This window comes from Nonomuraea mesophila, from assembly GCF_004352805.1.
Taxonomy (GTDB): Bacteria; Actinomycetota; Actinomycetes; order Streptosporangiales; family Streptosporangiaceae; genus Nonomuraea; species Nonomuraea longispora.
This window is the reverse complement of sequence record NZ_SMLD01000009.1, coordinates 57325-112377: the sequence shown is the minus strand read 5'-3', so window position 1 is coordinate 112377 and position 55053 is coordinate 57325. Positions and strand designations below refer to the sequence as shown.

At 72.2% G+C, this 55053-nt stretch carries 57 protein-coding genes (1 of these 57 only partly in view); 25 read left to right on the top strand and 32 right to left on the bottom strand.

Annotated features, from left to right (window positions below):
* The first annotated feature begins 11 nt into the window (after positions 1 to 11).
* Entirely contained in the window at positions 12 to 1892 is a 1881-nt protein-coding gene (locus E1295_RS05790) for an elongation factor G (protein WP_132628613.1), read from the top strand.
* Between the two features lie 89 nt (positions 1893 to 1981).
* Positions 1982 to 2104 carry a hypothetical protein gene (locus E1295_RS51745; RefSeq protein ID WP_281284718.1) on the top strand — a complete coding sequence of 41 codons (123 nt, stop codon included), beginning with the start codon at positions 1982 to 1984 and terminating at the stop codon, positions 2102 to 2104.
* A 27-nt stretch (positions 2105 to 2131) separates the two neighbouring features.
* Here the strand turns inward: E1295_RS51745 and E1295_RS05785 are convergent, their stop codons facing one another.
* Positions 2132 to 2311 carry a hypothetical protein gene (locus E1295_RS05785; RefSeq protein WP_132628612.1) on the bottom strand — a complete coding sequence of 60 codons (180 nt, stop codon included), beginning with the start codon at positions 2309 to 2311 and terminating at the stop codon, positions 2132 to 2134.
* A 174-nt stretch (positions 2312 to 2485) separates the two neighbouring features.
* Between E1295_RS05785 and E1295_RS05780 the strand changes: the two genes are divergently transcribed.
* A complete protein-coding gene (locus E1295_RS05780) occupies positions 2486 to 3982 on the top strand; it encodes a glycosyltransferase family 4 protein (protein ID WP_246079867.1) in 1497 nt (498 codons plus the stop codon).
* On the opposite strand, the gene E1295_RS05775 is transcribed toward E1295_RS05780, so the two are convergent.
* The 3 genes from E1295_RS05775 to E1295_RS05765 all read right to left on the bottom strand — a co-directional run bounded on the left by E1295_RS05775 (position 3963) and on the right by E1295_RS05765 (position 5847).
* Positions 3963 to 4883: a S1C family serine protease gene (locus E1295_RS05775; protein WP_132628611.1), complete on the bottom strand. Its 921-nt coding sequence runs from the start codon at positions 4881 to 4883 to the stop codon at positions 3963 to 3965. The genes E1295_RS05780 and E1295_RS05775 overlap by 20 nt on opposite strands.
* 75 nt (positions 4884 to 4958) lie before the next feature.
* A complete protein-coding gene (crcB, locus tag E1295_RS05770) occupies positions 4959 to 5315 on the bottom strand; it encodes a fluoride efflux transporter CrcB (protein ID WP_132628610.1) in 357 nt (118 codons plus the stop codon).
* A 70-nt stretch (positions 5316 to 5385) separates the two neighbouring features.
* Complete coding sequence (locus E1295_RS05765) at positions 5386 to 5847, bottom strand: fluoride efflux transporter FluC (protein ID WP_132628609.1); 462 nt, start codon at positions 5845 to 5847, stop codon at positions 5386 to 5388.
* Positions 5848 to 5921: 74 nt separating this feature from the next.
* Between E1295_RS05765 and E1295_RS05760 the strand changes: the two genes are divergently transcribed.
* On the top strand, positions 5922 to 6635 hold the full coding sequence (locus tag E1295_RS05760; protein WP_132628608.1) for an HNH endonuclease family protein: 714 nt from the start codon (positions 5922 to 5924) through the stop codon (positions 6633 to 6635).
* Positions 6636 to 6638: 3 nt separating this feature from the next.
* On the opposite strand, the gene E1295_RS05755 is transcribed toward E1295_RS05760, so the two are convergent.
* Positions 6639 to 7469, bottom strand: coding sequence for an SGNH/GDSL hydrolase family protein (locus E1295_RS05755; RefSeq protein WP_132628607.1), 831 nt, complete (start codon positions 7467 to 7469; stop codon positions 6639 to 6641).
* 218 nt (positions 7470 to 7687) lie between these two features.
* On the opposite strand from E1295_RS05755, the gene E1295_RS05750 reads away from it, so the two are divergent.
* Positions 7688 to 8917, top strand: a complete 1230-nt coding sequence (locus E1295_RS05750; RefSeq protein ID WP_132628606.1) for an isochorismate synthase — start codon at positions 7688 to 7690, stop codon at positions 8915 to 8917.
* Here E1295_RS05750 and E1295_RS05745 read toward each other — a convergent pair whose 3' ends face one another.
* The 6 genes from E1295_RS05745 to E1295_RS05720 all read right to left on the bottom strand — a co-directional run bounded on the left by E1295_RS05745 (position 8918) and on the right by E1295_RS05720 (position 14500).
* Positions 8918 to 9538, bottom strand: a complete 621-nt coding sequence (locus E1295_RS05745; RefSeq protein ID WP_246079866.1) for a YigZ family protein — start codon at positions 9536 to 9538, stop codon at positions 8918 to 8920.
* A 26-nt stretch (positions 9539 to 9564) separates the two neighbouring features.
* On the bottom strand, positions 9565 to 10839 hold the full coding sequence (locus E1295_RS05740) for an MFS transporter (protein ID WP_132628604.1): 1275 nt from the start codon (positions 10837 to 10839) through the stop codon (positions 9565 to 9567).
* On the bottom strand, positions 10839 to 11420 hold the full coding sequence (locus tag E1295_RS05735) for an ArsR/SmtB family transcription factor (protein ID WP_132628603.1): 582 nt from the start codon (positions 11418 to 11420) through the stop codon (positions 10839 to 10841). The genes E1295_RS05740 and E1295_RS05735 overlap by 1 nt, the downstream gene beginning before the upstream one ends.
* 284 nt (positions 11421 to 11704) lie before the next feature.
* Positions 11705 to 12460, bottom strand: coding sequence for an ATP-binding cassette domain-containing protein (locus E1295_RS05730; RefSeq protein WP_132628602.1), 756 nt, complete (start codon positions 12458 to 12460; stop codon positions 11705 to 11707).
* Entirely contained in the window at positions 12457 to 13497 is a 1041-nt protein-coding gene (locus tag E1295_RS05725; protein ID WP_132628601.1) for an ABC transporter permease, read from the bottom strand. Before E1295_RS05725 ends, E1295_RS05730 begins: the two co-directional genes overlap by 4 nt.
* Before the next feature lie 22 nt (positions 13498 to 13519).
* Positions 13520 to 14500 carry a sugar ABC transporter substrate-binding protein gene (locus E1295_RS05720; protein ID WP_220448553.1) on the bottom strand — a complete coding sequence of 327 codons (981 nt, stop codon included), beginning with the start codon at positions 14498 to 14500 and terminating at the stop codon, positions 13520 to 13522.
* Positions 14501 to 14621: 121 nt separating this feature from the next.
* Here E1295_RS05720 and E1295_RS05715 point away from each other — a divergent pair, with 121 nt between their 5' ends.
* Entirely contained in the window at positions 14622 to 15227 is a 606-nt protein-coding gene (locus E1295_RS05715) for an alpha/beta fold hydrolase (RefSeq protein WP_220448552.1), read from the top strand.
* 70 nt (positions 15228 to 15297) lie between these two features.
* Here the strand turns inward: E1295_RS05715 and E1295_RS05710 are convergent, their stop codons facing one another.
* The 4 genes from E1295_RS05710 to E1295_RS05695 form a co-directional block, all read right to left on the bottom strand.
* Positions 15298 to 15534, bottom strand: a complete 237-nt coding sequence (locus tag E1295_RS05710) for a hypothetical protein (protein ID WP_132628599.1) — start codon at positions 15532 to 15534, stop codon at positions 15298 to 15300.
* A 14-nt stretch (positions 15535 to 15548) separates the two neighbouring features.
* Positions 15549 to 16886, bottom strand: a complete 1338-nt coding sequence (locus tag E1295_RS05705) for a TRAP transporter large permease subunit (protein WP_132628598.1) — start codon at positions 16884 to 16886, stop codon at positions 15549 to 15551.
* A gap of 67 nt (positions 16887 to 16953) precedes the next feature.
* Positions 16954 to 17793: an HpcH/HpaI aldolase/citrate lyase family protein gene (locus E1295_RS05700; protein ID WP_132628597.1), complete on the bottom strand. Its 840-nt coding sequence runs from the start codon at positions 17791 to 17793 to the stop codon at positions 16954 to 16956.
* Positions 17790 to 18977: a CaiB/BaiF CoA transferase family protein gene (locus tag E1295_RS05695; RefSeq protein WP_132628596.1), complete on the bottom strand. Its 1188-nt coding sequence runs from the start codon at positions 18975 to 18977 to the stop codon at positions 17790 to 17792. The genes E1295_RS05700 and E1295_RS05695 overlap by 4 nt, the downstream gene beginning before the upstream one ends.
* 87 nt (positions 18978 to 19064) lie before the next feature.
* On the opposite strand from E1295_RS05695, the gene E1295_RS05690 reads away from it, so the two are divergent.
* Together E1295_RS05690 and E1295_RS05685 are read left to right on the top strand one after the other, a co-directional pair.
* The gene (locus tag E1295_RS05690) at positions 19065 to 19718 is read left to right on the top strand and encodes a GntR family transcriptional regulator (RefSeq protein ID WP_132628632.1); all 654 of its coding nucleotides are present in this window, start codon (positions 19065 to 19067) and stop codon (positions 19716 to 19718) included.
* The gene (locus tag E1295_RS05685) at positions 19715 to 20449 is read left to right on the top strand and encodes an HAD family hydrolase (protein ID WP_132628595.1); all 735 of its coding nucleotides are present in this window, start codon (positions 19715 to 19717) and stop codon (positions 20447 to 20449) included. The genes E1295_RS05690 and E1295_RS05685 overlap by 4 nt, the downstream gene beginning before the upstream one ends.
* On the opposite strand, the gene E1295_RS05680 is transcribed toward E1295_RS05685, so the two are convergent.
* Complete coding sequence (locus tag E1295_RS05680) at positions 20393 to 21184, bottom strand: inositol monophosphatase family protein (protein ID WP_132628594.1); 792 nt, start codon at positions 21182 to 21184, stop codon at positions 20393 to 20395. The genes E1295_RS05685 and E1295_RS05680 overlap by 57 nt on opposite strands.
* Positions 21185 to 21305: 121 nt before the next feature.
* On the opposite strand from E1295_RS05680, the gene E1295_RS05675 reads away from it, so the two are divergent.
* Positions 21306 to 22046: a GntR family transcriptional regulator gene (locus E1295_RS05675; RefSeq protein ID WP_132628593.1), complete on the top strand. Its 741-nt coding sequence runs from the start codon at positions 21306 to 21308 to the stop codon at positions 22044 to 22046.
* Positions 22047 to 22094: 48 nt separating this feature from the next.
* On the opposite strand, the gene E1295_RS48510 is transcribed toward E1295_RS05675, so the two are convergent.
* Complete coding sequence (locus E1295_RS48510; RefSeq protein ID WP_166427094.1) at positions 22095 to 22271, bottom strand: hypothetical protein; 177 nt, start codon at positions 22269 to 22271, stop codon at positions 22095 to 22097.
* Between the two features lie 698 nt (positions 22272 to 22969).
* Between E1295_RS48510 and E1295_RS05665 the strand changes: the two genes are divergently transcribed.
* The 11 genes from E1295_RS05665 (at position 22970) to E1295_RS05615 (ending at position 35163) form a co-directional block, all read left to right on the top strand.
* On the top strand, positions 22970 to 23809 hold the full coding sequence (locus tag E1295_RS05665; protein WP_132628592.1) for a universal stress protein: 840 nt from the start codon (positions 22970 to 22972) through the stop codon (positions 23807 to 23809).
* Positions 23809 to 24303: a hypothetical protein gene (locus tag E1295_RS05660; protein ID WP_132628591.1), complete on the top strand. Its 495-nt coding sequence runs from the start codon at positions 23809 to 23811 to the stop codon at positions 24301 to 24303. The genes E1295_RS05665 and E1295_RS05660 overlap by 1 nt, the downstream gene beginning before the upstream one ends.
* 168 nt (positions 24304 to 24471) lie before the next feature.
* A complete protein-coding gene (locus E1295_RS05655) occupies positions 24472 to 26376 on the top strand; it encodes a glycoside hydrolase family 127 protein (protein WP_132628590.1) in 1905 nt (634 codons plus the stop codon).
* Between the two features lie 15 nt (positions 26377 to 26391).
* A complete protein-coding gene (locus E1295_RS05650; protein ID WP_132628589.1) occupies positions 26392 to 28068 on the top strand; it encodes an ABC transporter substrate-binding protein in 1677 nt (558 codons plus the stop codon).
* Positions 28069 to 29013, top strand: a complete 945-nt coding sequence (locus E1295_RS05645) for an ABC transporter permease (RefSeq protein WP_132628588.1) — start codon at positions 28069 to 28071, stop codon at positions 29011 to 29013. It begins immediately after the preceding gene.
* Complete coding sequence (locus E1295_RS05640; protein ID WP_132628631.1) at positions 29013 to 30008, top strand: ABC transporter permease; 996 nt, start codon at positions 29013 to 29015, stop codon at positions 30006 to 30008. The genes E1295_RS05645 and E1295_RS05640 overlap by 1 nt, the downstream gene beginning before the upstream one ends.
* Positions 30005 to 30814, top strand: a complete 810-nt coding sequence (locus E1295_RS50675) for an ABC transporter ATP-binding protein (protein ID WP_132628587.1) — start codon at positions 30005 to 30007, stop codon at positions 30812 to 30814. The genes E1295_RS05640 and E1295_RS50675 overlap by 4 nt, the downstream gene beginning before the upstream one ends.
* A complete protein-coding gene (locus tag E1295_RS50670) occupies positions 30811 to 31623 on the top strand; it encodes an ATP-binding cassette domain-containing protein (RefSeq protein WP_132628586.1) in 813 nt (270 codons plus the stop codon). The genes E1295_RS50675 and E1295_RS50670 overlap by 4 nt, the downstream gene beginning before the upstream one ends.
* Entirely contained in the window at positions 31620 to 32906 is a 1287-nt protein-coding gene (locus tag E1295_RS05625; RefSeq protein ID WP_132628585.1) for an alpha/beta fold hydrolase, read from the top strand. Before E1295_RS50670 ends, E1295_RS05625 begins: the two co-directional genes overlap by 4 nt.
* Positions 32903 to 34267, top strand: coding sequence for an aminopeptidase P family protein (locus E1295_RS05620; protein WP_132628584.1), 1365 nt, complete (start codon positions 32903 to 32905; stop codon positions 34265 to 34267). Before E1295_RS05625 ends, E1295_RS05620 begins: the two co-directional genes overlap by 4 nt.
* A complete protein-coding gene (locus E1295_RS05615) occupies positions 34264 to 35163 on the top strand; it encodes a dihydrodipicolinate synthase family protein (protein WP_132628583.1) in 900 nt (299 codons plus the stop codon). The genes E1295_RS05620 and E1295_RS05615 overlap by 4 nt, the downstream gene beginning before the upstream one ends.
* On the opposite strand, the gene E1295_RS05610 is transcribed toward E1295_RS05615, so the two are convergent.
* Positions 35141 to 37213, bottom strand: coding sequence for an alpha-galactosidase (locus E1295_RS05610; protein ID WP_132628582.1), 2073 nt, complete (start codon positions 37211 to 37213; stop codon positions 35141 to 35143). The genes E1295_RS05615 and E1295_RS05610 overlap by 23 nt on opposite strands.
* A gap of 148 nt (positions 37214 to 37361) precedes the next feature.
* Between E1295_RS05610 and E1295_RS05605 the strand changes: the two genes are divergently transcribed.
* The gene (locus tag E1295_RS05605; RefSeq protein ID WP_166427093.1) at positions 37362 to 38252 is read left to right on the top strand and encodes a siderophore-interacting protein; all 891 of its coding nucleotides are present in this window, start codon (positions 37362 to 37364) and stop codon (positions 38250 to 38252) included.
* 178 nt (positions 38253 to 38430) lie between these two features.
* Here the strand turns inward: E1295_RS05605 and E1295_RS49965 are convergent, their stop codons facing one another.
* The gene (locus tag E1295_RS49965) at positions 38431 to 39528 is read right to left on the bottom strand and encodes a hypothetical protein (protein WP_132628581.1); all 1098 of its coding nucleotides are present in this window, start codon (positions 39526 to 39528) and stop codon (positions 38431 to 38433) included.
* 488 nt (positions 39529 to 40016) lie between these two features.
* On the opposite strand from E1295_RS49965, the gene E1295_RS05595 reads away from it, so the two are divergent.
* A complete protein-coding gene (locus E1295_RS05595; RefSeq protein ID WP_132628580.1) occupies positions 40017 to 40340 on the top strand; it encodes an STAS domain-containing protein in 324 nt (107 codons plus the stop codon).
* A 96-nt stretch (positions 40341 to 40436) separates the two neighbouring features.
* Here the strand turns inward: E1295_RS05595 and E1295_RS05590 are convergent, their stop codons facing one another.
* Complete coding sequence (locus E1295_RS05590) at positions 40437 to 41015, bottom strand: TetR/AcrR family transcriptional regulator (RefSeq protein WP_132628579.1); 579 nt, start codon at positions 41013 to 41015, stop codon at positions 40437 to 40439.
* Between the two features lie 313 nt (positions 41016 to 41328).
* Positions 41329 to 42996, bottom strand: coding sequence for an ABC transporter ATP-binding protein (locus E1295_RS05585; protein WP_246079865.1), 1668 nt, complete (start codon positions 42994 to 42996; stop codon positions 41329 to 41331).
* A gap of 514 nt (positions 42997 to 43510) precedes the next feature.
* Between E1295_RS05585 and E1295_RS05580 the strand changes: the two genes are divergently transcribed.
* On the top strand, positions 43511 to 43693 hold the full coding sequence (locus E1295_RS05580) for a hypothetical protein (protein WP_132628577.1): 183 nt from the start codon (positions 43511 to 43513) through the stop codon (positions 43691 to 43693).
* Between the two features lie 53 nt (positions 43694 to 43746).
* On the opposite strand, the gene E1295_RS05575 is transcribed toward E1295_RS05580, so the two are convergent.
* The 7 genes from E1295_RS05575 to E1295_RS05550 form a co-directional block, all read right to left on the bottom strand.
* Positions 43747 to 46482 (bottom strand): DEAD/DEAH box helicase, encoded by a 2736-nt coding sequence (locus E1295_RS05575; RefSeq protein WP_181957958.1) that lies wholly within the window; start codon positions 46480 to 46482, stop codon positions 43747 to 43749.
* 88 nt (positions 46483 to 46570) lie between these two features.
* Positions 46571 to 47458, bottom strand: coding sequence for a diacylglycerol/lipid kinase family protein (locus tag E1295_RS05570; protein WP_132628575.1), 888 nt, complete (start codon positions 47456 to 47458; stop codon positions 46571 to 46573).
* A 16-nt stretch (positions 47459 to 47474) separates the two neighbouring features.
* A complete protein-coding gene (gene tatC / locus E1295_RS05565) occupies positions 47475 to 48374 on the bottom strand; it encodes a twin-arginine translocase subunit TatC (protein ID WP_246079864.1) in 900 nt (299 codons plus the stop codon).
* A 36-nt stretch (positions 48375 to 48410) separates the two neighbouring features.
* Positions 48411 to 48734 carry a Sec-independent protein translocase subunit TatA gene (tatA, locus tag E1295_RS05560; RefSeq protein WP_132628574.1) on the bottom strand — a complete coding sequence of 108 codons (324 nt, stop codon included), beginning with the start codon at positions 48732 to 48734 and terminating at the stop codon, positions 48411 to 48413.
* Between the two features lie 67 nt (positions 48735 to 48801).
* The gene (locus tag E1295_RS48500) at positions 48802 to 48957 is read right to left on the bottom strand and encodes a hypothetical protein (protein WP_166427092.1); all 156 of its coding nucleotides are present in this window, start codon (positions 48955 to 48957) and stop codon (positions 48802 to 48804) included.
* Positions 48954 to 49925, bottom strand: a complete 972-nt coding sequence (locus E1295_RS05555) for a helix-turn-helix transcriptional regulator (RefSeq protein ID WP_132628573.1) — start codon at positions 49923 to 49925, stop codon at positions 48954 to 48956. Before E1295_RS05555 ends, E1295_RS48500 begins: the two co-directional genes overlap by 4 nt.
* Positions 49922 to 50884 (bottom strand): helix-turn-helix transcriptional regulator, encoded by a 963-nt coding sequence (locus E1295_RS05550; RefSeq protein WP_132628572.1) that lies wholly within the window; start codon positions 50882 to 50884, stop codon positions 49922 to 49924. The genes E1295_RS05555 and E1295_RS05550 overlap by 4 nt, the downstream gene beginning before the upstream one ends.
* Before the next feature lie 39 nt (positions 50885 to 50923).
* Between E1295_RS05550 and E1295_RS05545 the strand changes: the two genes are divergently transcribed.
* The gene (locus E1295_RS05545; protein WP_132628571.1) at positions 50924 to 51997 is read left to right on the top strand and encodes a DUF3866 family protein; all 1074 of its coding nucleotides are present in this window, start codon (positions 50924 to 50926) and stop codon (positions 51995 to 51997) included.
* On the opposite strand, the gene E1295_RS05540 is transcribed toward E1295_RS05545, so the two are convergent.
* From E1295_RS05540 to E1295_RS05530, 3 genes are read right to left on the bottom strand one after another with little or no spacing between them, the layout of a single operon-like run.
* Positions 51943 to 52422, bottom strand: coding sequence for a DUF3291 domain-containing protein (locus E1295_RS05540; RefSeq protein ID WP_132628570.1), 480 nt, complete (start codon positions 52420 to 52422; stop codon positions 51943 to 51945). The genes E1295_RS05545 and E1295_RS05540 overlap by 55 nt on opposite strands.
* Before the next feature lie 32 nt (positions 52423 to 52454).
* Entirely contained in the window at positions 52455 to 53105 is a 651-nt protein-coding gene (locus E1295_RS05535; protein ID WP_132628569.1) for a helix-turn-helix transcriptional regulator, read from the bottom strand.
* A gap of 54 nt (positions 53106 to 53159) precedes the next feature.
* Positions 53160 to 54059 carry an FKBP-type peptidyl-prolyl cis-trans isomerase gene (locus E1295_RS05530; protein ID WP_132628568.1) on the bottom strand — a complete coding sequence of 300 codons (900 nt, stop codon included), beginning with the start codon at positions 54057 to 54059 and terminating at the stop codon, positions 53160 to 53162.
* A 128-nt stretch (positions 54060 to 54187) separates the two neighbouring features.
* Between E1295_RS05530 and E1295_RS05525 the strand changes: the two genes are divergently transcribed.
* Entirely contained in the window at positions 54188 to 54727 is a 540-nt protein-coding gene (locus tag E1295_RS05525; protein ID WP_132628567.1) for a MarR family winged helix-turn-helix transcriptional regulator, read from the top strand.
* Positions 54728 to 55000: 273 nt separating this feature from the next.
* On the opposite strand, the gene E1295_RS05520 is transcribed toward E1295_RS05525, so the two are convergent.
* Positions 55001 to 55053, bottom strand: partial view of a response regulator gene (locus tag E1295_RS05520; protein WP_132628566.1) — the end only. The gene runs 607 nt beyond the window's last position; 53 of the gene's 660 nt are visible here — the last part of the coding sequence; its start codon lies off the right edge, out of view; its stop codon occupies positions 55001 to 55003.

Sequence of the window (55053 nt, the reverse complement as noted above, 5' to 3'; positions counted from 1 at the left end):
CTCCACCGCACATGAACATCCTGAACATCGGCATTCTCGCGCACGTCGACGCGGGCAAGACCAGCCTCACTGAGCGGCTGCTGTTCGAGACCGGCGTGATCGGCCGGCTCGGCAGCGTCGACGACGGCAGCACCCAGACCGACACCGGCGACATCGAACGCCGCCGCGGCATCACCATCCGCACGGCGGTCGCCTCCTTCACCCTGGACGACCTGCGGGTCAACGTGGTGGACACGCCCGGCCACGCCGACTTCGTGGCCGAGGTCGAGCGGGCTCTCACCGTGCTCGACGGCGCCGTGCTGGTGCTGTCGGCCGTCGAGGGCGTCCAGCCGCACACCCGGGTCCTGATGAAGTCCCTGCGCCGGTTGCGCCTGCCCACGTTGATCTTCGTGAACAAGATCGACCGAGCCGGCGCGAGGGAGCGGGAGCTGCTGGCCGACATCCGGCGGCGGCTCTCACCGCACTGCGTCGCGCTCAACACCGTACGAGGCCTCGGCGGCCCGGCCGCCACGACGAGGCCCGTCGCCTCCGTGGAGGAGGCGTCCGAGATGCTGGCCGAGCGGGACGACGGGCTGCTGCGGCTTCTCGTGGACGGCAAGACGCCCGACGTCCAGCAGGTACGCGCGGCGCTGGCGCGGCAGTGCGCCGACGGGGTGGCTTATCCGGTGCTGTTCGGCTCCGCGCTGACCGGGCAGGGCGTCGGCGACCTGCTCGACGGCATCGGCCTGCTGCCCGCCACCCGCCGCTCTTCCGAGGGCGGCACGCATCGGGACGTGCGGGCGAGCGTGTTCGCGATCGAGCGGGCACCGTCGGGCGAGAAGGTGGCGTACGTGCGGATGCGCGCGGGTGTCCTGCGCGCCCGCGAGCAGCTGACCTTCCACCGAGGCGGCCACCGCGGCGGCCACCGAAGCGGGCACGAGTACACCGGACGCCTGACCTCGCTCACCGTCGTCGGCTCCCCGAGGCAGCGGCAGGCGGTGGCGGGCGACATCGTCAAGGTGCGGGGCGTGCCCGGGATCCGCGTCGGCGACCACCTGGGCGCGCGGGGGCCCGCCGGGCAGGCGCACTTCCCGCCGCCCGGCCTGGAGACCGTCGTACGCGCCCGCGTGCCCGGCCAGGAGCCGCGCCTGCACGCCGCCCTGCTCGCGCTGGCCGAGCAGGACCCGCTGATCGCCACCCGCACGCTGGCCGGTGGCGACACCTCGGTCCTGCTGTACGGGGAGGTGCAGAAGGAGGTCATCGGCGAGACCCTGGCCAGGGACTTCGGCGTGGAGGCCGACTTCGAGCCGAGCCGTCCCGTCTACTTCGAACGTCCCGCGGGCACCGGCGAGGCGGTCGAGGAGATTCAGCGCCGCGGTCCCAACCCGTTCATGGCCACGGTGGGCCTGCGGGTCGAACCGGCCGCCCCTGGCTCGGGGGTCACGTACGTCATGGAGGTCGATGCGGGTTCGCTGCCGGCGGCGTTCCACCGGGCGATCGAGGAGAGCGTGCGCTCGGCGTTGCACGCGGGCCCGCACGGCTGGCCGGTCACCGACGTCACGGTCAGGCTCACCAGGACCGGCTACAGCGCGCCGGAGACGGTCGCGGCCGACTTCCGCGGGCGTACGCCGCTCGTGTTGTCCGAGGCGCTGCGCCTCGCGGGCACCACGGTGTACGAGCCGTGCCACCGCTTCGAGGCGGAGGTGCCGCTGGAGGCGTTCGGCCCGGTCACCGGGAAGCTGGCGGTGCTGGGCGGCGTGCTGCGCGACACCCGGAGGCACGACGACACGTGGGTGCTGGCGGGGCAGATCCCGGCGGCCGCGGTGCACGAGGCGGAGCAGCGGCTGCCCGGCCTGACGCACGGCGAGGGCGTGTGGTGGTCGGAGCCGTCAGGTGACCGTCCCGCCAGATAGGCACTATGTCGGATTTCGTCGTTAGTTGGGTATTAACGCCCGTGGTGCACCAATAGGGGTGCACCACGTGCGTACACGGGGGGATTCCCATGGCTGACACGAAGAAGAAACCCGCGGCCAAGACCGGCAAGTCGAAGAAGCAGGCCATCAAGACGAGCAGGCAGGCCAAGGAGACGAAGAAGGAGACCAGGAAGGCTCCTGACGAGGAGTGACCCTGACGGGGCGGCGGGCGGCGGGGGTCACCCGCCCGCCGGGCCGGACACCATGCCGGACACCATGCCGGACACCATGCCGGACACCATGCCGGACACCATGCCGGACAGCCGGGGGAACCTCGCCTCGGCTGTCCTGTCGAACCGGGAACCGGGCGGGCGCATCGGGGGCGCGAGGGCCGTGTGACCTGGAAGATCATCCGACATAAGCCGCACGTGCAACCTTAGTCACCCATCTGGCGTCTAAAGATCATAGGCGGGGAAAGCGCACAGGGGATGAACAACGTGCACTCCGCCGAGGCGATGCAGGCCGGTGGCAGACGTTCGTGCCACCGGCCATGTGTGTTCGGAGTTGTTCCAGCCCTAAGGGGGATTCGTCAGGTGCGCGCATTGGCTCGCAAGGGCAAGTCGGCCGTGGTCAGGCTGTATCGGGGATACGACCGGCGCCGGGGCAGGAAGGCCCCGCCACCCACGACGCGGCAGATCCGTATCCTGCTGCTGCACGCCAACGGGATGGGCGGAACCATCAGGACGGTCTTCAACCTGGCGAGCTATCTCGCCCAGGAGCACGAGGTCGAGATCGTGAGCATCATCAAGGAGGCCGAGCACCCGTTCTTCCCCATTGATCCACGGGTGAAGTTCCGTTATCTGGACGACCGGCTCAAGCCCAGCCTCGACCCGTTACGCGCGATGTTGGCGAAGCTGCCGAGCCGGCTCATCCCCAAGGGCGAGTCGGCCTACCACCGCTTCACCCTGTGGACCGACCTTGTGCTCTCCCGTTACATCCGCTCGCTGGACACCGGCGTGCTCATGGGCACCCGTCCGGGGCTCAACCTCGTGACGGCCCAGTTAGCCAGGCCCGGTGTGATCACCATCGGGCAGGAGCACGTGGCGCTGCGCACTCAGCCGGAGCCGGTCCAGGAGCTCGTCAAGTGGCGCTATCGCCGCCTCGACGCCCTGGTCACCCTCACCAAGGCCGACCTGCGCGACTACAGGGAGATGCTGCCGAAGCAGCCGCGCAAGCTGGTCCGCATCCCCAACGCCGTGCCGCCGATGACGGGCGAGCCGGCGAAGCTCGACGCCAAGGTCGCCGTGGCGGTCGGGAGGATGACCCGCATCAAGGGCTTCCACCGGCTCATCACCGCCTGGCAGACCGTCGCCGCGGCGCATCCCGGCTGGAAACTGCGCATCTACGGCGCGGGGCCGCAAAAGGAGAGCCTGGCCCAGCAGGTCGAGGAGCTCGGCCTGCAGGACTGCGTGGAGTTGCCGGGGCCCACCACCGACGTGGGGGCGGCGCTGGAGCAGGCCTCGATCTACGTGCTCAGTTCCCGCCACGAGGGTTTCCCGATGACCATCCTGGAGGCCATGGCCAAGGGGCTGGCCATCGTGAGCTTCAACAGCCCGCACGGGCCCAAGGAGATGATCACGCACGAGGGCGACGGGCTGCTGGTCAAGCCGCGTACGAACGCCAACCTGGCATCCTCGATCATCCGCGTCATCGAGGACGAGAACCTGCGGCGGGACCTGGCCGCGCGTGCGCTGGAGACGGCGCGCGATTACGACCCCGACGTCATCGGCCAGAAGTGGGACAAACTGCTGGCCGGCCTGCTGGCCCGCCGCGCCGGCACACGCGCGCGCCGGAGCCCGGCCTCCGCGAACGCCACCCGGGAGGATGCCCAGGAGGATGCCCGGCACGACGCGGGCCCCGCCCAGGAAGACGCCCGGCACGACACGGGCGCCGGCCAGGACCCGCGGCACGATGAAGGGCCCGCCCAGGATGCCCGGCACGACGCGGAGGACGCCGTCGCGGCAGGGGACGCGCGCGAGCCGGTGCCCGCCCGGCCGGTGCCGGTCGAGGTCAGACCTCAGAGCCCGTGAGCTCCACCGGCTCGGCGATGACGTCGACGAGTGCGCCGTTGCGGTAGACGGTGATCGGCAGCGGCCTGCCGATCGCGTCGGTGAACATCAGCCGCTGCAGGCCCTGCGCGTCGGCCACCGGGCTGCGGCCGGCGCTCAGCACCAGGTCGCCCGCGCGCAGACCGGCCCGGTGCGCGGGCGAGCCCGGGACCACCTCGACCACGCGCAGCGCGCCGGACCGCCCGGTGCGCCGCCGCAGGTGCTCGGGCAGCGGCGCGGGCGAGGTCACCAGCCCGAGGAACGCCCGCCTGACCCGGCCGTCCCTGATCAGCGCGGCGATGATGGAGCGGGTGGTGTCGTTGATCGGCACGGCCAGCCCGACGCCGACCCCGGCGACCGCCGTGTTGATCCCGACGACCCGCGCCCGCGCGTCGGCCAGCGCGCCGCCGGAGTTGCCCGGGTTGAGCGCCGCATCGGTCTGGATCACGTCCTCGATGAGCCGTGACGCCGAACCGCTGCGCGCGGGCAGCGAGCGGCCGAGCCCGGACACGACCCCGGCGGTCACCGACCCGCTCAGCCCGAGGGGGTTGCCGACGGCCACCACGAGCTGACCGACGACGAGCTCGTCGCTGTCGCCCAGGTCGGCGGGCTCGGGCGTGGCCGTCTGCGCCCTGATCACCGCGAGGTCGGACAGCGGGTCGCGGCCGACGACGGTGAAGCCTCCCGACGTGCCGTCGGCGAACGCGACGGTGCCGGACCGGGAGGAGCCCACCACGTGCGCGTTGGTCAGCAGGAACCCGTCGGGGTTGAACACGACCGCCGAGCCGCTGCCCCTGCCGGCCCGCACACTGGCCACTTTCGGCAGCAACCCGGCCGCCACGGATGAGACGACGCGGGAGTAGGCGTCAAGGGGATCCGCCATCGTGCACTCCTTTGATTACAGGATTACACGATAACGTCGGAGCCGGCTCCGCGTGTTCCCCCCGGGAGCGCGCGCTCAGACGGCCTGCGCCAGGGCCACGCCGCAATAGGCCGCGCCCAGCCCCGCCAGCACGCTGGCCAGCGCGTTGGCCACCGCGTGGAGGCGCGCCCCCTCTTCCACGAGCCGGACCGTCTCGTACCCCAGGGTCGAGTACGTCGTCAGCGCCCCGCAGAACCCCGTACCGGCCAGCGCCATCACCCCGTCACCCGCGGGCAGCCCGGCCAGGAACCCCAGCACCAGCGACCCGGCCACGTTGACCGTCAGCGTCCCCCACGGGAAGACCGTGTCGTGGCGGGCCTGCACCGCCCGGTCCACCAGGTAGCGCAGCGGCGCCCCCACCGCCGCGCCCAGCACGACCAGCAGCACCGTCATCCCGCATCCGCCCCTCGCCGAGCCGCTCGCCGAGTCCCTCGCCAGGCCCCTCGCCGGGCGCCCACGGCCGTCACCCGCCCGCCCGCCTGACGCCGGCGATCCGGCGGGTCAGCCACATGCCCGCCGCCACGGCCGCCAGCGCCGCGGCCATCGTGGCCACCAGGTAGGCCAGCCCCGTCGCCGGAGCACCCGCCGCCACCGCCTGCCGTACGCCGTCCGCGTACGTCGAAAAGGTGGTGTAGCCGCCGAGCACCCCCACGCCCAGGAACGGCCGGACGAGCCGGTGGGCCCGCCGCACCTCCGTGATCACCACCATGAGCACCCCTATGAGCAGGCAGCCCGACACGTTCACCCAGAACGTCGCCCACGGGAAGTCCGCGGGACCTCCCGGCATGGCGCTCTGCACGCCGTGCCGCGCGAGTGCCCCCAGCGCACCGCCGGCCGCGATCGCCGCCGGCACCGGCCAGCCCCCCTCGGCGCGCTGGGCGGGAACGTGCAGGTCGACATCCGGGTCGATCGGACGATCAGTCACGGAACTCTCCCCGTGTCGGCAGACCGGATGCCGGGAACCTCTCTAGACAACCTGGGAGCCGCACGGAGGACCGGTTGAGCACGAAGGACGCGATCGCCTTCCTCGCAGGAGCCGTCATCGTCGTTTCCCTCATCAACAGCGCCAAGACCGCGCCGGCCACCGCGGCCGGCCCGCTGGGCAACGTCAGCGGCACGCTGCCCGGCCTGGCACCCATCATCTCCGACGCCGAGAAGGCCGACGCACGCGCCCTCATCCAGCGTCTTCGCGTCAAGCGGCTGGGCCCCGGCACCGGATACCGGCGCACCAGGTACGGCGAGAACTGGGCCGACGACGCCGTGGGGGTGCCGTACGCGCGCAACGGCTGCCGCACCCGTGACGACCTGCTGGCCCGCGACGGCCGCGACGTGGCCTACCGGGCGGGCTCCAGCTGCGTGGTGGTCTCCATGAGGCTGACCGACCCCTACACCGGCCGGGTCATCCACTGGCGCAAGTCCGACGCCGACGAGGTGCAGGTCGACCACGTGGTGCCGCTCAACTACGGCTGGCGCATGGGCGCGCCGCGCTGGCCGATGACCAAACGGCTCGACTTCGCCAACGACCCGCTCAACCTGCTGCCCGTGTACGGCGGCGCCAACGAGGACAAGGACGCCTCCGGCCCCTCGCGCTGGCTGCCGCCGCGCCGGGTCATCCGCTGCGCCTACGTCACCCGCTTCGCGCAGGTCGCGCTGAAGTACGACGTCCCCGTCACCCGTGCGGACAAGAAGGTCATGCTCGCCCAGTGCCGGTGACGGCTACCGGGGGTCGAGCCAGTCGAAGCCGTGCGCGTACGTCTGCTCGGCCAGCACCCGCTGCCCGGCCGTGCTCGGGTGGAAGTAGTCCCACTTGCTGACGTGGTCGAGGGTGAAGGGGAAGGAGAACACCGCGCCTCCGTCGGTGCGGCAGGAGGGCCCGTACGCGGCGCACGCCCTGGCCGCCTCGCGGTTGTAGGCCATCACCCGCTCCCGCACCCTGGACCTGCGCTGCTTGTCGGCCCGCTTGGCCGACCTGGGCTTGGCCAGCATCGTCTGGCAGATGCGGCCCAGCGTCCAGAACGAGCGGGCCAGCGGGTTGTCCTTGCCCGCGCGCCACAACCGCCGCAGGTCGGGGATGCTGGCGAAGAACACCCGGGCGCCGGGCATCCCGGACCGCAGCTCCTGCAGCGCCCGGTCCAGCCGGGCGCGGTAGGTCGACACGGGGGTCATCGCCTGCTCGGTGCGTACGCAGGCGTCCTGGGCTCCGATGAGGATCGTCACGTAGTCGGCCTTGGCCTCGACCGCCTTCTTCACCTGGCCGAGCAGGTCGGCGCTGGTCGACCCGGGGACGGCGAAGTTGAGGTTGTGGAGCGTTCCAGACAACCGCGACAGGCGCAGGTAGTGGCTGGACACCTCGCGGTTGTCGCCCGACGACCAGGAGCGTGAGGGGCAGGAGACGTACAGGCCGCAGGCGTTGAACCCGGTGGAGATCGAGTCGCCGAGCGCGGCCATGATCTCGGGCACGGGCTGGACGGAGACGGCGCGTGCGGCGCCGGAGCCGGAGAGGACGACCACGGCGGCGAGGGAGGCGGAGCCCAGACGAGCGATCATGGCCCCCAAAGTAGGGAGTAGATCACGGGTGTCCTATGACGTCAGGGCGAGGTCTGCCATTTCAGGACCGACTTCATATCGCCGCTTGACAGGTCCGCAGGGGTCAAGGTGTGGCGGAATCCCCCGTGCGTGCGGTTTCATCCGGGTTCAATGTCCATAACCTCACATTCACGGGGGTCCGAGTCGAACATGTTCAGTTCCCGCATAGAGTGTCTCGGGTGAGTGTCGCGCTCGGAACAACCCGCCCGCTACCGGTTCGCACCACCCCTGTCGGCGACCCCGGTGACCTGCTGGCTTCCCTGCCCAGGACGGCACCTTACGCCTGGGTCAGAAACGGCGAGGGCCTGGTCGGCTGGGGCGAGGCCGCCCGGGTCACCGTGCCCCCGGGCCCGGGCAGGTTCGCCTGGGCCCGCGAGTGGCTGGCCACCGTCCTCGGCGACGCCCACATCGACGCCCACATCGACGACGCCGTACGCGGCCCTGTCGCCTTCGGCAGCTTCACCTTCGACGAGGACGCCCGCGGCTCCGTCCTCGTCGTCCCGCGCGCGGTGCTCGCCCGGCGCGACGGGCACGCCTGGCTCACCACGATCGGCGAGGCGCCGCTGGAGACGTACGCCCCCGTCCGCGACCCCGGCCGCATCAGCTACGGCGACGGCAGCCTGAGCGCCCCCGAGTGGGAACACGTCGTCGCCCGCGCCGCCCGGCGCATCCGCGACGGCGAACTGGAGAAGGTGGTGCTGGCCCGCGACCTGCTCGCCACCGCGGAGCGGCCCATCGACGTGCGGCTGCTGCTCACCCGGCTGGCGCGGCGCTACCCCGAGTGCTACACGTTCTCCGTGGCGGGGCTGGTGGGGGCCACTCCCGAGCTGCTGATCCGGCGCACGGGCCAGGAGATCGAGTCGCTGGTGCTGGCCGGCACGACGCCGCGCGGCACCGGTCCCGCCGACGACCTCGCGCGGGGCGCCGCGCTGTTCGCCTCGGCGAAGGACCGCCACGAGCACGAGTGCGCGATCGCCTCCGTACGCGACACGCTGGCGCCGCTGTGCTCGGCGCTGATGACCCCCGACGAACCCGAGCTGCTGATGTTGCCCAACGTCCAGCACCTGGCCAGTCACGTCACCGGCCGGCTGGCCGACGGGGCGTCGGTGCTCGACGTGGTCGCCGCCATGCACCCGACGGCGGCCGTCGGAGGCACGCCCACCGGCACCGCCATCAAGGTCATCCGCGAGCTGGAGGGCATGGACCGCGCCGGTTACGCCGGTCCCGTCGGATGGATCGACGCCAACGGCGACGGCGAGTGGGGCATCGCGCTGCGCTCGGGGCTCGTGCAGGGGCGTCGGGCGAGGTTGTTCGCGGGCGGCGGCATCATGGGCGACTCCGACCCGGCCGCCGAGCTGGCCGAGGCCCAGGCGAAGTTCCGCGTCATGCAGTATGCCCTGGAGGGCTGATCACTGCGGCACGTGCAGGTCCTCGCCCACCGACACGCGGGCCCGGCCGGCCGTCAGCCCGGCCACCCAGTCGGTGAACGCCGCCACCTCTCCGGCGTCCACCGCCACGGCGAAGGTCACCTCTCCCGCGTACGACACGTCCTGCACCAGGTGGCGTGAGGCGCGCAGGTCGTTCTCCACCCGGCCGGCCTGGTCGTGGGCGACCGCCACGCGCACCAGCCTGGCCGGCACCATCCGCACCGGCTCGGCCCGGTCGAGGGTCTCGGTCACCGCCGAGCCGTAGGCCCGCACCAGCCCGCCCGCGCCCAGCAGCGTGCCGCCGAAATAGCGGGTCACCACCGCCACCACGTCGCTGAACCCCCTGCCCACCAGCGCCTGCACCATGGGCGTGCCCGCGGTGCCGCCCGGCTCGCCGTCGTCGTCGCCCTTCTGGACGCGCTCGCCGATGACGTAGGCCGTGCAGTTGTGGGTGGCGGACGGGTGCTTCTGCCGGCGCTCGGCGATGAAGGCCGCCGCCTGCTCGACCGTGCGCGCCGGCGCCAGCGCGCAGATGAACCGCGATCGCCGCGCCTCGGTCTCGTGCTCGACGGGGGTGGTGATGGTCAGGTACGGCGCAGGCACATCCCCCAGCGTATTGCCCCGCGGCCTCACCCCCGATCCCCGGCGTCCTGCTCCGCCGCCACGGCGGGCGGCCCGTGACCGCGCTGCCGGTCCATCTCCCGCCATTCGCGCCGCAGCCCTGTCAGGCTGGTGGTGAGCCCGTACGCGGACCCGGAGGCCAGCAGGGTCGGCGCCAGCCCGGCCGCGGCGACCGCGACCCCGCCCAGCAGACCGCCCAGCGGGATTCCGGCCCAGGCCAGCGACGTCTGCAGGGCGTTCACCCGGCCGAGCAGGGGCCGTGGCACCCGCTCGTACGAGATCGCCCCCAGGATGGGGTTGAGGAACCCGCCGGCGAGCCCGCCGACCGCGAACACCGCCACGATGGCGGGCAACGGCAGGTCGGTGGCGAGGATGAGGAATCTCGGCGGTCCGGCGATCAGGAACGCGACGAAGAACACCGGCCTGCGCCGCATGCGGTGCGCGACCGCCGCGGCGACCAGACTGCCGCCGGCGGCGGTCGCCCCCATCACGGCGCTGTTCAGGCCGAGGGCCGCGGGGCCGTGGCCGGACTCCTTGGCCCACACGGGCGCGAGCACCTGGCTGAAGGCCGCGTCGAGCAGGTTGGTGATGCCGACCATGAAGGCCACGGCGAGGAGCAGCGGCTCGCCGCGCAGGAACGCGAAGCCATGGCCGAAACGCCGCCAGTACCCCTCCTCGTCCTGCTCGGCCGGCGCGCGGTGTCCCATGCCGCGCGGCAGCGCCCACGCCACCAGCATGGACCCGAGCGCGAAACACGCGGCGCTGACCACCAGGCTCGTCATCGCGCCGGCCAGCGCCACGACCGCACCGCCGGCCGCCGGCCCGGCCGTCTGCGCCAGGCGGTCCGTCACGCCCATGAGCCCGGCGGCCCGCTCCAGCGGCACCCGCCCGCGCTCGGCCGCCTCCGGGACCATGACCTGTTTCGCCAGATCTCCAGGCCCCCGGGCCGCACCGATCACCGCCACCAGCGCGATCAGCGCGCCGAGCGGCAGGAGACCGAGCCCGTGGAGCAGGACCACCGCCCCGGCGGTGGAGGCGCTCACCAGGTCGGTGACCCACGAGATCCGGCGCGGCCCCCGGTCGACCATCGGCCCGGTCAGCGCCTTGGCCAGCACGTACGGCGCCATCTCCGCGAACGCCACCAGGCCCGTCTGGGCCGCGCTGCCCGTGGACTCCAGCACGAACCAGGGCAGCGCGATGGCCGACACGCGCGTCGCGGTCAGTGACACGGTCACAGCGGCGAGCAGCCCGGTCAGCGGGCGTAAGGACGCACGCCCTCTCATCAGGTCTCCTCCGGCGGTTCGGGGAGCAGCTCGGTGATCAGCGAGACGCGCGCCGAGCCTTCGGGCGCGATCGCACCGGGCTCGTCCTGCCGGTAGCGGGCGATGACCGCGCCCAGTTCCTCGCGCAACCGCTGGCCCTCTTCCGGGGTGAGGCGCAGCGCGAACGAGCTGAGGTCGAGCACGTGCCGCCACTCCCCCGGCATGGTCTGCATCTCGTTGAGTGCCCGCTGGGTGCGCAGGTTGTAGAGGGCGGCGATCGACTGCAGGTAGGCCAGCACCGCCTCCGGCTCCCGCTCCGCCAGTTCCTCGCCGGTCAGGCGGGTCGTGCGGTGGACCGAGCGCCACCAGCGCTCGCGCGCGTTGCCGCGCTCGGTGTCCTCCTCGACGAAGCCCGCCGCGCCGAGCCTGCGCAGGTGGTAGCTGGCCGTGCCCGAGTTGACCCCCAGGCGCTCGGCCAGCCGGGTCGCGGTGGAGGGACCGTGCCGGCGCAGCAGGTCCACGAGCTGCACGCGAACCGGATGGGCCAGGGCCCGCAGGCCTTTGGCATCGAGGACGACCACGCCGTCCCTGGATTGCGTCATGCGGCGAGACTAAACCACCAACAGTTCTTCGCAAAGACTTCTTCGCGAAGAACTGTTTGCATTCGGCGCGGCCGGGCATGCGACGGCCGCCCGGCTCCAGGAGCTCGGGCGGCCGTCGCGCTGGGTAATAACGGGCCGTACAGGAGTGAGCGCCACCGTACGACGCCGGGCGCCTTTACGTTGTAGATCAATCGATCCCCCGATGGCACGAGTCGCACCTATGGGGTCCCTGCCCGGTCGGTACATTTGGAGAATCGCCCGAATCGGTCAAATGTCGCCCAAAGTCACTCCCGTTCCAGCTCGTGGGCGAGTTCCTCCAGCTCCGCCCCGCCGGACATGAGCGTGGTCAGCTCCTGCGTGGTGATCTCGCCCTTGGCGTACTCGCCGAGGCTCGTGCCCCGGTTGAGCAGCAGGAAGCGGTCGCCCACCGGGTAGGCGTGGTGCGGGTTGTGGGTGATGAAGACCACGCCGAGGCCCCGGTCGCGGGCTCTGGCGATGTAGCGCAGCACCACGCCGGCCTGTTTGACGCCCAGCGCCGAGGTCGGCTCGTCGAGGATGAGCACGCGGGCGCCGAAGTACACGGCCCTGGCGATGGCCACCGACTGCCGCTCACCGCCGGACAGCGTGCCGACCGGCTGGTCCACGTCGCGGATGTCGATGCCCATGGCCCGCAGTTCCTCGCGCGCCACCCGCCGGGCCTTGGCCACGTCGAAGGCCAGGCCCTTGCGCGGCTCCGAGCCGAGGAAGAAGTTGCGCCACACCGACATGAGCGGGATCATCGCCAGGTCCTGGTAGACGGTGGCGATGCCGCGGTCGAGCGCCTCGCGCGGGCTGGCGAAGCTCACCTCCGCCCCGTCGACCAGCAGCGTGCCCGCGTCGTGCCGGTGCACACCGGACAGGATCTTGATGAGCGTCGACTTGCCCGCGCCGTTGTCGCCGAGCACGCAGGTGACCTGGCCGGCCGTCACGCCCATCGACACCTCGCGCAGCGCCAGCACCGAGCCGAACGTCTTGCCGATGCCGCGGGTCTCCAGAATCAATGTCGCACCTCCTCGGCGTACCGCCGCACGAGACGGTTGGCCAGCGTCGCCAGCAGCAGCATCGCGCCGAGGAAGAACTTGAACCAGTCGGCGTCCCAGCCCAGGAACACGATGCCCTTGTCGGCCATGCCGAAGATGACCGCGCCGATGGCGGCCCCGACGGCCGAGCCGTACCCGCCCGTGAGCAGGCAGCCGCCGATCACGGCCGCGATGATGTAGATGAACTCCTGCCCGATGCCGATGTTGGCCTGCACGGACGTGTAGCGCAGCGCCATGATCGAGCCCACCAGCCAGGCCGCGAACGCCGTGGTCATGAACAACGCGATCTTCGTCCGCGCGGCCGGCACGCCGACGTTGCGGGCGGCCTGCTCGTTGCCGCCCACCGCGAAGATCCAGTTGCCGGCTCTGGAGCGCATGAGCACCCAGGTGGCCACCGCGGTCACCAGGATCCACCACAGGATCGCCACCCGGAACGAGGTGCCGCCGATCTCGATCGTGCCCGCGAAGACCGCGGCCGCGCCCTCGAACCCGTCGGCCCTGCGCAGCCCGCTGACCTGCACCGTCCCGGTGATGGCCTTGGTGACGCCGAGGTTGATCCCCTGCAGCATGAGGAACGTGCCCAGAGTGACGATGAAGCTGGGCAGCCGCGTCCTGGTGACGACCATCCCGTTGGCGAACCCCACGGCCAGCGCCACGACAAGGCCGGCCAGCATGGCCGCCCACACGTTGAAGCCGAACCGGGTGGCCAGCGTGACCAGGATCAGCCCGCTGGTGCCGGTCAGCACGCCGGCCGACAGGTCGAACTCGCCGCCGATCATCAGCAACGCCACCGCGACCGCCATGATGCCGAGGGTGGCGGCCGGGTCCAGCCAGTTGGCGATGCCGGCCGGCGAGCGGAAGACCGGCGACTGGGAGGCGAAGAACGCGAACACCGCGACCATGCCGACGACCGCGCCCAGTTCGGGCCTGATCAGCAGCCGCCGGACCCTTCCCACGTCGGCCATGCGGTCGTCGGCCCGGACCTGCGCGCCCGTCATGCGGCCTCCCCGGCGCACGGCGTCATCGGGTGCCCGCCTCGGCCAGCTTGGCCACCTGCTCGGCGTTGTCCTTGGTGACGAAGCCCGGCCCGGTGTTGACCGGCAGGCCGCCGCCGACGGTGTTGAGGTTGGTCCTGTACAGGTTCAGGAACGTGATCGGCAGGAACCCCTGCAGGTACTGCTGCTGGTCCACGGCGAACAGGATCTCGTCCGCCTTGATCGCGTCGACCACGTCGGCCGACAGGTCGAACGTGGCGAGCTTGGCCTGCGAGCCGGAGTCGGCGACGGCGTCCCTGGCGGCGATCGCGATGGCCGGGTTGAGCGCCAGCACGCCGTTGATCTGCTGGTCCGACTGGAGCTTCGCGGTGACCTTGGAGGTCACGTCGGCCAGGTTGCTGATGTCCACCTGCAGCCGCTCGACCGTGCCGCCGAGTGTCTCCTCCGCGCCCTTGCAGCGCTGGTCGAGGCCGACGTTGCCGGCCTCGTGGACGACGCAGACGAGCTTGGTGACGCCGGCCGCCTTGAGCTGCTCGCCCGCGCCGCGCCCGGCGACGTCCTCCGACTGGCCGACGTGCGTGAGGGCGCCGAAGGCCTTGGACGACTCCGCGCCCGAGTTGATCGTGACGACCGGGATCTTCGCCGCGACGGCCTTGCCGACGGCCTCCTTGAGCGCGTCGGGATTGGCCATCGAGACCACGATGCCGTCCACCTTCCCTGAGACGGCCTGGTCGATGAGCTGCGACTGTTTGGCGGGGTCGCCGTCGCCCTGGTAGGTGACCTGCACGCCGTACTGCTTGCCCGCGGCTTCCGCGCCGTTCTTGACCACGTCCCAGAAGGCGTCGCCGGGCGCTCCGTGGGTGATGACCGCGAAACTCGCATCACCGCCCCCGTCCGTGGCGGCGGACGAGGCGGGCGGGGCGCTCTCCCCGCCCTCCCCTCCCGAGGAACAACCTGTCATGACAAGCGCGCCCAGCAGGGCCAGCACGATCGGGGTACGTCTCACAGGACACCTCCAAGACCAACGGGCTAGCCACGGTTCTACCTCAATGTCAACACCATGTATAGACATACGGACCAATGCGGCGATCTTCTTCCTTTCGCGGCGGGCGCGGCACCGTCCGTGCTTGACTGGGCCGATGGACGCCGAGGCACCCCTGGCCAGGCACGCCGTCGTCATCCCCGGCGGAATGCACGGACCGCGGGCCGGCCTGCTCATGTACGCGGGCGAGGCGGTGGCCCGCTGGGGCGCGACCGTGGAGCTGATCGAATGGTCACCGCCGCAGGGGCTCTCCTTGGAGGAGCGGCCGGCGTGGGTGCGTGAGCAGGTGACGGCCGTCGCCGGCAGGCTGCCCGCGCCCCTGCTGATCGGCAAGTCGCTCGGCACGTTCGCGGCCTCCGTGGCGGCCGATCGGGGCCTGCCGGCCGTGTGGCTGACGCCGCTGCTGACGGTGCCGGCGTGCACGGACGCGCTGCGCCGGGCCACGGCGCCGTTCCTGCTCGTCGGCGGCACCGCGGACATCTTCTGGGACGGAGCGCTGGCGCGAGAGCTCACGCCGCACACGCTGGAGGTGGACGGCGCCGATCACGGCATGATGGTGCCGGGGCCGCTGCGCGGGAGCGCCGAGGTGCTGGGCCGGGTGACCACGGCCATCGAGACCTTCCTCGACCGCGTCGTCCGGTGTCCAGGCGTCTCACCCGGCCGCGCAGACCTTCCCGATCAGAGCGGATGAGCCGGACCCCGCGCGGACCCTTCCGAGGGCTCGAGGTCAGCGAGCGCACGGCCCGCCGGAGCCCGGCAGGCTAGTCCTCGCCGGGTTTCCAGCCGAACACGTACGCCATCACGAAGGCGAGCAGGCCGGTCGCCCCGGCCGCCACGGTCATCGCCAGGCCCAGCGCCGACACGACGCCGGAGACGAGGCCGGGGCTGCCGGCGATCAGGCCGGCCGCCTGGGTCAGCACGACGACGACCCCGAGCGCGAGGAACAGCACCAGGCCGATCTTGAACAGGACCATGGTCGTGGTCTTGACGGCGTTCACGTTGTGACTTCCTCTCAGATCGGCAGCGCGCCGGTGGCCACCAGCACGCCGATGACGAGGGTCGGGATGACGAACCAGACGATCAGCCGGACGAACGTCCTGGCCGGGTCGACCTGGGCGATGCCGCTGGCGATGTAGATGGGGGCGGCGCCGGGCGGGGAGGCCCCCTCGGTCGAGGCGAAGATCATGACGGCGGTGGCCGCGGCCGCGGGGTCCATCCCGGCGGCGGTCAGCGCGCTGAAGGCCACGCCGCCGACCGCGGCGATCGTCGCGGTGGAGGTCAGCGGCGCGGCCACGATCACGATCAGCAGGCCGACCAGGGTGGCGATGACCACGGCCGGGGCGTCGAGCGACTGCATGATCGCGGTCAGCTGTTCGACCAGGCCCAGCTCGCCCAGCGTGGCGGCGGCCGCGAAGGCGAAGAACAGCGTCGCGCCGATGACCGCGTACCTGGGGGCCAGGTCGGCGAGCAGTTCGCTCCAGGCGCGCCCGGTGCGCGGCAGCCGCCTCCAGGCCACCGCGAGGGTGACGAGTACCGTCAGCACGGGGATCCACACGACGATGCTGACGTCGTCGGCGGCCTCCCCCACCCTCGACTCCATGAGCTCGACGCCGAAGTCCAGGGTCATCAGCACCGGGATGACGATGCCCGCGTACACCAGCAGCGACGTCCACCCGGCTCGCAGCGCCGCCCGCAGCGGGACGATGTCGGCCGCGTCGGTGGCGGCGATCCCGTGCCGCCGCACCCACAGGAACACCAGCACGAACCGGTACGCCACCGTCCACAGCCCGCCGACGAGCGCGGGCACGAACAGCTGGTCGGCGGTCAGGACGGGCGCCACGGCCGCGGACCCGAGCAGCAGGAAGATCGACGAGCTCGGCGGGATCGAGATGCCGAGCCCGGCGTTGCCCGCCACCAGCGAGGCGGCCAGGTCGGGGCGCCAGCCCGACTTCGTCATCCATGGGATGGTCACCGACCCCACGGACGCGGCGATGCCGGACCCGGAGCCCGACGGCCCGCCGAGCAGGGCGGCCGCCGAGGTGGATACGTACCCGGCGCCGCCGCGCAGCCGGCCGAAGACCGAGTTCAGCACGGTGACCTGTTCCTGGATGAGCCCGAGCCGGGTGAGCAGGTAGCCCATGAACACGAACGCCAGCGCCGCGAAGACGACCTCCTCGGCCAGCGCCTCCGTGATGCCCGCCCAGGCCAGGCTGAAGAAGTCCGCGCCGCCGAACAGGCAGATGGCCACGAACCCGAGGAGCATCGCCTCACCGATGCCACGTTTCAGCACGCCGTTCCAGACGACGATGATGGCGATGTAGGCGACGAGCGCCCATACGGCGATTCCCATGGCGAAGTTCCTCCAGTGGGGGACGGTTCCACGCGCCCCGGCGGGCGGCGGGCGGGGTCCCGGGGGTTCAGCCGTCCGAGGACGGCGGGTCGGCGAGCCTGCGGGCCAGTGCCACGGTGCGGCGGGCCCTGGCGACGATCGGCGCGTCCACGAAACGGCCGTCGGGCAGCGCGATCGCGCCGGTGTCCGTCCGCTCGGCCCGTTCGGCGGCCTCGACGATCTCGGCGGCCCTGGCCACCTCGTCGTCGTCAGGGCGGAAGGCTCGCCTGATCACGGGGATCTGGCGGGGGTGGATCGCGGTCCTGCCGAACAGGCCGAGCGCGCGGCCGGCCCGGCAGGAGGCCAGCAGGCCGGCCTCGTCCCCGACGTGCGGGTGGACGGACATGGGCACCGGGGGCAGGCGGGCCGCGGCGGCGGCCAGCACGACCTGGAGCCTGAGGTGGTTCATGGCGTGCTCGTCGGTGACGGCGAGCTCGGCGGCCAGGTCCTGCTCGCCGAGCGCGACGCCGGCGACACGCGGGTGGGCCGCGATCTCGCGGGCGGCGACGATTCCCGCCGCCGATTCGAGCAGCGCGTACGCGGGCGCTCCCGCCATCAGGTCGAGCACGGCGGGGGACTCGACCTTGGGCAGCCGTACGCCGTCGGCCAGTTCGCCGACCGCCTCCAGGTCGGCCCGGCCGCGCCCGGTCGACAGGTCGTTGACCCGGACGTGCACCCGCGGGCCGGACGGCTCGCCGGCGCGGGAGCGCAGGTAGGCGACGGCGTTGGCGCGGGCCTCGTCCTTGCGGGCGGGCGCGACCGCGTCCTCCAGGTCGAGGATCACCACGTCGGCCCCGGACGCGACCGCCTTGCCGAACCGCTCGGGACGGTCGCCGGGCACGTACAGCCAGGTCACGGGCGGGTTCACGCGATCACCCCGGCCTCGCGCAGCGCCGTGATCCGCTCGTCGGGGTAGTCGAGCTCGGCGAGCACCTCGTCGGTGTCCCTGCCCAGGGGCCGGCCGGGCCAGCGGATCTCGCCGGGCGTGTCCGACATGCGGAAGATCACGTTCTGCATGGTGACCGAGCCGAGTTCCTCGTCCGGCGCCTCCACGAACGTGTTGAGCGCCGCATACTGCGGATCGCGCGCGATGTCTGAGATGTCATAGATGGGCGCGACCGCGGCCTGCACCTCCTCGAAGCGGGCGATGACCTCGTCGGCGTCCCGCTCGGCGATCCACGAGGCGACCGCCTCGTCCAACTCGTCGACGTGCTGCACCCGTCCGTGCCCGCTGGCGAACCACGGCTGCTCGACCAGGTCGGGCCGCCCGACGAGGGTCATCACCCGTTCGGCGATGGGCTGGGCGCTGGTGGAGATGGCCAGCCAGCGGCCGTCGCGGGTGCGGTAGGTGTTGCGCGGGGCGTTGCTGGTGGAGCGGTTGCCGGTGCGCTCGGGCACGATCCCGAGGGCCTTGTACGCGCTCATCTGCGGCCCCAGCAGGCCGAGGATGGGCTCGATGATGGCCAGGTCGATGACCTGCCCGCGGCCGGTGCGCTCGCGGGCGTGCAGCGCCAGCATGATGGCGTACGACATGGCCAGGCCCGCGATGCCGTCGGCGAGGGCCAGCGGCGGCAGCGTGGGCGGGCCGTCGGGCTGGCCGGTCATGGCCGCGAACCCGCTCATGGCCTCGGCCAGTGTCCCGAACCCCGGCCGCGAGGACATCGGGCCGAACTGCCCGAAGCCGGTCATCCGCGCGACGATCAGCCGCGGGTTGGCCCGCAGGAGGTCATCGGGGGCGAGGTTCCAGCGTTCCAGGGTGCCGGGGCGGAAGTTCTCGATCAGTACGTCGGACCGCTCGGCCAGGCGGCGAAGGATCTCCTGCCCCTCGGCCCGCGACAGGTCGACGGCCGCGTTGCGCTTGTTGCGCGACAACGTCTTCCACCACAGCCCCACGCCGTCCACGGACGCGCCGTGCCCGCGTGAGGGGTCGCCGCGGCGGGGATGCTCGATCTTGATGACGTCGGCGCCGAAGTCGCCCAGCATCATCGCGGCGGAGGGACCGGCGAACAAGGTCGCCGCGTCGATGACCCGCAGGTCAGCGAGGCTTGTCATGGGAATGTAACTTATAAGAAATATGTCATAGGTCAAGACCTGAGCCTCGTCTGGGAGACTTGACGCATGCGGACCCCACGACCTCCCATGAGCAAGGCCGAGTACGTCTACAGCGTGCTCCTCGACGAGATCCGCAGCGCGCGGATCCCCGGCGGCACGGCGTTGCGGGCCGGCGAGGTGGCCAAACGGCTGGGGGTGTCGGTCACGCCCGTGCGCGAGGCCCTGCGCAGGCTGGAGAAGGACCGGCTGATCAGCTACGAGGCCCACCACGGCGCGACCGTGGTCGATCTGGGCGACGAGGCGCTCGCCGAGTACTACGGCCTGCGCGCGGTGGTCGAGGGCCTGGGGGCGCGGCTGGCGGCGGCCAGGATCACCCCGGAGGAGCTGGCCTCGCTGCGCGAGCTGCACGCCGCGATGGCCGAGCACGCCGAGCACGGCCGGTACGACCTGCTCGGCGAGCAGAGCAGGCGCTTCCACCTGCGCATCGTCGACATCGGCGGCCCCGCCTTCCTGGGCGCGCACGCCCGATCGGTGCGCAACAGCTTCCCCGTGCCTGCCGAGGCGTCGCTCTGGCTGGACGAGGCCCAGGTCAAGGCACAGATGGAGGCGCACGAGGGCATCCTGGCGGCGCTGGCCGCGGGCGACGGGGCAGCGGCGGAACGCATCATGGTCGACCACGTCAACCGGGCCGGCGAATACCGCCAGGAGACCTCCGGCCCGCTGCCGGGAGACCTGGCATGAGCGGCGTCACGCCCGGCGGGCGGCTCGGCGGCGTCAAGGGGGTGCTGTTCGACCTGGACGGCACGCTGCTCGACCACCGGGGCGCCGCCGACGCCGCCATCGTGTCCTGGGTGTCCGCCCGCGCGCCCGGCCACCCCCGGCTGGGCGAGGTGGCCGCGCTCTGGGCGGAGCTGGAGGTGCCGTACCTGGCGATGTGGCAGCGCGGCGAGTGCTCGGTGCAGGAGCAGCGGCGGCTGCGGCTGCGCGGGCTCTGCGCGGAGCTGGCCGTGCCCGAGCCCGGCGACGCCGCCTACGCCGACTTCGCCGCCCGCTACCGGCGCGGGTGGACGGCCTTCCCCGACGCGGCCGAGACGGTGCGGGCGCTGGACGGGTTCGCGCTCGGCGTGCTCACGAACGGCACCCAGCCGATGCAGGAGGAGAAGGTCCGGGCGATCGGGCTGGCCGGGCTGGTGGGCCCGGTGCTGACGGGTGAGGTGCTGGGCGGGCACTTCAAGCCGTCGCCCGCGTCGTACACCGGGGCCGCGTGCGCGCTCGGCCTGGCGCCGGAGGAGGTCGTGCTGGTGGGCGACGACGTGGTCAACGACGTGACGGCGCCGGCGGCGGCCGGGATGCCGTCGGTCTGGCTCGACCGGTCCGGCGTGGAGCGGCCGCCCGCCGGGTTCCCCCGCATCACCTCACTGGCCGGCCTTCCGCGGCTCCTCGGCGACCTCGGCCAGCGCGGAGTCCTCTAGCGCGAAGCCGCCCACGTGCGCCAGGTAGTCGCCGGCGGCCAGGGGATCTCCCAGGTAGACACCGCCGGCCCGGCGCACCAGCAGCGCGCCCGCCGCCACGTCCCAGGAGTTGACCTGGGTGCCGTACGCGGCGTCGGACCATCCGGCGGCCACGTGCGCCAGGTTCAGCGCCGCGCTGCCCGGCCTGCGCACGGCGGCGAAGGACTCCAGGAAACGCCGGTAGCGCCGCAGCGCCTCGTCGCCCTCGGCGTCCAGGTCGTGGGGTGAGGGGTAGCTCGTCAGCAACGTCGCCTCGCGGTCGGCGGCGGCCCCGGCGCTGCGCAGCGGCGTGCCGTTGCACCAGGCTTCGTCGGCGGAGGCGGTGAACTCGTCCTCGCGCACCGGGTCGTACACGACGCCCGCCACCAGCTCGCCCCCGACGGCGGCGGCGATGGACACGCAGAAGAACGGCAGCCCGGCGGCGAAGTTGGCGGTGCCGTCGATGGGGTCGACGTACCAGACCAGGTCGCCCGAGCCGGTCGTGCCGCCCTCCTCCCCCACGATCACGCTGGCGGGGTAGCGGGCGCCGATGACCGCGCGGATGGTCTCCTCGGCCGCCCGGTCATGCTCGGTCACGGGATCGTGGAAGTCGCGTTTGGTGGTCACGGCGGGCCGGGACCTGAAGGCCTTGCGCAGCCGGGGGCCGACGGCTCTGGCCGCCTCGGTGGCGGTGTCGAGCAGAGGGGTCACGTCCATGTGGGGCTCCAACGTCAGTCGATCGAGGTCATCCCCACCCTCATGCCCGATCCCGGGCGGCTCGCACGCCCTTTCCTGACCTGTTTGTCAGGACATTATGACCTCGGTTAAGCTGATCAGCATGACCCGCGATCTCGCCATCGACCTGGATCGATCCAGCCCCGTGCCGCTTTATTTCCAGGTGGCCGAGCAGATCGCCGAGGCGATCCGGCGGGGTGACCTGGCCCCGGGCTCGCGGCTCGACAACGAGATCCTGCTGGCCGACAAGCTCGGCCTGTCGCGGCCCACCATCCGCCAGGCGATCCAGTATCTCGTGGACAAGGGCCTGCTCGTACGCAAGCGCGGCGTCGGCACGCAGGTGGTGCACGGGCAGGTCAAGCGCTCGGTGGAGCTGACGAGCCTCTACGACGACCTGCGCAGGGCGGGCCAGGAGCCGGCCACGCAGGTGCTCACCCTGGAGCCGCGCCCGGTCGAGGAGGACATCGCGAGCATCCTGGGCGTGGAGCCGGGCACGGAGATCCTCTACCTCGAACGCCTGCGCTTCGCGGCCGGAGAGCCGCTGGCCGTGCTGCACAACTGGCTGCCGCTCGGGCTGGCCCCGCTCACCGCCGCCGGCCTCGAGGACCGCGGCCTCTACGAACTGCTGCGCGGCGCCGGCGTACGGATGCGGGTGGCCAACCAGCGCATCGGCGCGCGCGCCGCCAGCCAGTCCGAGGCCAAGCTGCTGGACGAACGGCGCGGCGCCCCCCTGCTCACCATGATCCGCACAACGTACGACGACCAGGGCAGGGCCGTCGAGCACGGCTCGCACGTCTACCGGGCCTCGCACTACTCGCTGGAGGTCACGCTCATCGAGCGCTGAGGCCGCGAGCCCGTCAACGATCACCCGCGAGCGGGCGTGCCGGCGGGGTCAGTCCCGGGTGAGCACCACCTTGAGGTCGCCGGTCGTGTGCGGATCGGCGAAGGTCTGGTACGCCTCGTCCATGCGGCCAGGATCCAGCCGCCGCCGCCCAGGCACTGGCCGTACATGCCGGTGCGGGTCAGTGCCGCAGATCGTGACGGCGTCCACCCGCACGATCGCGTCCATCGCATCGAGGACCCTCGCAAGGTCCTCCGGTCCACGGCCGGAGTCGGGATCGCCTGTGTCTTCGGCCCGATGCTCACTCCACGACGTCGCGCGTTGCTGCTCGCCATCGCCGGCGCGTCCCGCACGCCGCCGCCCGGCTCGACCGGGTCGTGCACCCGCGTCGTCGGTCACTCCAGCCACCACCGGGCCGGGCTGAGGCCGCCGCGGCAGAGCGCCCAGGCCGCGGATGACGATGACCGGGCAGCGAGCGTGGGAGGCCGCATGCGCCGCCACGGACCCGATGACCAGCCTGGCCACCGTGCCCGGCCCGCGGGCCCACGAGCAGCGCGGCCTCGGCCGACAGGTCCTCCAGGCGCGTGGTCGCCGAGCCCTCGTACAGGTCCGTTCGCACGTGCAGGCCGCCGGAACTTCGGCCAGGCGTCGACGAAACGACGCCCGGAGAGCGCCGTACCAGGGTGCGTGGATCTGCTCGAGCAGAGCAGCAGGACGGTCTCCACCAGGTGAGCTTCGGCTATGGGGCCTGTCGGCATCGATCACGTGACCGTCGCGAATTGCCTAATTCTGCGCCTATGACGCGTAACTTCTTGAATGCTGCGTCTGGATGCCCATGTGCGTAGATGCAGGCTGAAGGTCGAGGCCGGTCAGTGCAGCTGAAGCTTCCAGCGCCACCGGCGGACGGGGCCGATGGGGGCGGAAAGATGGTCAGGCACATCGTGGTCGGCGTGGACGGGTCCGTACCGGCGAGGGCGGCTGTGGAATGGGCCGCCGCCGACGCCCAGCGCAGAGACCTGGGCCTGCGGATCGTGCACGTGTGCGAGCAATGGCGTTACGGGGACGAGGGAACGAACTATTGTGCCGGGACGCTGGCCGCGGCCGCCGATCGGGCACGAGACCTGACGCGCGACGTCGAGGTGACGACGGAGCTGCTCCCCGGCAATGTGATCGACACCTTGATCGGTGCGTCGGTGTCCGCGGACAGCGTGGTGCTGGGCAGCAGAGGGCTCGGGGGGTTCGCGGGTCTCGTCGTCGGCTCGGTCGGCCGTGGCGTCGCCGGGCACGCCACCGGACCGGTCGTGATCGTCCGCGGACCGTCCGCCGTGGAGCACGGGCGGGTGGTCGCCGGGGACGACGGCTCCGGCGACTCCGAGACCGCCGTGAAGTACGCCGTCGACCAGGCCCGCGCCCGTGGCCTGCCGTTGCACGTCGTGTTCGCCTGGCAGATACCGATTGTCCCGCCGTTGGCGGCGGGATACAGCACGCTCATCGAGAGCGTCCGCGAGCAGGATTTCCGCAGTGCGGCCGAGCGCGTGGCGGCCTGGCGGGAGAAGAACCCGGATGTCGAGATCGTCGGCGAGCAGGTCGCCGGCCATCCGGCCGACGTCCTGATCCGGTCGGGCGGGACGGCGGATCTGGTGGTGGTGGGCTCGCGCGGTCTGGGCGGTTTCGCCTCGGCGGTGCTGGGCTCGGTCAGCCATGCGGTGCTGCACCACGTGACCTCCCCGGTGGCCGTGGTACGCACCCGAACGCACCAGGCGTGATGCCCGAGGGTTACGACGTGCTGCTGCGCGACGGGGAGATCCCGCTTCACCCGGTCGGCCCCAACGCCACGCTGGTGGCCGGGCCGGCGTGCCAGGCGAAGGTGCCTGAGGGGTCGACCTGGCGGGCTCACACAGACTCAACGGGTTCTCAACGCGGCGCCGCCTACCGTCCTGTCATCAGCACCGACCCCGACGGAAGGGCAACGATGCGTACCCGAACGATCATCGCCGCGGGCGTCTTCGCGGCCGCCGCCACACTCGCCTCCCCCGCTCCCGCGCAGGCGGCGGCGCCGTCCTGCCTCACCTACAAGCTCGACGACTCCGGCGCCAAGGACACGTTGTGGGTCTGGAACACCTGCAAGGGGGCGAAGAGCTACAAGGTCAGGCTCGCCAACGGCCAGGACCTGCACTGCTCGTACAAGAGGCCCGGCAGCGGCTACACCAAGTGGTGGTGGAACTGGCCGCGCCGCTTCGACGGGCTCGTGAGCTGCTGAGACCGGCCGTCGCGGGGGCCGGGCGGCCACCGCGGGCGCCGCACACATGACCCGTCCGGATATTTCCGGACGGGTCATCTTTCTTGTCATCAGTGCTCTCCAACCCTTGGCAACGGCCTTTCCGACACTTAAGGTTCAGTGCAATGCCACACATTACTGGGATGGTTCATGACGTCTAAGCAGGTCAAACCCCCGGCCGGTGCCGTACGTACGGCGTCGGGAGCGGTACGGCCCGTCTCCGCGGTGCGCTTGACCGGCGGTCTGCTCCGCGACTGGCGGCACCGGAACAGCACGGCCACGATCCCGCACACCATCGGCCGGCTCAGGGCGGCCGGCAACGTCGCCAACCTGAGCCGCCTCCTGGACCCGGACCCCGCCCCCTACCGTGGCCGCTACCCCTTCCTCGACACCGACCTGTACAAGACCCTGGAAGGGCTCGCGTACGACCTCGGCGACGGCCGCGCCGCGGAGCCGGTCCGGGAGTTCTACGAGGAGGTCGTCGGCCTCATCGAGCGGGTCCAGGCCCCCGACGGCTACCTCAACTCCTTCTTCCAGGACCCGGCGGCGCCCAAGAAGCCGTGGGAGGACCTGGCCTGGGGGCACGAGCTGTACAACCTGGGCCACCTGATCCAGGCCGCCGTCGCCGCGCACCGCAGGATGGGCGACGACCGGCTGCTGCGGGTGGCGACGCGCTTCGCCGACCTGGTGGTCTCCCGGTTCGGGGAGTCGGGCGTCTGCGGGCATCCCGAGGTCGAGATGGCCCTGGTCGAGCTGTACAGGGAGACGGGCGAGCGCCGCTATCTGACGCAGGCGGCCCGGTTCGTCGACCGCCGCGGCACGGGCGCGCTCAGGCACAGCATCTTCCCCGGCGACTACTTCCAGGACCACCTGCCCTTCCGCGAGCTGCCGTCGGTGACCGGGCACGCGGTGCGCATGGGCTACCTGGCGGCAGGAGCGGCCGACGTGCTCCTGGAGACGGGCGACCCGTCGCTGGCCGAGACGCTGGAGCGGCTGTGGGACGACATGGTGGCGAGCAAGCTCTACATCACGGGCGGGCTGGGCAGCCGGCACTCCGACGAGGCGATCGGCGACCGCTACGAGTTGCCCTCGGAGCGGGCCTACAGCGAGACCTGCGCGGCCATCGCCGTCATGCAGTGGGCCTGGCGCATGTTCCTGGCCACCGGCGGCGCCACGTACGTGGACGTGTTCGAGCGCGTGCTCCACAACGCCTACGCCGTGGGGTTGTCCGCGGAGGGCACGGCCTTCTTCTACGACAACCCGCTCCAGCGCCGCCCCGACCACGAGCAGCGCAGCGGCGCGGAGCCCGGCGGCGAGCCGCTGCGGCGGGCCTGGTTCGGCTGCCCCTGCTGCCCGCCCAACATCGTGCGGTGGATGGCCCAGCTCGCCGACTACGTGGCGGCCGAGCGGGACGGCGCCGTGCTGGTCGCCGCCTACACCCCGGCCAGGATCGAGGGCTCGGAGCTGGACCTGGCCATGGAGACCGGCTACCCGTGGGACGGCGACGTGCGCCTCAAGGTCGGGCGGGCGCCGCGCGGGCCGTACGAGCTGATGCTGCGGGTCCCGGGCTGGGCCAGGGACGTGAGCGTCGCCGTCAACGGCGAGCCGCCGGCCGCCGCGCCGCGGGACGGATGGCTGACCCTGCGGCGCGTGTGGACGGCGGGCGACGAGGTACGGCTGCACCTGCCCATGCCGGTCCGGGCGCACGGCTCGCACCCCTACCTCGACGCCACCAGGGGCGCGGTCAGCCTGGCCCGGGGGCCGCTCGTCTACTGCGTCGAGCAGCAGGACAGCCCGGTGCCCGTCGATGACCTGGTGCTTCGTGCCCGCGACATTGTTAACGCGAACATCGAGCGGCGGGACGGAGCCGTCGTGCTCCACGTGGCGGCCGGGTCCGCTCCCCCGCCCTCGGCCGAGCTCTACCCGGAGTTGCCGGCCGCCCAGCCGGAAACGCCGGCGGACGTCACCGCGACCTTCGTCCCCTACTTCCTGTGGGGCAACCGCGGCCCCCAAGCCATGCGGGTCTGGGTCAGGACCCCGGCCCACGAGATCTGACGGAAAGAAGGCGACATGAGGAGATCGGCGGCGCTCACGAGCGCCACCCTGACCGTCCTGCTGGCGCTCACCGCGTGCGGAGGCGGCGGGGCTCCCTCGCCGGGCGCGGGCGCCTCGACCGCGGAGCCCGCGACGGGCGGAACCGTGCACGTCCTGGCGAACGCGGACTTCTCCCACCTGGATCCCGCGCGCGGCTTCGACGGCGGCGTGAACAACTTCTACCGGCTCATCTACCGGGGGCTGACGACGTTCGGCGCGGGCCCGGGGGCCGAGGGCACGAAGATCGTGCCGGATCTCGCCACCGACACGGGCACGCCGTCCGACGACGCCAAGACGTGGACGTTCACCCTCAAGGACGGCCTGTTCTTCGAGGACGGCACGCCGATCGACAGCGAGGCGGTGAAGTTCGGCTTCTCGCGGGCGTTCGACCCGGAGGCCGGGATCGGCTCACCGTACGGCAGGATGCTGCTCGACGCGCCGAAGGACTACAAGGGCCCCTACCTGTCCGGCGACCTCGGCACCATCGAGACGCCCGACGACAAGACCGTCGTCATCCACCTGCGCAAATCCTTCCCCGACTTCCCGAGCGCGCTGGCGCAGCCCGTCTTCGTGCCCTTCCCCAAGGGCACCGGCGCGGGGGCCGCGTTCGACAGCAAGCCGATCGCCAGCGGGCCGTACAAGGTGGCGAGCTACCAGCGCAACGCCTCGCTCAAGCTGGTACGCAACCCGCACTGGAAACGCGAGACCGACGACGTGCGGGCGGCCAGGCCGGACGCGTTCCAGTGGACGTTCGGCCTCGACGCGGCCACGATCGACGAGCGCCTGCTGGCCGGTCAGGGCGCCGACGCCGACGCCATCGGCCCGTCGATCCAGGCGGCGACCGTGGCCCGGGTGCAGGCGCCGCAGTTCAAGGCGCGCACGCTCAGCGGCCTGGGCGGCTGCACGACGTACATGAGCCTCAACACCACCAAGAAGCACCTGGGCGACGTGCGGGTGCGCCAGGCCATCAACCACGCGGTGAACAAGGACACGGTCGTGGCCGCGCTGGGCGGATCCAGCCTGGCGCTCAAGGGCACCGCGATCCAGCCGCCGACCATCGCGGGCCGCGTGGAATACGACCCGTACCCGTACGACGTGAACAAGGCCAAGGCGCTGCTGGCCGAGGCGGGCAAGGCCGGCGGGTTCTCCCTCACGCTCGACACCCGGCCGGTGCCGAAGATGCAGGCGGTCGCGGTGGCGATCCAGGAGGCGCTCAAGCAGGTGAACATCGACGTCACGATCAACAACATCGACACGTCGACGTTCTACGAGGTGATCGGGACGCCCGCGCAGCAGCACGACGCCGCGATCACCGGCTGGTGCCCCGACTGGGCGTCCGGCGCGACGTTCCTGCCGCCGCTGTTCGACGGCCGCTCCATCACCGCGAAGGGCAACGCCAACCTGGCCCAGCTCGACGACAAGGAGATCAACGAGCGCATCGACGAGATCGCCGCCATGCAGGACGTCGAGGCGGCCAACGCGGCCTACGGCGAGCTGGACAAGGAGATCATGAAGCGCGCGCCGATGGTGCCGCTCGCCTACGAGAAGGTCGTCCTGGTGACGGGTTCGAACATCGCGGGCGCCTACCTGTCCGACGCCTACTCCGGCGGGATCGACCTCATCTCCGTCGGCCTGGCCGAGCCGACCACGTAGATGACCGTCGCAGCCCACTCACAGCAGGTGGCGGGCCCGCCCGCAACCCCGCCCGCCACGTCGGGCCGGCGGGTCGCGGGCGCGCTGCTGCACGACAGGGCGGCCGTGCTCAGCAGCGCGTTCCTTGCGCTGATCGTGCTGATGGCGATCTGCGCGCCGCTGATCAGCCTGATCACCGGGCACGGCCCCAACGACTTCGACACGGCCGCCGTGAACACCGACCTGGGCGGGGTGCCGCACGGGCCGCTGGGCGGGATCAGCGCCGATCATCCGCTCGGCGTCGAGCCGCAGAACGGCCGCGACATCCTGGCCCGCATCGCGTACGGCGCCCGCGTGTCGCTGCTGATCGCGCTCGCCGCGACCGCGCTCACGACGCTGCTCGGCGTGGTGCTGGGCATGCTCGCCGGGTTCTTCCAGGGCTGGGCGGACCAGGTGATCTGCCGGGTCATGGACTTCCTGATGGCCTTCCCCGCGCTCATCTTCATGATCGCCATCCTGTCGTCGCTGCCGCAGGGCAACCGGCCGGTGCTGCTGATCGTGGTGATCAGCGTGTTCGGCTGGCCGTACCTGGCGCGGGTGGTGCGCGGGCAGACGATGACGCTGGCGAACCGGGAGTTCGTGGAGGCCGCGCGGGCCTCGGGCGCCTCCACGGGGGCGCTGGTGTTCAAGGAGATCCTGCCGAACCTGCGCAGCTCACTGATCGTCATGACGACGCTGGCGGTGCCCGGCTACGTCGGCACCGAGGCGGGCCTGTCGTTCCTCGGCGTCGGCGTCACGCCGCCCACGCCGTCGTGGGGGCAGATGATCGCCTCCTCGGTCGGGTGGTACGCCGTCGACCCGATGTACTTCGCCATCCCCGGCACGTTCCTCTTCCTGACCGTGTTGTCGCTGACCGTGCTCGGCGACCGGCTGCGGGCCGCGTTCGACTCCGGGGAGGCCGCGTGATGGCGCGCTATCTGGCCGGGCGGGCGGCCGGCGTGGTGCTGATCCTCTTCCTGGTGTGCCTGTTCACGTTCATCATCTTCTTCACGCTCTCCCCCGACCCGGCGGTGATGATCTGCGGGAAGACGTGCACGCCCGAGCGCATTGACCAGATCCGCGGCGTCCTCGGCCTGGACGAGCCGTTCCTCGCGCAGTTCCTCGGCTTTCTCCTGGGCATCTTCGCCGGGCGCGACTACGGCGAGGGCGCGAACCTCGTGCACTGCGCCGCGCCCTGCCTCGGCTACAGCTTCCAGACCAACCAGTCCGTGTGGGACATGGTCGTCGAGCGCCTGCCCGTCAGCGCGACCGTGGCGATCGGCGCGGCGGTGTTGTGGTTGCTCATCGGGATCGTCGCGGGCCTGCTCAGCGCGGTCAAGGAGGGCACCTGGTGGGACCGCGCCGCCATGGGCCTCGCGCTCGGCGGCTCCAGCATCCCCAACTACGTGCTGGCGCTGGCCCTGCAGTACGTGCTGGTGGTGCAGCTGCAGGTGCTGCCGTTCCCGCAGGCGGTGGCGTTCTCCGACGACCCGGCGCTGTGGTTCCAGTCGTACCTGATGCCGTGGTTCGTGCTGGCCACCGGCTACGCCTGCCTGTACGCCCGGCTCACCCGCGCGAACGTGATCGACACCCTGGCCGAGAACTTCATGCGCACGGCCCGCTCGAAGGGGCTCAGCCCTGCGCTGACCCTGCGCAGGCACGCCCTGCGGCCGGCGCTGACGCCGATCACCACGATCTTCGGCATGGACTTCGCCGCGCTGCTGGGCGGCGCGCTGATCACCGAGACGGTCTTCGGCCTCAACGGGGTCGGCAAGATGGCCGCCGACTCGATCGCCAAGAACGACCAGCCGGTGATCATGGCGGTGACGCTGCTGGCGGCGTTCTTCGTGGTGATCGGCAACGTGGTGGTGGACCTCGTCTACACGAGGCTGGACCCGAGAGTGAGGATCACCGCGAGATGAGCGAGCTGCTGGTCGTAGAGGACCTCACCGTCACCTTCCCCACCACGCGCGGCCCCGTCGACGTGGTCAAGGACGCCTCCTTCGCCGTCGGCCGGGACGAGACCGTCGGCATCGTCGGCGAGTCGGGCTCCGGCAAGTCGATGACCAGCCTGGCGATCATGGGGCTGCTGCCCAGGGGCGCGACGACCCGCGGCAGCATCCGGCTGGACGGCGCCGAGCTGCTCGGAGCCTCCCCCAGGGACCTGCGGCGGCTGCGCGGCGACCGGATGTCGATGATCTTCCAGGACCCGCTGTCGTCGCTGAACCCGTACTACACGGTCGGCCTGCAGATCGAGGAGCTCTACCGCGCGCACCGCGGCGGTACGCGCGCGGCGGCCCGCGAGGTCGTCGTCGACGCGCTGCGCCAGGTGGGGCTGACGGATCCGGAACGGCGGGCGGGCCACTACCCGCACCAGTTCTCCGGCGGGCAGCGGCAGCGCGTCATGATCGCGATGGCGCTGGTGTGCTCGCCGTCGTTGCTGATCGCTGACGAGCCGACCACGGCCCTCGACGTGACCGTGCAGGCGCAGATCCTGCGCCTGCTGGCCGGCCTGCGCGAGCAGAGCGGCATGGGCATGGTGTTCATCACGCACGACCTGGCCGTGATCAGCTCGATCGCCACCCGCGTGCTGGTGATGCGGCGCGGCGAGCAGGTCGAGTACGGCACCGCCGAGCAGGTCTTCGCCGAGCCCCGCCACGCCTACACCCGGATGTTGCTCGACAGCATCCCCCGCATCGACGACCCGCTCGACGAGGTGAGCGCATGACGCTGCTGCGCGCGAACGACCTGACCAAACGCTTCGTCTCCCGCGGCCCGCTCGGCGCGAAGACCGCGTTCACGGCCGTCGACCGGGTGAGCTTCGACGTACGGCTGGGCGAGACGCTGGCCGTGGTGGGCGAGTCGGGCAGCGGCAAGTCGACGACCGCCAGGATGATCGCCAAGCTGCTGGAGCCGAGCGAGGGCACGCTGGAGTTCGAGGGCGAGGACGTCACCCGCGCCAAGGGGGCCGCGCTGGCCCGTTTCCGCGGCAACGTCCAGGTCGTCTTCCAGGACCCGTTCTCCTCGCTGAACCCGCGGCACACGGTGGAGCGCATCCTCATGGCGCCGCTGCTCTACCAGGGCATCGCGCCCGACGGCGGCCGCCGGGCGCACGCCAAGGAGCTGATGGAACGGGTCGGGCTCGACCCGGACCACTCGCTGCGCTACCCGGCGCAGTTCTCCGGCGGGCAGGCCCAGCGCATCGGCATCGCCCGCGCGCTGGCCGTCAACCCCAAGCTGGTGATCTGCGACGAGGCCGTCTCCGCGCTCGACGTGTCCGTGCAGGCGCAGGTGATCGAGCTGCTGCGGCGGCTGCAGCGCGAGAGCGGCTTCAGCTACGTGTTCATCGCCCACGACCTGGCCGTGGTGCGGCAGATCGCGCAGCGCGTGGCCGTGATGAGCGAGGGCAGGATCGTCGAGCTCGGGACGACGGCCCAGGTGTTCGGCGACCCCAAGGACGAGTACACGCGCACGCTGCTGGCGGCCATCCCGCGGATCGACCCGGAGTGGGAGCGCCGCAGGAGGGAGAGGGTTTGATCACCGCGACGTACACGATCCCCGGCATGCGGATGCGCGACCACGTGGCCGAGGTGCCGCTCGACTGGTCGACCCCCGGGGCGACGATCAACGTGTTCGCCCGCGAGGTGGTGGACCCGGCCCGCGACGGGGAGGACCTGCCGCTCCTGCTCTACCTTCAGGGCGGGCCCGGCGGCAAGGGACCGCGCCCCACCGGCACGTCGGGCTGGCTCGGGCGGGCGCTGGAGACGTACCGGGTGATCCTGCTCGACCAGCGGGGCACGGGCCGCAGCTCGCGCGTCGACGGCCGGATGATGAGCACGCTCAGCCCGCACGAGGGGGCCGGCCACCTGGCCCTCTTCCGCGCGGACTCGATCGTGGCCGACGCCGAGCACCTGCGTACCACCGTGTTCGGCGGGCGGCGCTGGTCGACGCTGGGGCAGAGCTACGGTGGCTTCCTCACGCTGACGTACCTCTCCCGCGCGCCCGGCGGGCTGAGCGCCTGCTACGTGGCGGGCGGTCTGCCCTCGCTCGACCCCGACGCCGCCGAGGTCTACCGGCGCACCTATCCCCGGGTGGCGGCCAAGAACGACGCCTTCTACCGCCGCTACCCGCACCACGTGGAGACCACCGGCCGGCTGGCCGACCGGCTGGCCACCGGCGACGTGCGGCTGCCGGACGGCGATACCCTCACCGTACGGCGACTCCAGTCGCTGGGCGTCGACTTCGGCATGAAACCGGGCTACGAGCGCATGCACTGGCTGCTCGACGAGGCTCTGCCCGACGGTGGCGGCGAGCCGGCCGAGACGTTCCTGCACCAGGTGCTGGCGCGCTCCTCCTACGCCGACAACCCGCTGTTCGCGGCGTTGCAGGAGAGCATCTACGGCTCGGGCCCCGGCGCGACCGCGTGGGCGGCCGAGCGGGAACGCGCCCGGCATCCCGCCTTCGCCGAGGAGGCCAGGCCGCTGCTGTTCACCGGCGAGATGATCTACCCCTGGATGTTCAGCGAGATCCGCGCGCTGCGCCCCTTCGGCCCGGCCGTGGAACTGCTCGCCGAGCGCGGCACGTGGCCGCCGCTGTACGACCTCGACCGGCTGGCCGCCAACGAGGTGCCGGTGGCCGCCGCCGTCTATTTCGACGACATGTACGTCGACGCCGGCCTGCAACTGGACACCGCCGCCCGGGTCGGCAACACCCAGGCGTGGGTCACCAACGAGTACGAGCACGACGGCATCGGCGACGACCGGGTCTTCGCCCGGCTGACCGGGCTCGTCCGCGACCTAGGAGGAGGAGCCGCCCCGTGACCGACGGCCGGTTGCCCAAGCTGACGGAGATCCCCGCGTTCACCGCGTACATCGCCGAGGGCTGGGACTCCCCCGCCCGCACGCCCGCGCTGGAGCCGGGCGCGGCCGAGGCCGCCGCGGACCACCGGGCCAGGCTCGCCGCCGCGCTGCCCGGCACGACCGCCGTCGTGGCGGCCGGCCGGGCGCCGGTGCGCAGCAACGACACCGCCTACGACTTCCGGGTGGACAGCGACTTCTACTGGCTGACCGGCTGCGCGGTGGAGAACGCCGTGGCCGTCGTCTCGGGCGGCGAGGCCACGCTCTACCTGCCCGCGCCCGCCCGCCCCGGCGAGCCGGGCTTCTACGCCGACGCCGCCCACGGCGAGCTGTGGGTCGGCCCCTCGCCGTCCCTGGAGGAGTGGGCCAGGGCGCTCGGCGTCGAGGTGCGGCCCCTGCCGGACTTCACCGGGCCGCCGGACGGCTCGCTGCTCGCCGGTCCGGGCTGGACGCCGCCGAGGGGGCCGTCGGAGGAGCTCGGCCGGGTGCTGGCCGAGCTGCGCATGATCAAGGACGACTGGGAGATCGCCCGGCTGCGCGAGGCCGTGGACCGTACCGTGGAGGGCTTCGCCGCGGTGCTCGCCGAACTCCCGGCCGCGGTCGCGGGCGGCGGCGAGCGCTGGCTGCAGGGCACCTTCGACCGGCATGCCAGGACGTACGGCAACGGCCCCGGCTACGCCACCATCGTCGGCGGCGGCGCGCACGCCCCCACATTGCACTGGGTGCGCTGCGACGGCCCGGTCAGGCCCGGCGAGCTGCTGCTGCTCGACATGGGCGTGGAGGTACGCAGCCACTACACCGCCGACGTCACCCGCACCTTCCCCGTGTCCGGCTCCTACTCCCCCGCCCAGCGGCAGGTGCACGACCTCGTCGAGCGGGCGCACCGGGCCGGGCTGGCGCAGGTGGCGCCGGGCCGCCGCTTCACCGGCTTCCACCACGCGGCCATGGAGGTGATCGCGCGCGGACTGCACGACTGGGGGCTGCTGCCGGTCTCGGTGGACGAGGCCCTGTCGGAACGCGGCCAGCACCACCGGCGCTACCTGGTCTGCGGCATCGGCCACCACCTGGGCCTGGACGTGCACGACTGCGCGCGGTCCCGCCCGGAGGCCTACCACGGCGCGCGGCTCGCGCCCGGCATGGCGCTCACCGTCGAACCCGGACTGTACTTCCACGCCCACGACCGCACGCTCCCACCGGAGCTGCGCGGGATCGGCGTGCGGATCGAGGACGACCTGCTGGTCACGGCGGGCGGCGCGGAGAACCTCTCCGCCGCCCTGCCCATCGACGCGAGCGGGCTGGAGAACTGGAACAAGGAGAAGTCATGATCGCTCCCGTCTGGCACGGCGTGCACGTCGCGACCGCGCTGCCCTTCAACGACGACCTGTCCGTCGACTACGACGGCTACGCCGAGCACGTACGGTTCCTGGCCGAGGGCGGCTGCGACGGCGTCTGCCCCAACGGCTCGCTCGGCGAGTACCAGACGCTCACGGACGACGAGCGCGCCCGCGTGGTCCGCACCGCCGTCGAGGCCGCCCCCGGCGGTTTCCACGTCATGCCCGGCGTGTCCGCCTACGGCGCGGCCGAGGCGCGGCGCTGGGCCGAGCAGGCCGCCGAGGCGGGCGCCGCCTCCGTGCTGCTGCTGCCGCCGAACGCCTACCGTGCCGGCCGGGAGGCCGTGGTCGGCCACTACCGTGAGGTCGCCAGGGTGGGGCTGCCCGTCGTGGCCTACAACAACCCGCTGGACACCAAGGTGGACCTCACCCCCGACCTGCTGGCCGAGCTGCACCAGGAAGGGCTGATCGTCGCGGTCAAGGAGTTCACGGGGGACGTGCGCAGGGCGTACGAGCTGGCCGAGCGGGCGCCCGGGCTCGACCTGCTCATCGGGTCGGACGACGTGCTGCTGGAGCTGGGCATCGCCGGGGCGGTCGGCTGGATCGCCGGCTACCCGAACATGATCCCGCGCTCCACGGTCGAGCTCTACCGCCTGTCCACCTCCGGCGACCTGGACAAGGCGCTGCCCGTCTACCGCGACCTGCACCCGCTGCTGCGGTGGGACTCCAAGACGGAGTTCGTGCAGTCCATCAAGCTGTCGATGGACCTGGCGGGGCGCAAGGGCGGCCCCTGCCGCCCGCCGCGTACCGCGCTCCCCGCCCAGCCGGCGGCCCGGATCGCCCACGACACGCGGGAGGGCTCCCGGGCTAGGCCCGCTCGACCTCGATGACCAGCGCCGAGGCCGGCCGCAGTGCCGGCGCGGGCAGCCCGACCTCGCCGAGCACCGAGCCCGGCAGCCGCGCCGGGCCGGCCGTCCACCCGGGCAGGCCGGCCCCTTCGGGCAGCGGCCCCGCCACCCGTACGTCGTAGGAGGCCGCCGGGTCGAGGCCGGGCAACCGCAGCGGGGCGGACCCGACGGTGAGCCGGGTGGTGAGCTGCGCGAACGCGAACACCCCACGCTCGGGCGTCACCACGCCGTGCAGCAGCGCCGACGGGTCCGGGTGGTCGGCGCGCACCACCCGGCCTGCGTGCAGCACCGGGCGCAGCCGCTTGTGCAGGGCGATCCACGTGGCCAGCTCCCGCAGTTCGGCCTCGCTCGCCGAGGTCAGGTCCCACTCGACGCCCATGTGCCCGAACAGCGCGGTGGCGGCGCGGAAGGCCAGCGGCAGCCGCCGCGCGGAGCCGTGGTCCTTCGGCGCGCCCACGTGGCAGCCGAGCCGCTCGGGCGGCACCAGCAGCCCCGTCCAGCGCTGGATGGCCTGCCGGTCGAGCGCGTCGTTGCTGTCGGAGGTCCACACCCGGTCGGTGCGGGCCAGGATGCCGTAGTCGACGCGCGCGCCGCCGGACGAGCACGACTCGATCTCCAGCCCGGGGTGGCGGCGGCGCAGCTCGTCGATCAGCCGGTAGGCGGCCTCGGTCTGCGCGTGCACGCCCGGCACGCCGTCGTGCACCGGCTCGGCGATGTCGCGGTTGTGGTCCCACTTGATGTAGTCGAGCGCGTACTCGCCGACCAGGGTGTCCAGCCGCTCCAGCAGGTGCGCGTACGCCTGCGGCTCGGCCACGTCGAGCACCTGCTGGTTGCGCTGCGGCGGCGGCATGCGCTCGGCGTGGCCGAGGATCCAGTCGGGATGCTCGCGGGCCAGGTCGGAGTCGGGGTTGACCATCTCGGGCTCGAACCAGAGCCCGAACTGCATGCCCAGCTTGCGCACCCGGTCGGCCAGCGGGTGCAGGCCGTCCGGCCACACGCCCTCGTCGACGTACCAGTCGCCGAGCCCGGCCCTGTCGTCGCGGCGGTGGCGGAACCAGCCGTCGTCGAGCACGAACCTTTCGATCCCGGCCGCCGCGGCCCGCTCAGCCAGTTCGAGCAGCCGGTCGAGGCCGTGGTCGAAGTAGGTGGCCTCCCAGTTGTTGAGGGTGACGGGCCGCACGGGCAGCGGGCCCTGCGCGCGCAGGTGGTCGTGCAGCCGGCCGCTCGCCTCGTCGAGCCCGCCGCCCGACCAGGTGAAGAACACCCGCGGCGTACGGTAGCTCTCCCCCTGCGCCAGCACGATCTCCCCGGGTTCGAGCAGCTCGCCCGCGGCCAGCAGCGCCGGCCCCTCGGGGAGGCGCTCGGCGTGGTGCAGGTGGTTGCCGCTCCAGCCCGCGTGCACCCCCCACACCTCGCCGGAGCGGAAGCCGAAGCCTTCGGTCCCGGCCACGAGCAGCCCGGTGCCGTCGTGCCCGGTGCGGCCCCGCCGGCTCTCCCTCGACCACACGCCGAACCCGAACGCCCGGCGCTGCGGCGTCTTCTCCATCGCCCACCGGCCGGTGAAGTCGAGCAGCTCGCCCGCCCGCGCCGGCACGGGCAGCGAGCAGGTCAGCCCCTCCAGCCGGTAGGGGGTGGCGGCGGTGTTGGTCACCGTGTGCCGCATCGTCACCAGGCCGCGGGCGTCCATGGCCAGCTTGCTCACCAACGCGAGCCCGGCCCTGGCGTCGGCGGCCTCGACGGTCACCGTGCCCCCCGCGCCGGGGGTCGCCGTCACGTCGAGGCGGCCGAGGCTCCAGCGGACCGGCCAGTGCTCGCCGTCCCGGCCGCCCGACAGGCCCGGCCTGCCGTACCAGCCGTCTCCCTGGGCGGGCAGCAGCGGCGGAGCGGGGGCCAGGGACGCCAGCACGGGCTCCAGCTCCGGCCCGTCGGCCGGCCCCAGGCCGGCGCCGAAGTGCAGCACGCGCGGCAGGCCTGGGCCTGAGTGGTCGAGCACCAGGGCGACACCCGCGGCGGAAAGGATGTGGGGGGACACGTCGGCCTCCTCGACTCGGGGCAGCAGGCGCGGGCCTGCGCCTGGCGACCTTCAGCGGCACGACGCTATCGGACCGGCCGCGGCTGGCCATACCGGCCCTGATCTATTAGGTTAGGCTCACCTAATTATGATCGGAGAGTGCGCGGAGATGATCGAGCCGTATCGCATGTTCAACGTACGGGTGGACCGGCTGGAGCGGTTGAGCCCGTCCTTCCTGCGGGTCACCTTCCAGGGCGACGACCTGCGCGTGTTCGCCGACAACGGCTACGACCAGCGGCTCAAGCTGATCCTTCCGGTGCCGGAACACGGGCTGTCCCACCTGCCGACCGGACCCGGCTGGTACATGCGCTGGCGGGAGCTCGACGAGGACAAGCGCAACCCGATGCGCACGTACACCGCCAGGCTGGTGCGCCCCGAGGCGGGCGAGGTCGACGTGGACGTGGTCATGCACCCCGACGGCGGCCCGGTCGCGCGGTGGGCGGAGCAGGTCCGCCCCGGCGACGTCGCGGCGCTCTTCGGCCCCGACGCGCGCTACGAGGGCCCGCACGGCGGCCTGGAGTTCCGCCCGCCGGCCGGCACCGGCTGCGTGCTGCTGGCCGGGGACGAGACCGCGGTGCCCGCGATCTGCGGCGTGCTGGAGCGGCTGCCGGCGGAACTGGCCGGCGAGGTTCTGATGGAGGTGCCGGGCGAGGACGACGTCCTGCCGGTGGACACCGCCGCCTCGGTCAAGGTGACCTGGCTGGCCAGGAACGGGGGCGAGCGCGGCGCGGACCTCGTCCCCGCCGTACGGGCCGCCGCCGGCCGCCTGCTGCCCCCGCTGCCCGTGCCCGACACCTTCGACGACGTGGACGTGGACGCCGAGGAACTGTGGGAGGTGCCGCAGGAGGAGCCGCCGTCGTACGGGCCGCTGTACGCATGGCTGGCCGGGGAGGCGTCCGTCATCAGGACCCTGCGACGGCACCTGGTCGCCGAACGCGGCATGGACCGGCGCGCGGTGGCCTTCATGGGGTACTGGCGCGAGGGCCGCGCCGAGAACTGACGACCACCCGTACCGTCCCCCACGACCCGTCCCACGCGACCCGTCCCCCGTGTGCCGTCCACCCCGGGCCGTCCACCCTGAGCCGTCCACCCTGAGCCGTCCACCCCGGGCCGTGCACCCCCAGCGGGCGCGCCATCCGGTCGCGCGGGGAGGAGCCGTCACCGAGGCCGGGCGCCGGTCAGTGGAGTTCGCGGGAGCCCGTGGCGGAGAGCACGATGCGCAGGTCGTCCTGGGAAGGCGGCCTGGTCCAGGTCAGTCCGGGCCCGCCGGAGGCGATCAGGCGCGGGGCGACCTCGCGCACCAGCGCCTCCGGAGTGGCGTCCGGCCGCTCGGCCCGGGCCTCCTCACAGCGGTCGAGCACCCGGGCGAGATCCAGCATCATCGTGTTGACGCGCCGACCCGGCGCACCGTCGGTTCGGTGGCCCCCGTCGGTTCGGTGGCCCCCGTCCGTCCGGTGGCTCCCGTCGGTCCCGTAGGTCCCGTCCAACCGGTGGCTCCCGTCGGTCCCGTGGGTCCCGTCCAACCGGTGGCTCCCGTCGGTCCGGTGGCTCCCGTTGGTCGGGTGGGTTCCGTCCGGATGGGTCACGTCCATCCGATGGCTCCCGTCCATCCGATGGGTCCTGTCCGTACGGTGGGTTCCGTGGGTCCGGGGAGTTTCGTCCGTACGGTCCTTGCCCGCCACCGTGGCCGGCCCCGCCGCTTCGGGCACCTGCCTGCCGTTGACGTGCGCCGGGTGCTCATCCCGCGCCACGGACGGCTCGCCGAGCACGGTCACCTGCACCGCGCCGAGGCTCTCGTCGACCGACCGGCTCACGACGCCCTCCGCCTCACCGGCGCACACGACCTCGCGTACCGCCTCGATGAAGCGCGCCGGGTCGATGCCGCCGGCCTCGCCGCCCAGCCGGCCGGGGCCCAGGTGCAGCACCCCCGGCCGCTCGGCCCCCGCCAGCCGGTCCAGCAGCGCCGTCACCGTGTCCTGCGGGTCGTGCAGCGCGGCGTCACCCCGTGCCGCGAACCCGTCGGCGAGCAGGTGCAGCGAGATGAGCCGTGGCGGGTCGTACGTCGTGAGCACTGCCCGCTCGCCGTCGACGGCGAGGCGGTTGCCCGCGTCGTTGTAGGCTCGCAGGCCCTCCATGAACGCCGCCTCGGCCTCCGGCCCGAGCCGGAGCTCCGGGCCCCACTTCCGCTCCACCTCGAACAGCCCGGTGGCCTCGACACCCACGGTGTCCCGGCGGAGCCACCAGACCACCAGGCCCACGACGATGGCGGCGGGCACTGCGACTGCTATCCACACTGTTCTTTGCTTTCCCTCGTGCCTTATCGGGTAGCAGCGTAGTGTGATCATGGCTGACAAATCACGTAATTTCCGCAAAACTCGGCTGTTCGTGACCGTCGCGAGCCCTGCCAGGCACCGAGCCGCGACCTCGCGCCGCCTCCGCCCCGAGCTGCCCGCGCACCCGGCGGGAACCGGCCGCCCGAGCACGTTCCCCCTCCTGGGCCCCCTCCTGGGCCCCCTCCTCGGGCCCTCTCGGGGCCGCACCGTGCCCGAAGAACGGGAATCTTCGATCTGGTAACCGGAATTGTTTTCCTTGGTATTTGACTTTTCCCCCGAAACACCACAAGAGCCCTGAACGCGAGACGCCGGACCTGTACACTCCACCCGAAACACGCACGAAAGCGTGTGTTACGCGAATACGACATCCGCGTGTACGGCAAGGGCGAGGTCCGCGCCACCGGCGGGGGGACGCCCTGGAAAGAGCACGGATGGACCCACTGCGTCTCATCACCAGCCGCCACAACGGCACGGTGACCGTCAGCGTCTCCGGCGAGCTCGACATCGCCACCGCCGAGATGCTCCGCGGGCGGCTGACCCGGCTGCTGCAGGAGGCCGGTGGGGTGCGCCGCGGCAGGCTCAGCCTGGTCGTCGAGGTGAGCGGGCTGTCCTTCATCGACGCGGCCGGGCTCGGTGCCCTCGTCTCGGCCCGGAACCAGGCCATCAGCCAGGACACCCCCCTGCGCGTCACGGGCGCGCCACCCTCCATGAGGCGGCTGCTGCGCATCACCGGCCTGGACGCGCACCTCACCTGAACGCCGGAGCCGCTGATCCTCGACGGCGACACCACGGGGTGCGAGCCGCCCGCCGCGGGCGCGGCCAGGGACGGCTACTCCGCGCCGGCCGGCTGCTCAGCCGACGGCCCGCATGCCGTCGCAGACCACGTCCGCCATCCGCACCCGCCCGTTCCTGGACCGTGCTCCCCGCTCGGCGACCAGGCAACCCCGAAGCAGGTCGGCCACGTCCGGGCCGGTCAGCCCCGTACGTACGGCACCCGCCCGCTGCGCCCGGGCGAGCAGCCGGTCGACGGCGGCGGTGAAGTCGTCCTCCAGCGTGGAGCCCGGACGTAAGGCCGCCCAGGAGCCGCTCTCCAGCATGGCGCAGAGCGCCTGGTTGGCGGCGGCCTCGTCGACGACCTTCGCGAACCAGCCGAAGAACGCCCTGCCCGGGTCCTCGGCGGTGGCCAGGGCGCGGGCGTCGGCCACGAACCGCTCGATCCGCCCCAGCAGCACCGCCTCGAACAGCGACTCCTTGGTGGGGAAGTGCCGGTAGACGGTGCCGACCCCGAACCCGGCCCGCCGGGCGATCTCGTCGAACGAGATCGTCAGCCCGTCATCGCCCAGGGCCTCCTGCGCGATCTGCAGCACCCGCTCCCGGTTGCGCCGGGCGTCGGCGCGCAAGGGCCGGGCCGAGCTGTGGTCGTCGCCCATCAGATCCGGTGGGTGGGCCGCCGCCGGTGCGCCCGCGCGGCTCCCGCGACGGGCAGGGCTCGCCCGTCGCCGGCCTCGGCCGGGGGAAACGGGAAGCCGCTCCCGTCAGGCGGTGCAGGAGTCACGGGCTGGACCTGTCCTCGACGCGGGGGGAGTGCCTCCACGCTGCCGGACGCGGTGCGGGGAGAACCTGGTGATTCTATCGGCCGTCCGCCGCGGCGGCGAGCGGGGCCGGAACCACGACACCCGCCCCGTAGGGCGGGCGTCGCGGGCCGGGGCAACCATCCGGCGGGTCAGTGAGGGGTGCGGGGGCTCAGCATCGCGCCGGGGAGCGGCTGCCACGGACGCCGACGCGCTTGAGCCGGATGCGCTCCGGTCCCGGCACCGGCTCCAGTTCCACCGTGCGCGCGCCTTCGGGCACGTGCCGCGGGTCGTGCGTGATCATCAGCGTCGTACGCCCTGCCATGAGCCGCCGCAACGGCTTCATGACCTGCGCCGCCGTGGCGGCGTCCAGCCCGGTCATGGGCTCGTCGAGCACCAGTACCGGCGCGTCGCGCAGGATGGCCCTGGCGATCGCGACCCGCTGCCGCTGCCCGCCGGACAGCAGCCGGCCCCGTTGCCCCACCGGCGTGTCGTAGCCCTGGGGCAGCGACTTGACGAAGTCGTGCACGCCCGCCGCCTCCGCGGCCCTGATGACCTCGTCGAGCGAGGCGCCGGGCCGGCCGTAGGCGATGTTGTCGCGGACCGATCCCGAGAACATCAGCGTCTCCTGGTGCAGGATCGTGATGTTCTCGCGCAGCGACTCGCGCGTCAGGCCCCGGATGTCGGCGCCGTCCAGCATGATGCGCCCGGCGTCGGGGTCGTAGAAGCGTAGCAGCAGCTTGGCCAGCGTCGACTTGCCCGCTCCGCTGGGCCCCGTGATGACGACGACGTCGCCGGGCTCGGCGGTGAACGACAGGTTCCGAAGCACCGGCCGCGCGCGTCCCGGGTAGGCGAAACCCACCTGTTCGAACGCGATATGCCCGCGGCTCCTGCCCGCGGGCACGGCGCCGGGGGCGTCGGTGACGGTGGCCCCGGTCCGCATGATCTCGATGACCCGGTCGGACCCGGCCGCCGCCTCGGACACCGTCAGGGCCAGCTCCCCCAGCCCCTGCACGGCCGGGTACAGCATGGCCAGGTAGGCGGCGAAGGCGAGCAGCCCGCCGATCGTCAGCCGGCCCGCGGCGATCTCCCACGCCCCGAACCCGAGGATGACGATCAGGCAGATGGTCTCGATGACCTGCACGGCGGGGCCGTACAGGCCGGACAGCCAGGCCTGCGCCATGTTGGCGCGCAGCCAGTTGCGGCCCTCCCGGTGCAGGCGCCGCGACTCGGCGCCCTGCCGGTTGTACGCCTGCACGAGCGGCTGGTTGGCCAGCCCCTCCTCCAGGACGCTGTTCATGACGCCGTTGCTGTGGCGCTCGCGCGCCGCGGCGTTCCTGAACTTGCCGGCGAACACCTTGGAGACCACCAGGAACGCCGGGATCAGGGCCATCGTGATCAGCGCGAGGTCCCAGCGGATGAAGAAGGCGGCCCCCGCGAAGAAGATCACGCTGGCGACCGTGGTGACGGCTTTGACCACACCGGACCCGACGAGTTCCTCGATGGCCTCGACGTCGTCGGTGAGCCGCGCCATCAGGTCGCCCAGCCGCCGCTTCTCCGAGAACTCCGGCGCGAGCTTCTGCAGGTGGGCGTAGATCCGGTCGCGCAGCTTCAGCAGGAACCGTTCCGCGCCGAGCGCGGTGATGTACGTGCCTCCGAAAGACGCCGCCCCGGCGACCGCGGCGAGCCCGAGCCAGCTGAACGCGGGGGTCCAGAACGCCGCGAGCTCCTTGGTGGTGAGCACTTCGTCGGTGATGTGGCCGAACAGGCGGATTGCGGCGACCTCGCACAGCGCGGCGACGACGGCGAGGACGACACCGGCCGCGAATAGGCGGCGCAACCCGCGGGTGTCCGGCCAGAACTCGCGGAATGTGCGGCGAATGGAAATCGCCGGGGCGAGCTCTGGGCCGGAGACAGAGAATGAGAGCCGGCGGCTGTGCCGCCGGCTCTCAACGGGGCGGTTTACCACCCCCAGCCCCACCAGCGGCGACGACGGCATCCGCCGCACCAGCGGCGACGACGACGCCTACGGCATCCCCATCCGAGCTGGTGGCCGACCTGTGTGAACTGCGTGCTAGCCATGATTCCTCCCCCGTTGGCTAACTTGCACAAAACGGACACTAGCACCCGAATTGCGATATAGCACGGCATATTCACCATTTAAAAGAGACTTGACCGGGCAATCCCGCTGCGAACGGCACTTCGCAACGCCGTTAAATCTCATGCAAACGAGATAATGGCCTTGCAGCAGTCAGCCGAAAGTCAAAGATGCTTCTGAGAACTGGTTCCAAGGTGCATGCGGGCCGATACTTTGGTTCGATGATCCGGCCGCCCCCGGCTGACATCGTCGAGGCATGGCAATCCTCGGCGTTCTCCTCATGATCCAGGGCTTCGGCAACCTCATCGCCGGCTTCTTCGACCGTAACTTCGGCCTGCTGCACCTGGTGCTCGACGGCGGCGCGCTGACGACCGCCAGCGTTGTCGTGGGCCTGCTGGGCCTCGCGCTCACCGTGCTCGGCGCCCGCGCCGAGAAGTAGCCGGGAGACGGCTCGCCCGCGCGGGCCCTCGCCGGGCCGCGCGCGGGCGGAACTCAGGTGAGCGAGGAGTAGGCCACCACGCCGCGCCGCATGGCGTCCATCGCCTTGGACGACGTCTGCTTGATCTTGCTGCCCGGCGGCGCCGCGTTCCCCAGCTGGCCCAGCAGGTCCATCAGCTGCTTGATCCATCGTACGAAGTCGCCGGCGGCCAGCTCGTTGCCGTTGACGCCCTCCATGAGCACCGCGTCGAGGCTGTGCCCCCTGGTCCAGCGGAACGCGGCCCACGCGAAGCCCATGTCGGGCTCCCTGATCGTGGACAGCCCGTGGTCGGACTCGATGGCCTCCAGCTCGCCCCACAGCCGCGTCATCGACGTCAGGGCGTCCTGGGCGCGTCCCGCGGGAATCTTGGGCCTGCGGGCGTCGTCGGCCGCCCGCGACTCGAACACCAGCGCCGACACACACGCCGCCAGCTCGCCCGGGTCGAGCTCCTCCCACAGGCCCATCCGCAGGCACTCGGCGGTGAGCAGGTCGAGCTCGGTGTAGATGCGGCCCAGCCGCCGCCCCTCGTCGGTGACGGCCTCGCCGTCGAGGTAGCCCAGCTGCTCCAGCACCGCGCAGATGCGGTCGAAGGTGCGGGAGATGACGTGGGAGCGGCCCTCGACCCGGCGGCGCAGCCCTTCGGTCTCGCGCAGCAGCTTGTGATAGCGCTCGGCCCAGCGGGCGTGGTCTTCCCGCTCGTCGCAGCCGTGGCAGGGGTGCTGCCGGATGCGCCGGCGCAGCTCGTTGACCTCGTCGTCCTCCACCGCGTGATCGCGGGCCCTGGGCGGCTTGCCCAGGTCGCGGTCGCCGATCTTGGCCAGCAGCGTGGAGACCAGGTTGGCGCGCTCCTTGGGCGAGCGGCCGTTGAAGTTCTTCGGGATGCGCAGCTTCTCCAGCGGCTCGACCGGCACGGGGAAGTCGGCCGGGTCGAGCTTCTTGACCTGCTTGCCGATCGTCAGCACCAGCGGGCTCGGCCCGGCGCCGGCGGCCCGGCCGCGCGGGTTGCGGCCCGGGTCGAGCACGATCGCCAAGCCCGCCCTGCGCCCGCCGGGCACCCGGATCACGTCGCCCGGCTGCAGCGCCTCCAGCGACCGCACGGCGGCGGCCCTGCGGGCGGCGCCGCGCTGCCGGGACAGCTCGGCCTCGCGGTCGGACAGGCGCCGGCGCAGCGCCGCGTATTCGGGGAAGTCGCCCAGGTGGCACGTCATGGCCTCCTGGTAGCCCTCCAGCGCCTCCTCGTGCTTGCGCAGCTGCTTGGCCAGCCCCACGACCGCCCTGTCGGCCTGGAACTGCGCGAACGACTCCTCCAGGAGCGTGCGGGCCCGCTCTCTGCCGAACTGGCCGACGAGGTTGACCGCCATGTTGTAGGAGGGCTGGAAGCTGGAGCGCAGGGGGTAGGTGCGAGTGCCGGCCAGGCCCGCGACCGACAGCGGGTCCATGCCGGGCTGCCACAGCACCACGGCGTGACCCTCGACGTCGATGCCGCGCCGCCCGGCCCGACCGGTGAGCTGGGTGTATTCGCCGGGGGTGAGGTCGGCGTGGGTCTCGCCGTTCCACTTGTCGAGCTTCTCGATCACCACGCTGCGGGCCGGCATGTTGATGCCCAGGGCCAGCGTCTCGGTGGCGAACACGGCCTTGACCAGCCCGCGCGTGAACAGCTCCTCCACGACCTCCTTGAAGGCCGGCAGCATGCCCGCGTGGTGGGCGGCCAGGCCCCGCTCCAGGCAGTCGCGCCACTCGAGGTAGCCCAGCACCGCCAGGTCCTCGTCGGGCAGGTGGGCGGTGCGCTCGTCGACGAGCTGCCTGATCTCGTGCCGCTCACGCTCGGTGGTGAGCCGGATGCCGGCGTACAGGCACTGCTGCACGGCCGCGTCGCAGCCGGCGCGGGAGAAGATGAACGTGATCGCCGGCAGCAGCCCCTCGGCGTCGAGCTTCTCGATCACCTGCACCCGGTCGGGGGCGCGGGAGCGCTGCGGCCTGCCGTAGCCGCGCCTGCCCCGGCCAGCGGTCAGCCGCTCGGCGTCGCGCGTCACCCGCATCAGCGTGGGGTTGATGCGCGGCGTCAGGTCGTCGCTGACGAACATGTCGTAGATGCGGTTGCCGACCATCATGTGCTGCCACAGCGGCACCGGGCGGTGCTCGTCGACGATCACCGTGGTGTCGCCGCGCACCTCTCCCAGCCACTCGCCGAACTCCTCGGCGTTGCTGACGGTCGCCGACAGCGCCACCAGCCTGACCGACTCGGGCAGGTGGATGATGACCTCTTCCCACACCGCGCCGCGGAAGCGGTCGGCGAGGTAGTGGACCTCGTCCATCACGGCGAACCCCAGCCCGGCCAGCGTGGCCGAGCCGGCGTAGAGCATGTTGCGCAGCACCTCGGTGGTCATGACCACGATGGGGGCCTCGCCGTTGACGCTGTTGTCGCCGGTCAGCAGGCCCACCTTGGCGGTGCCGTAGCGCTTGACCAGGTCGTTGTACTTCTGGTTGGACAGCGCCTTGATGGGGGTGGTGTAGAAGCACTTGAGGCCCTGCTCCAGCGCCAGGTGGACGGCGAACTCGCCGACGACCGTCTTGCCCGACCCCGTCGGCGCCGCCACCAGGACGCCGTCACCGGCCTCCAGGGCACGGCAGGCGTCCAGTTGGAAGTCGTCCAGCGTGAAGTCGTAGAGGCCTCGGAACGACTTGAGAGCGGCCCCGTCGTTCCCGTGTTTCTGACGGAAGGCCGCATAGCGTTCCGCTGGCGTTGTCATACCCGTCAGCCTACCGAAATCGCCATTCCGGTCCGTCCCGCCGGGCTTGTACGGCCGGCCTCCGCGCCGGCGCCTTTACATTGTAGATTCATACGAGTACGCGTAACGCGCCAGGCCGGACCTCGCAGTGCGCCGGCACCGGCCCCACCCGTTCGCCGTCGGCATAGGCGACGACATCGGCCGCCTCCAGCCGCACGCTGCGCACCCGCCTGACCGACACGGCCCGATGACCCACGTGCGTGCCCCGGTAGACGCTCGGGAAGACCCGCAGGAACTCGGCCTTGGACACGGCCTCCAGCATGACCACGTCCAGCAGCCCGTCGTCCGGGCTGGCGTCCGGCGACACCCGCATGCCCGCGCCGTACGAACGCGTGTTGGCGACGGCCACCAGCATGGCCTCCCGCTCGATCACCTCGTCCTCGTCGAGCGTGACGCGGAAGGGGATCGGCCGGAACGAGCGCAGTTCGTCCACCATCGCCACGACGTAGCGCGCCATCCCCGGCGGCCAGGTGAGCCGGTTGGCGCGCTCGTTCACCCGCGAGTCGAACCCGCAGCACATGACCCCGGCGAACAGCTCGTCCGCGGAACCCGCGACGACGCGGGCGGCGTCGACGCTGCGCGGTCTCATCCGCAGCACGGCCCTCGCCGCGGCGACGGGATCGCCGCACGGCACCCCGAGCGCCGCCGCGATGTCGTTGCCGGTGCCGGCGGGAATGATGCCGAGCGGCACGTCCGTGCCGGCCACGGCCTGCACGGCGAGGTGCACGAGGCCGTCACCGCCGAAGGCCACGAGCGCGTCGGGGCGCTCGGTGACGGCGGTGCAGGCACGGTCGAGGGCGTCGCCGGCGTCGTTGCCGACGATCACCGACAGCTCGGCCCCGCCGGCGCGCAGGCGGCGCGCCACCGGCTCAAGCAGGCGCAGGGTGCGGCCGCCGCGCGCGGCGGGGTTGACGAGCAGGGCGAGTTGAGGGGACACGCCCGGAACTTATCGCCTATCGCCCGGAACCGGAATCCTCTTCGGTGCGAGGGGTGTCGGGACCGTCGTCGAGCGGCGTCTCGTCCGCCGCCAGCGGCGAGGCCTCGTCGTCGTCCAGGTGGCCGAACTCGCCGGCCGGGTTGCGCTTCTCCCGCAGGTACATGAACAGCTCGGCCGCCGCGAACAGTAGGATCATCGGCGCGGCCAGCGCCATCATGGTGATGGGGTCGCCGCCGGGCGTCACGACGGCGCCGAAGACGAACATCAGGAAGATGACCAGCCGCCGGTGCTTGGCCACCGCCGCGTGGGACAGCACCCCGATGATGTTGAGAAAGACCAGCAGCAGCGGCAGCTCGAACGACACCCCGAAGATCAGCAACATGATCAGGACATAGTCGAGGTATTCGTCGATCGAGATGGTGGCGACCGAGCCGTCGACCGAGAAGCTCAGCAGGAAGCCCAGCGCGGTGTCCATGATGAAGTAGGACAGCCCGGCCCCCAGCGCGAACAGCGGGATGGCCAGCGCCAGGAACAACACCGTGTAGCGCTTCTCGGTGCGGTAGAGGGCCGGGGTGACGAACGCCCAGATCTGGTAGAGCCAGGCCGGCGACGACAGCACCAGGCCGACCATCAGCGAGACCTTCAACGTCAGGAAGAACGACGAGAAGATGCCGTTGTAGGTCAGGCTGCACTCGCCCGTGAGCTGACGCGACTGGGCGGTCGAGCAGTAGGGATCCTTGAGCACCGCCCACACCGGGTCGAAGACGATCCACCCGATGATCAGGCCGACCACGACGGCGGCGAACGCGATGAGCAGCCGGTTGCGCAGCTCGCGCAGGTGCTCCATGAGCGGCATCCGGCCTTCGGGATCAGGCTCAGGCTTGCGCTTGGGCCCCGACCGTTTCAGCAGCGCCATCACCAGTCCAGGGAGTGAGGAGGAGAGGAGGGAGGGTCAGGGGCGCTTGTCGGCCTGAGCACTGGCACGCAGCTGGGCGGCCTGCTCCTCGAGCCGGCGAGCTTGCTCCTCCGCCGACGGTTCCGGCGACGGGGCCGCGGCCTGCAGCTGCTGCGGCGAGGCGGGCTGGGGCTGCTGGGCCTCGGGCTGCGCCTGAACGACGGTCGGCTTGTCGTCGTCATCGTTCATCTTGCTGGTCTCGGCCTTGAAGATGCGCAGGGACCGTCCAACGCCACGGGCGAGGTCCGGCAGCTTCTTGGCGCCGAAGAGCAGGACCAAGGCCACCAAGATCAGGATGATCTCCGGAGCTCCCAAGTTCATGTGACGTCCTTCATGGTGTATGAGTGCTGTCCTTCACGACCGATCGTACGCTGCCGGGGCCGCTGCCTCATCCCTTGGCGTCCTGTTTATCCCCGAATTGCTCGTCGACCCGTGCGACTTCCCTGTTCAGGTCACGTGCGGCGGCCACCACCCGGGCGAACGCGACCCCGAGCACGGCCAGCCCCGCCAGGCACAACCCGCAGGCCAGGAGAATCCACGTCATGACCGGTGAGCGTACAGGGCCAGGGCCCGCTCGGCCTCCTGGCGCACGGCCTCGGCCATCGCGGGCGGCGCGACGACCCTGCCGGTGTCGCCGAGGCGCAGCGCCAGCTTGAGAATCCAGTCCCGGTCGCGGGCGCGCAGCGCCACCCGCAGCCGCCCCTCGCCGAGCTCGGTGACCTGCTCGCACGGGTAGTACTCGGCGACCCACCGGCCGGCGGCGCTGACCTCCAGCTCGACCAGCTCGTCGGTGGGCGAGGGCCGGAAGACCCCCTGGGCGACGTCGATGGGCTCGGCCTCGGCCGGCGGGTCGGCGGGCACGTCGAGCACGTCGACGCCGAGCATCCGGTCGAGCCGGAACAACCGCATCGCCTCGGCGCGGTAGCACCAGCCCTCCAGGTAGGCGCGGCCGTCGACGACCACGATGCGCATCGGGTCGACCTCGCGCGGCGTCACCTCGTCGCGGCCCGGCACGTAGTAACGCAGCGACAGCCTGCGCCCCTTGGTGAGCCCCTCGCGCACGCGCGGCAGCGCGTCGGGAGCCGCGTCGACGTCGACGGCGACCTGGCTGCTGACGGTGGCCGCGCCCTCCCCCGCCGCCTGCTCCAGCTTGGCCATCACGCGCGGCAGCGCGTCGCCCGCGCCCTGCACCTCGGCCAGCTGCGGCGTGGCGGCCAGCATGCGCAGCGCGACCAGCAGCGCGCTGGCCTCGTCGATGCCCAGCCGCAGCGGCCTGGCGATGGTGTCGGCGTTGTCGATGAGAATCTCGCCGCCGTCCCAGGACACGTCGATGAGGTCGCCGGGCGTGTGACCGGGCAGCCCGCACATCCACACGAGCTGCAGGTCGTCGATGAGCTGCTTCTCGCTCAGCCCGAACATCGCGGCCACCTCGCCGACCTGCGCCCCGGGGTGGGACATCAGGTACGGCACCAGCGACAGCAGCCGCGGCAGCCGGTCGGCGGACCCGCTCATGCGAGCGCCCCTTTCAGTCGGCGGATGACGGCCTCACGGGCGTCGGGCGGGTCGACGACCTCGACGTCGGCGCCGAGGCTGGCCATCCAGGCGGCCAGCCGCTCGGGGTCGGAGAAGGTCAGCTCGGCCTCGTCCCACCCGTCCGTGCCGGTGCGTACGGCCCCGGCCAGCTGGCGAACTCCCTCGCACGTCCCCTGGCGCACGCGGACCACCGCGGTCCGCTCGTCCGTCACCTCGTCGGGGTAGCCGACCATGGCGCGTACGTCGACGCCTTCGGGGACCTCGACGACCCCCGGCTTGCCGACCGCCGTGACCTGCCCGGTGATGCGGCTGAGCCGGAAGGCGCGCGGCGCGTCCCTGCCGCGGTCGAACCCGGCGAGGTACCAGCGGCCGCGCCTGCTGACCACGCCCCACGGCTCCACGGTGCGGGTGCGGACCTCCTCGCTGCCGGCGCCGCGGTAGTCGAAGCGCACCACCCGCCGGTCGCGTACGGCGTTCCACAGCGCGGGGAACGCGGGGTCGCGGGTGTCGACGCGCAGCTCCAGCGCTCCCCCGCCCATCGCGGCGCCGACGGGCTGGTCGGTGGCCACGCCGCCGGCGCGCAGCTTCAGCAGCGCCCCCGAGGCGGCCTCGGCCAGGCTGGCGCGCTGCCACACCTGGGCGGCCAGCCCCAGGACGGCGGCCTCGTCGGGTTCCAGGGTGATCTCGGGCAGCTCGTACGACTGCCGTTCGATCCGGTAGCCCGGCTCGTCCTCCCACGGGTCGCGCACCACGTCGATGGGGATGCCGAGCTCGCGCAGCTCGTTCTTGTCGCGCTCGAACATGCGCTGGAACGCCTCGTCGCCGTCGCGGTCGTAACCGGGGACGGCGTGACGGATCTGCTCGGCCGACAGCGGGCGCCGGGTGGCGAGCAGGCAGATCACGAGATTGAGCAACCGTTCTGTCTTCCGGCGCGACATCTGCCTCACTCCTCCTTCGATCGACGCTACCCTGCCCCCGTGATCAGATGGCGCAAGGGCGAAGTTGTCCGGATCCGACGCGAGTGGCCGGGAGCGGTGGAGCTGGATGTCGCCGTCCCCGAGGGGGAGTGCCGGGCGCTGGCGTATCCGCCGCTGGTCGGGCGCCCGGAACCCGGCGACGAGGTGCTGCTCAACACGACCGCGCTCGCGATGGGTCTCGGTACGGGAGGTTACGCCATGGTGGTGGCCGTCCCTAACCGTTTGCCGCAAGATCCTGACGGCCCGGGGCACCTGGTGAAGGCCCGGTACACACCGTTGCAGGCCACGGTGCTGGGCGCCGACGAGCAGGACTCCCCTCATCACGAGGCGCTGCGCGAGGCCGACTCGCTGGACGGCATGCCGGTGATCGTGGCGGACCTGCACTCGGCGCTGCCACCGATCCTGTGCGGCCTGTACGCCTCGCAGCCACGGCCGGACGTCCGCGTCGCGTACGTGATGCTCGACGGCGGCGCGCTGCCGGCGTGGTTCTCGATGGCGGCGGCGCGGCTGCGTGAGACCGGCTGGCTGAAGGGCGTGGTGACGGTCGGGCAGTCGTTCGGCGGCGACGTGGAGGCGGTCACCGTCCACACCGGGCTGCTGGCGGCCAGGCACGTGCTGGAGGCCGACCTGGCGATCGTCACGCAGGGGCCGGGCAATTTGGGCACGGGCACCCGGTGGGGTTTCTCTGGGGTGTCGGCGGGTGAGGCGGTGAACGCGGCGGGCGTGCTGCTGGGGCGTCCGGTGGCCGCGCTGCGGGTCAGCGAGGGTGACGGGAGGGAGCGCCACTACGGCGTCTCGCACCACTCGCTGACCGCCTACGGCAGGGTCGCGCTGTCACCCGCCGACGTGCCGGTCCCCGAGCTGCCGGGCGAGTTCGGCGAGCGGGTGAGGGACCAGGCGGAGCTGCTGGCGGTGCGCCACCGCCTCGTCCCCGTACCGGTGGAGGGCCTGCACGAGGCGCTGCGCGCCTGTCCTGTGCGGCTGTCGACGATGGGCAGGGGCCTGGAGGAGGACCTGGCCTACTTCCTGGCCTCGGCGGCGGCGGGCAGGCTGGCGGCCTCGCTGCTGGAGTAGGGGTCCTTGAAGGTGAACGCCTCGGGGCTCGGCCCCTCGGCCTTGAGGCGTTCCAGCCGCCGCATGCCCTCGGCCAGCGGCGGGATGTGCCCTTCCGGGATCCACCACATGACGGTGTACGGCTCGGCCACGCGCAGGAACCATTCCCTGCGCCGGCGCAGCACGTCCAGGTGGGGGCTGCGGTAGACGTAGTTCCACAGCGCGTCGAGCGACTCCCACACCGAGAAGTTGACGAGCAGGTGGTCGCCGTAGTCGTGCACGACGGTGGCGGTGGGGTCGGTCTCGCTCTCCTTGAGCCGCCACACGAATCCGGGCGCCGCGTCGGCGAGCGCGTTGACGGGTTCGAGCAGGGCGACGAACTCGGCGAGCTCGGGGCTGTCGACGGGCGCGCGCATGTGCGCGATGTTGAGCTGGGCCAGATGCATGACGTTCAGCACATCACCCCTCGCCTTCTATGTCAATCATCGTTTGTTTTAGAAGCGCGGAACACCACACAGCACTCCCCCGGCCGCGGGTCCAGCCGCGCCCTGCCGGGGTCGTCGCCCAGTCCTTCCAGCAGGCCCTGGCACAGAGCCAGGTTGACCGAGCAGACCAGCACCGGCTGCTCCTCGGCCAGCACGTGGAACGGGCAGTTGCGCAGCCGCACCCGGCCGTCCTCCTCGTAGGGCTCGTAGCCGCGCTCGCGCAGGACCCGCTCGACCGGCTCGCCCCGGCGCCGCCCGGCCATCCCGACGCCCACGTCGTGCGCCGCCCGCTCGGCCTGCTCGTCGGCGCCGAGCAGCTCGACCACGCCGGCGAGGACCGAGGCGAGGGTGGCGTAGTCGCGCGGCGGCAGGCTCACCGACCGCTCGCCCCTCGCCCTGCGGTAGACCTTGGCGGGCCGGCCGCTGCCCGGCCCCTTCTTCTCCGGCCGGCGAAAGCCGCTCTCCAGCAGGCCGGCCTCGACCAGCCGGTCGAGGTGGTGGCCGGCGAGGGTCCTGGACACACCGGCGGCCTCGGCCGCCTCTCCCCTGCCGACGTCCCCGCCTCTGCCCGCCACCACGTCGTAGAGGCTGCGGCGTACGGGGTCGTGCAGCAGGGCCAGCGCGTCGAGGTCGTCGCTACTCACAGCGGGAGTCTACGAAAGCCCCCGCCCGGCACGAACCGGTCCGCCCTGAACCCTTCAGTAGGCCGCGATGACGTCGACGACGAAGACGAGCGTGTCGGAGCCCTTGATGCCGTACGCCGGGTTGCCGGAGGGGCCGTAGCCGTAGGAGGGCGGGACGATCATCACGACCCGGCTCCCGGCCGGGATGCCGACGAGCGCCCTGTCCCACGCCTTGATCACGCCGCCGTCGCCGAGCTTGAACGCCTTGGGCCCGCCGGTCGTCCGGGTGGTGTCGAAGACGCGGCGCCGGCGCCAGATCGCGCCTTCGTACTGGGTGACGACGAGCTGCCCCGCCTGCGTCCTCGGCCCCTTGCCGCGGTGCAGGACCCTGGCGGCGAAGCGGGCGGGCGGGGCGCCGGCCGGCACCGCCAGCGCCGGACGGGCGCCGCCCGAGACGCGCACGCCGGCCAGCGAGCCGCCGCGCGCCTCGACCGACACGTCCTTGGGGTGGGCGCCGAGGATGTCGACGACGTAGAACAGCTCCTCGTCCGCGCCGATCCCCCGCGGCGGGTTGGCGCCGAAGCCGTCACCCGGCGGGATGGCGGCGATCACCCTGCTGCCCACCCTGCGCCCCCGCAGGGCCTGCTCCAGCCCCGGCAGCAGCTCCCCCACGGGGAAGGCGGCGGGAGTGCCCCGGGTGAAGCTGGAGTCGACTAGGCGGTTGTCCCTGCCGTTCCAGACGTGCGCGGTGTACTGGACGATCGCCACGTCATCGGGCCGCAGCGGCTCGCCCCCGCCCGTGGCCAGTTCGTCGACCTGCAGCTCGGCCACCGGTTTTCCGGCGGGGAAGACGATCGTGGGCCGGGCGCCGAACGCGCCGCCCACCTTCAGCTCCGTGCCGTCCGCGGCCTCGCCCGTGCAGCCGGCCGGTGCGAGCAGCGCGGGCAGCAGCAGCGCGACGATCCGGCGGCGCATGGGTGACCTCCCGCGACGGCCCGGCGGGGGGGTGCCGGGGCGAGGCGATGCTACCGCGCCGGCACGCGGGGGGCGCGGGAAACCGCCCCGGCGCCAGCATTCATGAGTACTGCATGTTAACATGAGGTATGCATGATTCAGCGACGACAGCGAACTTGCTGGGCGCCACCGCGCTCGCCCTGACCGACGTGACGCTGGGCAACGTGACCCGCGCGGCCGGGGTGAACGCCCGGGAGGCCACGGCCATGGTCACACTGTCCGCCAGTCCCGGCCTCAGCGTGTCCGAGCTCGGCAGGCGCGTAGGGCTGACCCAGTCCGCGGCGGCCCGGATGGTCGACGGGCTCGAAGCCGACGGCCTGCTCACGCGCGAGCCGCACCCGTTCAACCGCCACTGGGTGACCCTCTCCCTCACGGAGACGGGCTGGGCGACGACCCGGCACATCCTGGGAGCACGAGCGGCCCCGCTCGGCGGCGTGCTCGACTGCCTGGACGAAGGAGAGCAGCAGACCCTGTCCTGCCTGCTCGCCAAGCTCCTCACCCAGCTGTACAAGGACACCGGGAACGCGAAGTACATCTGCCGGCTCTGCGACGAGCACGCATGTGTCACGGAACATTCGGTCTGCCCGGTCGGTGAGGCCGAACGCCAGGACAAGCGACAGCGGGGCTGAGCCCACCCGAGGCGCGCCGTCCCGGACGGACGCCCGCCACCGACCGCCCACGGCGGGTCCAGCGGGCCGCAGGCACGCAGTGCGGCGCCCCGCCCGAGGGGTTTCCCCAAGGCTTTTCACCTTGATCGCACGCCAAAGCTCAGAACGCGGACCCGCGCGCACACGGAGCCGCACAGCACGGAACAGCACCGGGCGGCACGAATCAGCACAGAGTCGCATAAAGCGGCACAGAATCACACGAGGCGGCGGCACGGCGGTTGAGCCGCGCGGGGGTCACCGGCGCGGGGTCACCAGGCCGGACTCGTAGGCGAACACGACGAGCTGGG

Excerpts from the sequence above, each read along its gene's own strand:
- E1295_RS05530 (WP_132628568.1), bottom strand. The coding sequence starts at position 54,059 with ATGCGCCGCCGGATCGTCGCGCTGCTGCTGCCCGCGCTGCTCGCACCG.
- E1295_RS05695 (WP_132628596.1), bottom strand. The coding sequence starts at position 18,977 with ATGACAAGCCTCGCTGACCTGCGGGTCATCGACGCGGCGACCTTGTTC.
- E1295_RS05575 (WP_181957958.1), bottom strand. The coding sequence starts at position 46,482 with ATGACAACGCCAGCGGAACGCTATGCGGCCTTCCGTCAGAAACACGGG.
- E1295_RS51745 (WP_281284718.1), top strand. The coding sequence starts at position 1,982 with ATGGCTGACACGAAGAAGAAACCCGCGGCCAAGACCGGCAAGTCGAAG.
- E1295_RS05640 (WP_132628631.1), top strand. The coding sequence starts at position 29,013 with ATGGCGCGCTATCTGGCCGGGCGGGCGGCCGGCGTGGTGCTGATCCTC.
- E1295_RS05790 (WP_132628613.1), top strand. The coding sequence starts at position 12 with ATGAACATCCTGAACATCGGCATTCTCGCGCACGTCGACGCGGGCAAG.
- E1295_RS05775 (WP_132628611.1), bottom strand. The coding sequence starts at position 4,883 with ATGGCGGATCCCCTTGACGCCTACTCCCGCGTCGTCTCATCCGTGGCG.
- E1295_RS05605 (WP_166427093.1), top strand. The coding sequence starts at position 37,362 with ATGATCGAGCCGTATCGCATGTTCAACGTACGGGTGGACCGGCTGGAG.
- E1295_RS05725 (WP_132628601.1), bottom strand. The coding sequence starts at position 13,497 with ATGACGGGCGCGCAGGTCCGGGCCGACGACCGCATGGCCGACGTGGGA.
- E1295_RS05660 (WP_132628591.1), top strand. The coding sequence starts at position 23,809 with ATGCCCGAGGGTTACGACGTGCTGCTGCGCGACGGGGAGATCCCGCTT.
- E1295_RS05650 (WP_132628589.1), top strand. The coding sequence starts at position 26,392 with ATGAGGAGATCGGCGGCGCTCACGAGCGCCACCCTGACCGTCCTGCTG.
- E1295_RS05555 (WP_132628573.1), bottom strand. The coding sequence starts at position 49,925 with ATGAGCGGGTCCGCCGACCGGCTGCCGCGGCTGCTGTCGCTGGTGCCG.
- E1295_RS50670 (WP_132628586.1), top strand. The coding sequence starts at position 30,811 with ATGACGCTGCTGCGCGCGAACGACCTGACCAAACGCTTCGTCTCCCGC.
- E1295_RS05675 (WP_132628593.1), top strand. The coding sequence starts at position 21,306 with ATGACCCGCGATCTCGCCATCGACCTGGATCGATCCAGCCCCGTGCCG.
- E1295_RS05665 (WP_132628592.1), top strand. The coding sequence starts at position 22,970 with ATGGTCAGGCACATCGTGGTCGGCGTGGACGGGTCCGTACCGGCGAGG.
- tatC (WP_246079864.1), bottom strand. The coding sequence starts at position 48,374 with ATGGCGCTGCTGAAACGGTCGGGGCCCAAGCGCAAGCCTGAGCCTGAT.
- tatA (WP_132628574.1), bottom strand. The coding sequence starts at position 48,734 with ATGAACTTGGGAGCTCCGGAGATCATCCTGATCTTGGTGGCCTTGGTC.
- E1295_RS05740 (WP_132628604.1), bottom strand. The coding sequence starts at position 10,839 with ATGAGAGGGCGTGCGTCCTTACGCCCGCTGACCGGGCTGCTCGCCGCT.
- E1295_RS05655 (WP_132628590.1), top strand. The coding sequence starts at position 24,472 with ATGACGTCTAAGCAGGTCAAACCCCCGGCCGGTGCCGTACGTACGGCG.
- E1295_RS48510 (WP_166427094.1), bottom strand. The coding sequence starts at position 22,271 with ATGGACGCGATCGTGCGGGTGGACGCCGTCACGATCTGCGGCACTGAC.
- E1295_RS05525 (WP_132628567.1), top strand. The coding sequence starts at position 54,188 with ATGCATGATTCAGCGACGACAGCGAACTTGCTGGGCGCCACCGCGCTC.
- E1295_RS05735 (WP_132628603.1), bottom strand. The coding sequence starts at position 11,420 with ATGACGCAATCCAGGGACGGCGTGGTCGTCCTCGATGCCAAAGGCCTG.
- E1295_RS05595 (WP_132628580.1), top strand. The coding sequence starts at position 40,017 with ATGGACCCACTGCGTCTCATCACCAGCCGCCACAACGGCACGGTGACC.
- E1295_RS05705 (WP_132628598.1), bottom strand. The coding sequence starts at position 16,886 with ATGGGAATCGCCGTATGGGCGCTCGTCGCCTACATCGCCATCATCGTC.
- E1295_RS05690 (WP_132628632.1), top strand. The coding sequence starts at position 19,065 with ATGAGCAAGGCCGAGTACGTCTACAGCGTGCTCCTCGACGAGATCCGC.
- E1295_RS05785 (WP_132628612.1), bottom strand. The coding sequence starts at position 2,311 with ATGTCGGATGATCTTCCAGGTCACACGGCCCTCGCGCCCCCGATGCGC.
- E1295_RS05680 (WP_132628594.1), bottom strand. The coding sequence starts at position 21,184 with ATGGACGTGACCCCTCTGCTCGACACCGCCACCGAGGCGGCCAGAGCC.
- E1295_RS05645 (WP_132628588.1), top strand. The coding sequence starts at position 28,069 with ATGACCGTCGCAGCCCACTCACAGCAGGTGGCGGGCCCGCCCGCAACC.
- E1295_RS05755 (WP_132628607.1), bottom strand. The coding sequence starts at position 7,469 with ATGATCGCTCGTCTGGGCTCCGCCTCCCTCGCCGCCGTGGTCGTCCTC.
- E1295_RS50675 (WP_132628587.1), top strand. The coding sequence starts at position 30,005 with ATGAGCGAGCTGCTGGTCGTAGAGGACCTCACCGTCACCTTCCCCACC.
- E1295_RS05615 (WP_132628583.1), top strand. The coding sequence starts at position 34,264 with ATGATCGCTCCCGTCTGGCACGGCGTGCACGTCGCGACCGCGCTGCCC.
- E1295_RS05685 (WP_132628595.1), top strand. The coding sequence starts at position 19,715 with ATGAGCGGCGTCACGCCCGGCGGGCGGCTCGGCGGCGTCAAGGGGGTG.
- E1295_RS05590 (WP_132628579.1), bottom strand. The coding sequence starts at position 41,015 with ATGGGCGACGACCACAGCTCGGCCCGGCCCTTGCGCGCCGACGCCCGG.
- E1295_RS48500 (WP_166427092.1), bottom strand. The coding sequence starts at position 48,957 with ATGACGTGGATTCTCCTGGCCTGCGGGTTGTGCCTGGCGGGGCTGGCC.
- E1295_RS05550 (WP_132628572.1), bottom strand. The coding sequence starts at position 50,884 with ATGTCGCGCCGGAAGACAGAACGGTTGCTCAATCTCGTGATCTGCCTG.
- E1295_RS05540 (WP_132628570.1), bottom strand. The coding sequence starts at position 52,422 with ATGCATCTGGCCCAGCTCAACATCGCGCACATGCGCGCGCCCGTCGAC.
- crcB (WP_132628610.1), bottom strand. The coding sequence starts at position 5,315 with ATGACGGTGCTGCTGGTCGTGCTGGGCGCGGCGGTGGGGGCGCCGCTG.
- E1295_RS05580 (WP_132628577.1), top strand. The coding sequence starts at position 43,511 with ATGGCAATCCTCGGCGTTCTCCTCATGATCCAGGGCTTCGGCAACCTC.